54 protein-coding genes and 3 pseudogenes (1 of these 57 running past the window's edge) are annotated in these 55989 nt (G+C 59.6%); 25 read left to right on the top strand and 32 right to left on the bottom strand.

Annotated features, from left to right (window positions below; translation table 11 throughout):
- Positions 1–20: 20 nt before the first annotated feature.
- Positions 21–698, bottom strand: coding sequence for an SGNH/GDSL hydrolase family protein (locus WGT02_RS36310; protein WP_225040533.1), 678 nt, complete (start codon positions 696–698; stop codon positions 21–23).
- 90 nt (positions 699–788) lie between these two features.
- Between WGT02_RS36310 and WGT02_RS36315 the strand changes: the two genes are divergently transcribed.
- From WGT02_RS36315 to WGT02_RS36345, 7 genes are read left to right on the top strand one after another with little or no spacing between them, the layout of a single operon-like run.
- Entirely contained in the window at positions 789–1820 is a 1032-nt protein-coding gene (locus tag WGT02_RS36315) for a LacI family DNA-binding transcriptional regulator (RefSeq protein WP_024314982.1), read from the top strand.
- Positions 1821–1833: 13 nt separating this feature from the next.
- Entirely contained in the window at positions 1834–3435 is a 1602-nt protein-coding gene (locus tag WGT02_RS36320; protein WP_208245249.1) for an FAD-dependent oxidoreductase, read from the top strand.
- Between the two features lie 29 nt (positions 3436–3464).
- Complete coding sequence (locus WGT02_RS36325) at positions 3465–4736, top strand: sugar ABC transporter substrate-binding protein (protein WP_024314983.1); 1272 nt, start codon at positions 3465–3467, stop codon at positions 4734–4736.
- Between the two features lie 12 nt (positions 4737–4748).
- Entirely contained in the window at positions 4749–5681 is a 933-nt protein-coding gene (locus WGT02_RS36330; protein WP_024314984.1) for a carbohydrate ABC transporter permease, read from the top strand.
- Positions 5671–6513 (top strand): carbohydrate ABC transporter permease, encoded by an 843-nt coding sequence (locus WGT02_RS36335; protein WP_024314985.1) that lies wholly within the window; start codon positions 5671–5673, stop codon positions 6511–6513. Before WGT02_RS36330 ends, WGT02_RS36335 begins: the two co-directional genes overlap by 11 nt.
- Before the next feature lie 19 nt (positions 6514–6532).
- Positions 6533–7585 (top strand): ABC transporter ATP-binding protein, encoded by a 1053-nt coding sequence (locus tag WGT02_RS36340; protein ID WP_024314986.1) that lies wholly within the window; start codon positions 6533–6535, stop codon positions 7583–7585.
- A 9-nt stretch (positions 7586–7594) separates the two neighbouring features.
- Positions 7595–8296, top strand: a complete 702-nt coding sequence (locus tag WGT02_RS36345; protein ID WP_024314987.1) for a hypothetical protein — start codon at positions 7595–7597, stop codon at positions 8294–8296.
- A 396-nt stretch (positions 8297–8692) separates the two neighbouring features.
- On the opposite strand, the gene WGT02_RS36350 is transcribed toward WGT02_RS36345, so the two are convergent.
- Positions 8693–9337 (bottom strand): NrsF family protein, encoded by a 645-nt coding sequence (locus WGT02_RS36350; RefSeq protein WP_024314988.1) that lies wholly within the window; start codon positions 9335–9337, stop codon positions 8693–8695.
- Positions 9334–9882: a sigma-70 family RNA polymerase sigma factor gene (locus tag WGT02_RS36355; protein ID WP_024314989.1), complete on the bottom strand. Its 549-nt coding sequence runs from the start codon at positions 9880–9882 to the stop codon at positions 9334–9336. The genes WGT02_RS36350 and WGT02_RS36355 overlap by 4 nt, the downstream gene beginning before the upstream one ends.
- Positions 9883–10067: 185 nt before the next feature.
- On the opposite strand from WGT02_RS36355, the gene WGT02_RS36360 reads away from it, so the two are divergent.
- The 3 genes from WGT02_RS36360 to WGT02_RS36370 all read left to right on the top strand — a co-directional run bounded on the left by WGT02_RS36360 (position 10068) and on the right by WGT02_RS36370 (position 12015).
- Positions 10068–10313: a pentapeptide MXKDX repeat protein gene (locus tag WGT02_RS36360; RefSeq protein WP_024314990.1), complete on the top strand. Its 246-nt coding sequence runs from the start codon at positions 10068–10070 to the stop codon at positions 10311–10313.
- Between the two features lie 86 nt (positions 10314–10399).
- Positions 10400–11242 carry a cytochrome b/b6 domain-containing protein gene (locus WGT02_RS36365; protein ID WP_024314991.1) on the top strand — a complete coding sequence of 281 codons (843 nt, stop codon included), beginning with the start codon at positions 10400–10402 and terminating at the stop codon, positions 11240–11242.
- Entirely contained in the window at positions 11239–12015 is a 777-nt protein-coding gene (locus tag WGT02_RS36370) for a molybdopterin-dependent oxidoreductase (RefSeq protein WP_024314992.1), read from the top strand. Before WGT02_RS36365 ends, WGT02_RS36370 begins: the two co-directional genes overlap by 4 nt.
- 278 nt (positions 12016–12293) lie before the next feature.
- Here WGT02_RS36370 and WGT02_RS36375 read toward each other — a convergent pair whose 3' ends face one another.
- A complete protein-coding gene (locus WGT02_RS36375) occupies positions 12294–13415 on the bottom strand; it encodes an OpgC family protein (protein ID WP_029710024.1) in 1122 nt (373 codons plus the stop codon).
- A gap of 274 nt (positions 13416–13689) precedes the next feature.
- Between WGT02_RS36375 and WGT02_RS36380 the strand changes: the two genes are divergently transcribed.
- Together WGT02_RS36380 and WGT02_RS36385 are read left to right on the top strand one after the other, a co-directional pair.
- Positions 13690–13887 (top strand): hypothetical protein, encoded by a 198-nt coding sequence (locus WGT02_RS36380; protein WP_082321281.1) that lies wholly within the window; start codon positions 13690–13692, stop codon positions 13885–13887.
- Positions 13888–14007: 120 nt separating this feature from the next.
- Positions 14008–14475, top strand: a complete 468-nt coding sequence (locus tag WGT02_RS36385) for an MEKHLA domain-containing protein (RefSeq protein WP_024314993.1) — start codon at positions 14008–14010, stop codon at positions 14473–14475.
- A 46-nt stretch (positions 14476–14521) separates the two neighbouring features.
- Here the strand turns inward: WGT02_RS36385 and WGT02_RS36390 are convergent, their stop codons facing one another.
- The gene (locus WGT02_RS36390; RefSeq protein WP_029710025.1) at positions 14522–15037 is read right to left on the bottom strand and encodes a ribonuclease H; all 516 of its coding nucleotides are present in this window, start codon (positions 15035–15037) and stop codon (positions 14522–14524) included.
- 166 nt (positions 15038–15203) lie between these two features.
- Between WGT02_RS36390 and WGT02_RS36395 the strand changes: the two genes are divergently transcribed.
- Complete coding sequence (locus WGT02_RS36395) at positions 15204–15542, top strand: hypothetical protein (RefSeq protein ID WP_024314995.1); 339 nt, start codon at positions 15204–15206, stop codon at positions 15540–15542.
- A 169-nt stretch (positions 15543–15711) separates the two neighbouring features.
- Here WGT02_RS36395 and WGT02_RS36400 read toward each other — a convergent pair whose 3' ends face one another.
- Positions 15712–15915, bottom strand: coding sequence for a hypothetical protein (locus WGT02_RS36400; protein ID WP_024314996.1), 204 nt, complete (start codon positions 15913–15915; stop codon positions 15712–15714).
- 305 nt (positions 15916–16220) lie between these two features.
- Here WGT02_RS36400 and WGT02_RS36405 point away from each other — a divergent pair, with 305 nt between their 5' ends.
- A complete protein-coding gene (locus WGT02_RS36405; RefSeq protein ID WP_024314997.1) occupies positions 16221–18005 on the top strand; it encodes a gamma-glutamyltransferase family protein in 1785 nt (594 codons plus the stop codon).
- A gap of 427 nt (positions 18006–18432) precedes the next feature.
- On the opposite strand, the pseudogene WGT02_RS36410 reads toward WGT02_RS36405, so the two are convergent.
- The 9 genes and pseudogenes from WGT02_RS36410 to WGT02_RS36450 all read right to left on the bottom strand — a co-directional run.
- Positions 18433–18886: pseudogene (locus WGT02_RS36410) on the bottom strand (RES family NAD+ phosphorylase); the annotation flags it as partial.
- Positions 18877–19035 (bottom strand): annotated as a pseudogene (locus WGT02_RS36415) (antitoxin); the annotation flags it as partial. The pseudogenes WGT02_RS36410 and WGT02_RS36415, both read right to left, overlap by 10 nt.
- 275 nt (positions 19036–19310) lie before the next feature.
- Positions 19311–20702, bottom strand: coding sequence for an LLM class flavin-dependent oxidoreductase (locus WGT02_RS36420; protein WP_024314999.1), 1392 nt, complete (start codon positions 20700–20702; stop codon positions 19311–19313).
- A 35-nt stretch (positions 20703–20737) separates the two neighbouring features.
- A complete protein-coding gene (locus WGT02_RS36425) occupies positions 20738–21715 on the bottom strand; it encodes an ABC transporter permease (RefSeq protein ID WP_208245247.1) in 978 nt (325 codons plus the stop codon).
- A 2-nt stretch (positions 21716–21717) separates the two neighbouring features.
- The gene (locus WGT02_RS36430; RefSeq protein ID WP_024315001.1) at positions 21718–22746 is read right to left on the bottom strand and encodes an ABC transporter permease; all 1029 of its coding nucleotides are present in this window, start codon (positions 22744–22746) and stop codon (positions 21718–21720) included.
- Positions 22736–24286 carry a sugar ABC transporter ATP-binding protein gene (locus tag WGT02_RS36435; RefSeq protein ID WP_024315002.1) on the bottom strand — a complete coding sequence of 517 codons (1551 nt, stop codon included), beginning with the start codon at positions 24284–24286 and terminating at the stop codon, positions 22736–22738. The genes WGT02_RS36430 and WGT02_RS36435 overlap by 11 nt, the downstream gene beginning before the upstream one ends.
- 64 nt (positions 24287–24350) lie before the next feature.
- Positions 24351–25361 (bottom strand): sugar ABC transporter substrate-binding protein, encoded by a 1011-nt coding sequence (locus tag WGT02_RS36440; RefSeq protein WP_024315003.1) that lies wholly within the window; start codon positions 25359–25361, stop codon positions 24351–24353.
- 115 nt (positions 25362–25476) lie between these two features.
- Positions 25477–26535, bottom strand: coding sequence for an ABC transporter permease (locus WGT02_RS36445; protein ID WP_208245244.1), 1059 nt, complete (start codon positions 26533–26535; stop codon positions 25477–25479).
- The gene (locus WGT02_RS36450) at positions 26532–28013 is read right to left on the bottom strand and encodes a sugar ABC transporter ATP-binding protein (RefSeq protein ID WP_024315005.1); all 1482 of its coding nucleotides are present in this window, start codon (positions 28011–28013) and stop codon (positions 26532–26534) included. Before WGT02_RS36450 ends, WGT02_RS36445 begins: the two co-directional genes overlap by 4 nt.
- Positions 28014–28248: 235 nt before the next feature.
- Between WGT02_RS36450 and WGT02_RS36455 the strand changes: the two genes are divergently transcribed.
- Both WGT02_RS36455 and WGT02_RS36460 read left to right on the top strand, forming a co-directional pair.
- On the top strand, positions 28249–29292 hold the full coding sequence (locus WGT02_RS36455) for a substrate-binding domain-containing protein (protein ID WP_024315006.1): 1044 nt from the start codon (positions 28249–28251) through the stop codon (positions 29290–29292).
- 75 nt (positions 29293–29367) lie between these two features.
- Complete coding sequence (locus tag WGT02_RS36460) at positions 29368–30576, top strand: acyl-CoA dehydrogenase family protein (protein ID WP_024315007.1); 1209 nt, start codon at positions 29368–29370, stop codon at positions 30574–30576.
- A gap of 76 nt (positions 30577–30652) precedes the next feature.
- Here the strand turns inward: WGT02_RS36460 and WGT02_RS36465 are convergent, their stop codons facing one another.
- The 10 genes from WGT02_RS36465 to WGT02_RS36510 all read right to left on the bottom strand — a co-directional run bounded on the left by WGT02_RS36465 (position 30653) and on the right by WGT02_RS36510 (position 42712).
- Positions 30653–31870: an SfnB family sulfur acquisition oxidoreductase gene (locus WGT02_RS36465; protein WP_208245242.1), complete on the bottom strand. Its 1218-nt coding sequence runs from the start codon at positions 31868–31870 to the stop codon at positions 30653–30655.
- A gap of 294 nt (positions 31871–32164) precedes the next feature.
- Entirely contained in the window at positions 32165–32347 is a 183-nt protein-coding gene (locus WGT02_RS36470; protein ID WP_082321282.1) for a hypothetical protein, read from the bottom strand.
- 300 nt (positions 32348–32647) lie between these two features.
- Positions 32648–32887: a hypothetical protein gene (locus tag WGT02_RS36475; RefSeq protein ID WP_208245240.1), complete on the bottom strand. Its 240-nt coding sequence runs from the start codon at positions 32885–32887 to the stop codon at positions 32648–32650.
- 533 nt (positions 32888–33420) lie between these two features.
- Positions 33421–33717 (bottom strand): hypothetical protein, encoded by a 297-nt coding sequence (locus WGT02_RS36480; RefSeq protein ID WP_024315010.1) that lies wholly within the window; start codon positions 33715–33717, stop codon positions 33421–33423.
- A gap of 2890 nt (positions 33718–36607) precedes the next feature.
- Positions 36608–38041 (bottom strand): aldehyde dehydrogenase family protein, encoded by a 1434-nt coding sequence (locus WGT02_RS36485; RefSeq protein WP_024315013.1) that lies wholly within the window; start codon positions 38039–38041, stop codon positions 36608–36610.
- Positions 38042–38055: 14 nt separating this feature from the next.
- Complete coding sequence (locus WGT02_RS36490; RefSeq protein ID WP_024315014.1) at positions 38056–38790, bottom strand: MBL fold metallo-hydrolase; 735 nt, start codon at positions 38788–38790, stop codon at positions 38056–38058.
- 4 nt (positions 38791–38794) lie between these two features.
- The gene (locus WGT02_RS36495; protein ID WP_024315015.1) at positions 38795–39892 is read right to left on the bottom strand and encodes an ABC transporter ATP-binding protein; all 1098 of its coding nucleotides are present in this window, start codon (positions 39890–39892) and stop codon (positions 38795–38797) included.
- Positions 39889–40680 (bottom strand): ABC transporter permease, encoded by a 792-nt coding sequence (locus WGT02_RS36500; RefSeq protein ID WP_024315016.1) that lies wholly within the window; start codon positions 40678–40680, stop codon positions 39889–39891. Before WGT02_RS36500 ends, WGT02_RS36495 begins: the two co-directional genes overlap by 4 nt.
- Positions 40680–41543, bottom strand: a complete 864-nt coding sequence (locus WGT02_RS36505) for an ABC transporter permease (RefSeq protein WP_024315017.1) — start codon at positions 41541–41543, stop codon at positions 40680–40682. Before WGT02_RS36505 ends, WGT02_RS36500 begins: the two co-directional genes overlap by 1 nt.
- Positions 41544–41617: 74 nt before the next feature.
- Positions 41618–42712, bottom strand: coding sequence for a spermidine/putrescine ABC transporter substrate-binding protein (locus tag WGT02_RS36510; protein ID WP_208245238.1), 1095 nt, complete (start codon positions 42710–42712; stop codon positions 41618–41620).
- A 116-nt stretch (positions 42713–42828) separates the two neighbouring features.
- Between WGT02_RS36510 and WGT02_RS36515 the strand changes: the two genes are divergently transcribed.
- The 4 genes from WGT02_RS36515 (at position 42829) to WGT02_RS36530 (ending at position 46023) form a co-directional block, all read left to right on the top strand.
- Positions 42829–43452, top strand: coding sequence for a TetR/AcrR family transcriptional regulator (locus WGT02_RS36515; protein WP_024315019.1), 624 nt, complete (start codon positions 42829–42831; stop codon positions 43450–43452).
- A gap of 14 nt (positions 43453–43466) precedes the next feature.
- Positions 43467–43859 carry a nuclear transport factor 2 family protein gene (locus tag WGT02_RS36520; RefSeq protein WP_208245236.1) on the top strand — a complete coding sequence of 131 codons (393 nt, stop codon included), beginning with the start codon at positions 43467–43469 and terminating at the stop codon, positions 43857–43859.
- A 72-nt stretch (positions 43860–43931) separates the two neighbouring features.
- Positions 43932–44981, top strand: a complete 1050-nt coding sequence (gene speB / locus WGT02_RS36525; RefSeq protein WP_208245638.1) for an agmatinase — start codon at positions 43932–43934, stop codon at positions 44979–44981.
- Positions 44982–45216: 235 nt separating this feature from the next.
- Positions 45217–46023, top strand: a complete 807-nt coding sequence (locus WGT02_RS36530) for a phosphate/phosphite/phosphonate ABC transporter substrate-binding protein (RefSeq protein WP_024315022.1) — start codon at positions 45217–45219, stop codon at positions 46021–46023.
- A gap of 92 nt (positions 46024–46115) precedes the next feature.
- On the opposite strand, the pseudogene WGT02_RS36535 reads toward WGT02_RS36530, so the two are convergent.
- From WGT02_RS36535 to WGT02_RS36545, 3 genes and pseudogenes are all read right to left on the bottom strand, one after another.
- A pseudogene (locus WGT02_RS36535) lies at positions 46116–46382 on the bottom strand (AAA family ATPase); the annotation flags it as partial.
- Between the two features lie 59 nt (positions 46383–46441).
- A complete protein-coding gene (locus WGT02_RS36540) occupies positions 46442–46615 on the bottom strand; it encodes a hypothetical protein (RefSeq protein WP_375679885.1) in 174 nt (57 codons plus the stop codon).
- A 106-nt stretch (positions 46616–46721) separates the two neighbouring features.
- The gene (locus WGT02_RS36545) at positions 46722–46925 is read right to left on the bottom strand and encodes a cold-shock protein (protein ID WP_024315024.1); all 204 of its coding nucleotides are present in this window, start codon (positions 46923–46925) and stop codon (positions 46722–46724) included.
- A gap of 279 nt (positions 46926–47204) precedes the next feature.
- Here WGT02_RS36545 and WGT02_RS36550 point away from each other — a divergent pair, with 279 nt between their 5' ends.
- Positions 47205–47507, top strand: coding sequence for a YkgJ family cysteine cluster protein (locus WGT02_RS36550; RefSeq protein WP_374046190.1), 303 nt, complete (start codon positions 47205–47207; stop codon positions 47505–47507).
- 292 nt (positions 47508–47799) lie between these two features.
- On the opposite strand, the gene WGT02_RS36555 is transcribed toward WGT02_RS36550, so the two are convergent.
- Positions 47800–48819, bottom strand: coding sequence for a LacI family DNA-binding transcriptional regulator (locus WGT02_RS36555; protein ID WP_024315025.1), 1020 nt, complete (start codon positions 48817–48819; stop codon positions 47800–47802).
- A 209-nt stretch (positions 48820–49028) separates the two neighbouring features.
- Here WGT02_RS36555 and WGT02_RS36560 point away from each other — a divergent pair, with 209 nt between their 5' ends.
- The 4 genes from WGT02_RS36560 (at position 49029) to WGT02_RS36575 (ending at position 53759) form a co-directional block, all read left to right on the top strand.
- Positions 49029–50168 (top strand): sugar ABC transporter substrate-binding protein, encoded by a 1140-nt coding sequence (locus tag WGT02_RS36560; protein ID WP_024315026.1) that lies wholly within the window; start codon positions 49029–49031, stop codon positions 50166–50168.
- 80 nt (positions 50169–50248) lie between these two features.
- The gene (locus tag WGT02_RS36565; protein WP_208245235.1) at positions 50249–51787 is read left to right on the top strand and encodes a sugar ABC transporter ATP-binding protein; all 1539 of its coding nucleotides are present in this window, start codon (positions 50249–50251) and stop codon (positions 51785–51787) included.
- Positions 51784–52779: an ABC transporter permease gene (locus WGT02_RS36570; RefSeq protein ID WP_024315028.1), complete on the top strand. Its 996-nt coding sequence runs from the start codon at positions 51784–51786 to the stop codon at positions 52777–52779. The genes WGT02_RS36565 and WGT02_RS36570 overlap by 4 nt, the downstream gene beginning before the upstream one ends.
- Entirely contained in the window at positions 52776–53759 is a 984-nt protein-coding gene (locus WGT02_RS36575) for an ABC transporter permease (RefSeq protein WP_024315029.1), read from the top strand. The genes WGT02_RS36570 and WGT02_RS36575 overlap by 4 nt, the downstream gene beginning before the upstream one ends.
- A gap of 241 nt (positions 53760–54000) precedes the next feature.
- On the opposite strand, the gene WGT02_RS36580 is transcribed toward WGT02_RS36575, so the two are convergent.
- The 3 genes in view from WGT02_RS36580 to WGT02_RS36590 are tightly spaced (at most 57 nt apart) and all read right to left on the bottom strand, a layout consistent with a single transcriptional unit that may run on beyond the window.
- The gene (locus tag WGT02_RS36580) at positions 54001–54993 is read right to left on the bottom strand and encodes a dihydroxyacetone kinase subunit DhaK (RefSeq protein ID WP_208245233.1); all 993 of its coding nucleotides are present in this window, start codon (positions 54991–54993) and stop codon (positions 54001–54003) included.
- 57 nt (positions 54994–55050) lie between these two features.
- Positions 55051–55461 carry a hypothetical protein gene (locus WGT02_RS36585; protein ID WP_024315031.1) on the bottom strand — a complete coding sequence of 137 codons (411 nt, stop codon included), beginning with the start codon at positions 55459–55461 and terminating at the stop codon, positions 55051–55053.
- Between the two features lies 1 nt (position 55462).
- Positions 55463–55989, bottom strand: partial view of a putative PEP-binding protein gene (locus WGT02_RS36590; RefSeq protein ID WP_024315032.1) — the end only. 1051 nt of this gene lie beyond the right edge of the window; only the last 527 of its 1578 coding nucleotides appear in the window; its start codon lies off the right edge, out of view; its stop codon occupies positions 55463–55465.

Consider the following 55989-nt stretch of genomic DNA (forward strand, 5'->3'; position numbering starts at 1 on the left):
TTGAAAGACCGGAACACACGTTATGAACGAGCCGCATTTATGAAAGCATCAAGGATCGCGCGATGTCCGGCATCGCTCGGATGGACTAGATCGGCTGAGGCCAAGGCGCCGTCGCCGTGAGCTTTCATGCTTTCGTAAACAGGTGCATAGAAGAGTGAGAAGTGTCGTGCCAGCTTGCGCACGACCTCGACATAGCCTTCGAAACCCATCCGCGTCTGGCTTGTGAAGCCGGTGCTGCCGACGCAGAGCCCGGCTTCCGGGATGTAGGGTGGGCTGCCGATCGCCAGCCGTTCCGCGTGCCCCGCCTCGATCAGTTTTTTCAGCATCTTCGCGTAGTCGTGGGCGAAGCTTCGGACGTTCATCGTGTCCGGGGCGGCTGTATAGCGGGCGTCGTTATAGCCGTAGAGAATCAGGATCGCATCGCGGTGGGGCGCATCCAGAAGCGCATTTTCGAAACGGCCGATACCGTTGTCGGGCCGCGGTTTACCATCCGCAAGGCGTGATCCCTGCAATATCGTGCCGGGGATCGCGTGGTTACGGACTGGGAAGCCGTTGACCTCGGCTGCAAACAATGCCGGCCAGGTGAGATGCGGCTGGCTGGCATTGAAGCCCGCAGTAATGCTGTCTCCGAACACACGCACGCCAGAAATTCCGAGTGATTTCAAATGCACCCCGAACCGCATCAATTTTTCCTTCATTTCCCGCTTGACAGAAACCGGCTCAATCTTGTTTATACGTATTAACTGCTAATACGTATTAGCAGTCAAGGGGGGGTTGGAGGAGCTCGCGTGGCAGGCCCTAAGCGATTGACTCAGCACGATATTGCAAAGCTTGCCGGCGTTAGCCAGGCAACCGTATCACTTGTGTTGAACGGCACCCCGACAGCCCTGGCGCGCATTCCTCAAGAAACTCGCGAGCGCGTCCAGCACGTCATCCGCGCGACTGGTTACGTTGCGGATCCGATTGCCCGACGCATGGCCAAGGGCCTCAACCGTATCCTCGGCGTCTTCACCTATGAACCAGCTTTCCCGAGCGAGCAGGCGGACTTCTTCACACCTTTCCTGCTCGGCATCGAGGAGGAGGCGCAGGCCCAGAACTACGACCTGCTGCTTCTGACCGGCGCCGGCGTCGGCCGGGAGCGCAAGATTTTTGCCGACGGCAACCGGTTGAGGATCGCCGACGGCTGCCTCGTGCTCGGCCGCGAATTCGACCGCGCGGAACTCAAGCGGCTGGTTTCCGGCGATTATCCCTTCGTGGCGATCGGCCGACGTGAGGACGCTGGCGGACCCGTTCCCTACGTTGGCGGCGACTACACGACCGGCACCCGCGCGCTGGTCGAAAAGGCGAGGGCGCTTGGACACGAGAAGTTGGCTTATGTCGGCCCCAGCGGATCGGCCGAATCCGTCGTCGACCGCTGGCACGGCTTTGCCGAGGCGATCAGCGAGGGCGCCGAGCTGGTCTTGCATGTCGACGATGTCCGCAGGTCGGCCGGCGAAATTCTCGATGCCATTATTACGTGCGGTGCGACCGCCGTCTTCTTCGTGGAACTGGCGGACGCGGTGCGCGTCGAGGCGGTGGCTCGCGAGCGAGGCTTGTCCTTGCCGGGTGATTTTTCCGCTGTCGTGCTCGGCAGCCACGTGCGGGCCGAACGCAGCCATGTGCAGTTCACCTCCTTCAGTATTCCACGCGAGGAAATGGGCCGGAAGGCGACCACCATGCTGGTGCGTCGCATCGAGGGTGCGGTCCCGATCGAGCAAATTCTTCTGACCTGTGAACCGGTCGAGGGCGAAACCCTCGGGCCCGCAAAGAAACGGAATTGAGAACGTGAAAGAAATGCGAGCAGATATTCTGATAGTCGGCGGCGGTCTCGGTGGCGTGGCAGCCGCGCTTGGCGCCTGCCGGGCGGGACGCAGCGTCATCATGACCGAGGAATTCGACTGGATCGGTGGTCAATCGACCAGCCAGGCAGTGCCGTCCGACGAGCATACATGGGTCGAGCAGTTCGGGATTACCCGCTCCTATCGCAAGCTGCGCAACGGCATCCGCCAGTATTACCGTGACAACTATCCGTTGACCGAGGGTGCTCGTGCTTGGGGCGACCTCAATCCCGGCGCCGGCTGGGTGAGCCGGATCTGCGCCGAACCACGCGTCAGCCTCGCAGTCATGGAAGCCATGCTGATGTCCTATCGCGGTGCCGGTCGCCTCAAGGTGCTGCAGCCTTACCGGCCGGTCGCGGCGGATGTCGAGGGCGACACCGTCCGCTCCGTCACACTTCGCCATCGCGATACGGGCAACGAGATCGTCGTTTGCGCCGACTACGTTCTCGACGCGACCGAACTCGGCGACCTCCTGCCTATGACTGGTACGGAATATGTGAAAGGCTTCGAGGCACAGTCTGACACCGGCGAGCCGAGCGCGCCTTGCGAAGCGCAGCCGGACAATGTTCAGGCGGTGTCTGTATGCTTTGCCGTCGACCATGTGGACGGCGACTGGACAATCGACAAACCGGAAAACTACGACTACTGGCGCAAATACCAGCCGCATTTCTGGGGCGGGCCGCTGCTTGGCTTCACCGCGCCGCATCCGCGCACGCTGGAATTCACCACTCGCTCCTTCACCCCGAATGTCGATGACGATCCGCTAGCGGTCGACGCCGACCAGCGCAAGGGTGGGGGTGACGAGAATCTTTGGCTGTTCAGGCGCATTGCCGCACGCCGCAATTTTCGGCCTGGCTTCTATCAATCCGACATCTGCTTCGTGAACTGGCCGATGATCGACTACATGGACGGCACGATCATCGACGTGTCGGAGGAGGAAAAGGCCAAGCACCTGAAGTCCGCCGCCGATCTTTCCTACTCGGTCTTCTATTGGCTGCAGACGGAAGCGCCGCGCGTCGATGGCGGGCAGGGTTATCGCGGCCTTCGCCTGCGCGGCGATATCACCGGGACGGAACATGGGCTTGCCATGGCGCCCTATATCCGCGAGAGCCGTCGCATAAAGCCGGTCACCCGCGTCGTCGAGCAGGACATGTCCTATGCCGTGCGCGCCGAAAAGGGCGCGGTGAACTACCGTGACAGCATCGGCATCGGCATGTACCGCATCGACCTGCATCCCTCGACAGGGGGTGACAACTATATCGACGTGCGATCCTGCCCATTTGAGATTCCGCTTGGTGCATTGTTGCCCCAGCGGGTGAAGAACCTCATTCCAGCAGGCAAGAACATCGGCACCACCCACATCACCAATGGCTGCTACCGGCTGCATCCGGTCGAATGGAACGTCGGCGAAGTGGCAGGCATGCTCGCGGCCTATTGCTTGGAGAAACGGCTGAACCCTCATCAGGTCCAGGAAGACGATGGACATCTCCACGATTTCCAGCGCGAGCTCACCCGCGAAGGCATTGAAATCCGCTGGCCCGACATCGCGGCCTATTGAACAAACCCATCTTTGGAGGAGGAACGGGAATGGACTATTACAAGAGACTCAAATCGGCCGTGGCGGCGCTTGCCATCGCCGTGCCGCTTGCCGGGAGCGGCATCGCAAAGGCGCAGGAAGCGGTCAACCTGCGCATGACCATCTGGAGCGCCAACGAGGCGCATCTCAAACTCTTCAACGAAATCGCCGCGGGCTTCAAGAAAGACCATCCGAATGTCACGATGACCTACGAGTCGCTGCCGTTCGACACCTATACGACGGCGCTCACCACTCAGATTGCCGGCGGCAATGCGCCGGACATGGCCTGGATATTCGAAACCGCGGCCTATGACTTCGTCAATTCTGGCGCGCTTTATCCGCTGACCGACACGCTGAAGGCAGCCAAGGGTTATAACCTCGACGAACTAAGCGGCACGGCCGCCGAGCGGTGGTCGAAGGACGGCAAGCTTTATGCCTATCCTTTCTCGACCTCGCCATTCGCGATGTTCGTCAACAACGACGTCATTAAGGCGGCCGGCGCCAAGACGCCCGCCGAATTGATCGCCGCCGGGCAGTGGACCTGGGATAACGCGATCGCCACTGCCTCGGCCGTCGGCCAGACGGGCAAGGGCGGCCTGATCGTGCGCGACTTCAACTACCAGATCTGGCAGAATCTCGCCTCCGTCTGGAACGGATGGGGCGCCTCGCCCTGGAGCGCAGACGGCAAGACATGCACGATGACCGAAAAGCCGATGGTCGACGCGCTGACCACCATCCACGAGGCGATCTTCAAGAAGAAGGCGATGCCAGGGCCTGGTGAGAACGTCGATTTCTTTGCCGGCGATGCGGCCATGACCATCACCCAGATCAGCCGCGCCTCGCTGCTGCCGAAGGATAAGCCCTTCTCCTGGGATCTCGTGCCACTTCCGAAGGGACCGGCCGGTGATTACGCCCTGATCGGCCAGGCAGGTATCGGCGTGATGCAGGCCGGCAAGAACGCCAAGACGGCAGCCGAATACATCGCTTACATGACGAACCCGGAAAACTCGGCCAAGCTCAGCCAGTTCTTCCCGTCGGCCCGCAAGTCTCTGCTCAATGCCGAAGTGCTGAAGAAGAGCAATCCGTTGCTCAGCCAGGAACAGCTCGACAAGGTCGTCATCTCGGGCATCGCGACGGGCAAGGTCATCCCCGGCCATACAGGCTTCGCGCAGATCCAGCAGGCGGTTCGCGCCGGCCTCGATGCCGTCTGGCGTCCGGATGTGGATATTCCGGGCACGCTCCAGCAGATTTGCGGCCAGATCGGCCCGCTCTTGAAGCGCTGAGAGGATAAACTGATGGCTGTCGCGCAGGATAACGCAATTCCGGAGCGCCGCTCCTCGTCGCCGTTCTGGACGATCGCGCGGCGTGACAGCCTCGCCGGTTTCCTCTTCATCGCCCCGCAGCTGATCGGCGTCATCGTCTTCGTGCTGATCCCGCTGGGGCTTGTCTTCTGGTATTCGCTGCACGAGTGGAACGTGCTTGCCAATACCTTCACCTATACGGGTGCGCAGAACTACCAGATGCTGATCGAGGATACCAACCTCCTCGCAGTGCTGGGCGCGACCGGCATCTTTTCCGCCGGACTCGTCGTTTTCAACCTGTCGCTGGCGCTGCTGCTAGCGGTTCTTCTGAACCAGAAGCTCGCCGGCATTACCATCTTCCGCACTCTGTTCTTTTCGCCGGTCGTCGTGTCGCTGGTCGCCTGGACGATCGTATGGGGCTTCCTGCTGCAGAAGAATGGCGGCATCAACGGCATGTTGCAGGTCCTCGGCATCGAGGGACCGAACTGGCTGCGCGAGGAAACCACCGCAATGATCTCGGTCATCGTCGTACAAGTCTTCAAGAATGTCGGCCTCAACATGATCCTGTTCCTCGCGGCGCTGCAGGGCGTGCCGAACGAACTCTATGAGGCCGCCCGCATCGATGGTGCGCCGCGCTTCAAGCAGTTCCGTCGCATCACCCTACCGCTGATCAGCCCGACCATCCTGCTTACCTCGATCATCACCATCGTCGGGTCGCTGCAGGTCTTCGCGCAGATCGCGGTGCTGACCCAGGGTGGGCCGGGCATATCGACGACGGTGCTCGTCTACTACCTCTATCAACAGGCCTTCCAGTTCCATCTCTTCGGCTACGGCTCGACTCTGTCGATCGTGCTCTTCGTGATCGTCGCCGTCCTGACCTTCGCCCAATGGCAGATGCGCAAGAGGATTGTCTTCTATGAAAGCTGAACTCTCTCCGCGTCTGAAAACGCTTCTCTACGGGCTGATGTGCGTGCTGCTCATCCCCTTCGTCTTCCCGACCTGGTGGATGGTGACATCCTCCGTGAAGCCGATCAGCGACATCTTCGCCTTTCCGCCGCGGCTCATCCCGCAGAGTTACGACTGGACGACCTACAGCAAGGTGTTCGAACTGCAGCCCTTCGTGAAGCAATACTGGAATTCGGCCTATATCGCCGCGGTTGTGACGGTTGGTACCATGGTCGTCTCCTCGATGGCGGGCTACGCTTTTGCGCGGATCAAGTTTCCCTTCGCCAACGCGATTTTCATGATCGTGTTGCTCGGCCTTCTCATTCCGTCAGAAGTGACCATCGTGCCGCTCTTCCAGATGTTCCTGAAGGCGGGCATGGTGAACACCCACTGGCCGTTGATCCTTGTGCCGATCTTCGGAGCGCCGAGCGTTTTTGCCACCTTCGTGATGCGGCAGTTTTTCGTGACACTGCCGGCGGAGCTGGAGGAGGCGGCGCGCGTCGATGGCCTCGGCCGCTTCAAGATTTTTCAAAAGATCGCACTGCCGCTGGCCAGGCCAGCGCTTGCATCGGTCGCGATCTTCACCTTCCTGCATTCCTGGAACCTGTTCCTCGAACCGATCGTGTTTCTCTCAAGTGCCGACAAGTTCACCCTGCCGCAGGCTCTCACCCAATACACCGACGCCTATGGTGGTCCCATGTGGAACATCCAGCTCGCTGCCGCAACGCTGACGGCGCTCCCCGTTCTCATCGTCTTCATCATCGCGCAGAAGCAATTCGTCGAAGGGCTCGCGCATACCGGCCTCAAGGGCTGACGAACCGGAAACCTAATTGATGGCTGAAGTTACCCTTTCCCGCGTCCGCAAGAGCTACGGCGCCATCGACATCATCCACGGCGTCGACCTCGGAATCAACGACGGCGAGTTCGTCGTACTTGTCGGTCCGTCCGGCTGCGGCAAGTCCACGCTGCTCCGGATGATCGCCGGGCTTGAGACGATCACCGGCGGCGACATCCGAATTGGCGGACGCGTGGTCAACGACCTCGATCCCAAGGATCGCGATATCGCCATGGTTTTCCAGAATTATGCGCTCTACCCGCATATGACGGTCGCGACGAATATGGGGTTTTCGCTGGAGCATCGCGGCACCGGCAAGGTCGCGATCGCGGAGCGGGTGAAGTGGGCGGCGGATATCCTTGGACTGTCGCATCTGCTCGACCGTTATCCGCGCCAGCTTTCGGGCGGCCAACGGCAGCGCGTCGCCATGGGCCGGGCGATCGTCCGCGACCCGCAAGTGTTTCTGTTCGACGAGCCGCTCTCGAACCTCGATGCCAAGTTGCGCGTCGTGATGCGCGGTGAAATCAAGAGCCTGCACCAGAAGCTTAAGACCACGACCATCTACGTTACCCATGACCAGGTGGAGGCGATGACCATGGCCGACACGATCGTGGTGCTGAACGGCGGCTGCGTGGAGCAGATCGGAGCTCCGCTCGATCTCTACGACCGGCCCGCCAACCAGTTCGTGGCGGGTTTCATCGGGTCGCCGGCCATGAATTTTCTGACCGGTACGATCACCTCAAGCGGTTTTGCCGCACCAGGTATCCTGCTGCCACTGCCAGAGGCGGCGCATGAGTTCAGGGACCGCAAGGTGGTCTACGGCATTCGTCCCGAGCATTTCGCCCTCGACGACAACGGCGTGCCCGCGCAAGTCATCCTCGTCGAGCCAATGGGTTCGGAAACTCAGGTGACGATGAAGCTCGGCGATACGACGGTCAGCGGCGTTTTCCGCGAGCGCGTGTCGCTGTCGCCTGGCGCGACGATCCGCCTGCGACCGGAACTCGCCAACATCCATCTCTTCGCAGCCGATGGTGGCCAGCGGATGAATTGAGGCCCCGAAATGCCTGCGTATCCTGAAACGAAACTCACCAAAGCGCTGCGCGGTGGCGACTTTCCGGTCATCGTCTCGCTTGCGCGTCATGACCTCGATCTTGCCAGGGCCGCGTTGGGGGCAGGGGCCTTTGCGCTGAAAGTGCATCTCAACGCCTATCACCGCGCGACTGGCACCACCTTCGGCAGCTATGCGCAAGAGCGACCCTTTTTCGAGAAGCTCGCCACATTGGACGTGCCGCTACTTGTCATGGCCGGGCAGGAGAATGTGCCGAGCGCGCAAGAGATGGATGAACTCGCCGATCTAGGCTTCGAGGGCTTCAACGTCTATATCAGCGACATGCAGCCGCATCTCTTGCAATCGAAGCTCCGGCCCATGCCGGCGCTCGGCGAAAAGAACACCGACGAGGAACTTCGGAAGATCCGCGCGATTCCGGGCGCGATGATGGAAGCCTCCGTTGCCGCCTTCGCGGACTACGGCAAGCCGCTCAACGAGACCGATCTCGCCCGCTACAGCGAGATCACCACCAAGGCCGGCATTCCGGTCATTGCGCCGAGCCAGAAGAACTTCACGCCCGAGGACATGCCGAAGCTGAAGGCGGCAGGCATCGCCGCACCGCTGCTCGGCGTCATCGTCACCGGCACGACGCCGGAAAGCATGGAAGCCGCCGTTCGGCTGATCGTGGAGAGCGCAAGGCGTTCGGCCCGCTAACCCGGTCTTGCCGGCCAGCAGTGACTTGTGGCGCACCAGATTGACCTTAATGTCGATCAAGCTCGAGCGTGCTTACGATCGTCAGGCAGGAAAGCGAGGTCCGATGAACCTCGCCCCATGCCCGAGTCAGGGAAGGCGATTTCTTCCGAGGAGATGCCGTCGCAGAATGACGCTGTCCATCCAACCTTCGGGAGTAGCGGGCAAGGCATGGGTGCGGCTCGCTGGCGATCAAGGCTGATCCGCAGTTCATGTCCTCTCAAGAGCGGGGGGTTAACGTGACCTTGTGGCCAATTCGGCGGCTTCTACCGGTTCGGTCGATTGGAGGCGAGCCGTTTTGATCGGGAGCGTTCCACTCCCGGTGCTGATGAACAGTCGTCAGGCTTAGTCTAGAAGGGTCTACCAGCGGAGCAGCCGAGGACCGGTGAAGATGCCGAGCGCGCCGGTCAGCAGGATGCCAAGTGAGTACCAGATCAGCACGAAGGGCATGCCGTTCTCGGTGCAGAACCAGGAATAGACCCAGGCGCCGGCTGCCCCTGCGGCTATACCGGCAACGAGCCCGGTTAGCCGCAGATCGATGGGTGCGCCGCCGCGCAGTGCCCAGATCGTCCCTGCATAAACGGGCATCGCGAAGCCGAATATGAGAAGCGGGCAATGGAGTGCCGAAGAACCGAGGATCAGCGCGTGGTAAGTCTCGATGGGGGCCATCATGAGCTGGATGGCTGCGACCGCGGCCATGGCGGCGAAGATCGTGGTAAGCAAACCGAAAAAGCGACCTTCAGAACCGTCGGGGCGGTAAAGCTGATAGAGAGTGAGGAAGGACGCCACGGCAATCAATGCATTATAGATCGATTTGATCCAGAAGACTGGCAGCATCAGCACTTCGGGCATATCGACCCGCAGACCGAGGATGGTCAGCATCAGCAGCAGGGAGAGCCCGAGGGCCGGAGCTATGCCAACCGCGAAGCGGCGCCATGGCGCATTGCGCGGCACCGGCTTCAGGTCGCTGACCAGGCTTTCGATGATGTCGTCCATCTTTGTCACGATGCGCCTCGCAATCTCTCCCCGAGCGCCTTGAGTGCCCGATGGATGCTGACTTTTACCGCTGATTCAGACTGCCCGGTGCGGTTTGCCGTGTCGGCGACCGACTGGCCCTCCAGTTTCACCTGCCGGATCAGCTCCCGCTGTTTCGGTGACAACCCGTCGAGCAATCGCTCGACATCCATGCGGGCGGTCAGCGTATCCTCGCTGAAGTCACTTTCGATCTCCTCGCCAAGCTCGGTTTCGGTCAGCCGACGTCCACCGCGGCCGCGATGATGGTCTATCAGCTTGTAGCGGGCGATCGAGAAGAACCAGGCCGTGAAGGGTCTTTTTCGGTCGTAAGTGGACCGGCGAGAATGCAGTGCCAGCAATGTCTCCTGGACCAGGTCTTCCATATCCGCTTTCGTCGCCGCAGCCATCCTGCGGCTGTAGTAACCGACAAGCAGCACGCGCAAAGCGGTCAGCAAACGCCGATAGGCGGCCTCGTCCCCGTCAAGGGCCAGAAGCATCAATGCTTTCAGCGCTTCTTCCGAATAAGCAGTCGTCATGTTGTCAGCGTGTTCATTCGCAGAAGCAGCCAATCGGTTACAAGGCAGATCAAAAAATGTTTGGCATCACGGATCTATCACATGCGTGTGAGGCTGTAACGCATTTCGAGGATCTCTCGAATGGGTGGATGTGAGCCATTGGTACGCAGCCGGTGGACACGACAATCCCATTCTAGGAGAATTCCATGACCAAGCTTCTTTCCAGCCTTGCAGCCTACATGTTCGTCGTCGGGCTTTCGCTCGCCGGTGCCGCGTCGGCTGAGGACGCCATGAAGTCCGACGCGATGAAGACGGACAATATGCAGAGCAGTGCAATGTCGAAGGACGCCATGAAGTCGAGCACAAAGACGGACTGCATGCACAAGGCCGGTATGGAAAAGGACGCGATGAAAAAGGCCGACATGATGAAGGCCTGCGACGCGATGAAGTAAGCGTTTTCGTATCTCGCGGCCGCTGAAACTTTATCCGCGGCGGTCGCGTCTTCTGCTGCGAACTTTTATTCGTCCGGAGAAAAATCATGGCGACGATCGATTCCGGTAGGGAAGCTGGCCACACGCTCATCTACCGCCACAGCCTTGCTGTCCGCCTCTCGCATTGGGTAAACGTGCTTTGCCTGACCGTGCTGCTGTTCAGCGGTCTGCAGATATTCAATGCTCATCCGGCGCTCTATTGGGGCCAGTATGGAGCCGACAACGACCCTTCCTTCATTGCCATGGGGGCCGTCGAAGACGGCAACCAGGCCAAGGGGCTGACGCATGTCGGTTCTCTCACCTTCAACACGACCGGCTTCCTTGGTCTCTCGACTGTTGATGGCGAGGCGACAGCGAGGGGCTTTCCAAGCTGGCTCACCCTTCCAAGCTACCAAGACCTGTCGACCGGCCGGCGCTGGCATTTCTTTTTTGCCTGGCTGTTCGTCCTCAACGGCCTTGTCTATCTCGCCCATGGGCTGATCAGCCGGCATTTCCGCCGTGATCTCGTTCCAGCCGGCAATGAACTGACGCTCGCTCATTTGGGCGATGAGGTCGTCAACCATGCCCGGCTGCGCTTTCCGAAGGGAGCGCAGGCACGGCACTACAACACGCTGCAGAAGCTGACCTATCTCATAGTGATCTTCGTGTTGCTGCCGTTGATGATCGCCACGGGGCTCACTATGTCGCCGGGCTTCAATGCTGTGGCCCCTTGGCTGCTCGATGTCTTCGGCGGACGTCAATCGGCACGCACCATCCATTTCCTGACTGCCTTCTCGCTCGTCGCCTTCGTCGTCGTGCATGTCGCCATGGTGATCCTGTCGGGTGTCTTCAACAATCTCCGTTCGATGATCACTGGCTATTACGCCATTGAACGGGGAGGCAGACGATGAGCCGCCTTATTACCCGCCGCCGCTTCCTGATCGGTTCGACCCTGACCGCTTCTGCACTGGGCTTGAGCGGTTGCGACGCATTGGTTCAAAGCGACCGGACGAAGTCGGTCCTGAAGATCGCCGAGGGTCTCAGCATGAAGACACAGCGCTTCCTGCTCGGCGACAATGCGCTCGCCCGTGAATTCAGCGAGGCGGATCTCTCGCCTGTCTTTCGCTCGAACGGCACCAGCATGCCGGATAACCCGCGATATCTCGACTGGATGGGTCGCCAGTTCGTGAACTGGAGGCTGGAAGTCGGTGGACTGGTCGAAAAACCATCGCAGTTCTCGCTTGCGCAGCTGAAGGCGATGCCATCGCGCACACAGATCACCCGGCACGACTGCGTGGAAGGCTGGAGCGCGATCGGCAAATGGATGGGCCTCCCGCTTGGCGTCCTGCTGCAAACAGTCGGGCTGAAGCCTGAGGCGCGCTACATCGTATTCCACTGCGCGGATGAATACGAAAAGACGTTGGACGGCAACGGCTGGTACTATGAGAGTGTCGATCTGGTCGATGCCTTCCATCCGCAGACGATCCTCGCCTACTCGATGAACGGCCGCGATCTTGAAGTGGCGCATGGAGCCCCGTTGAGGCTAAGGGTCGAGCGGCAACTCGGTTACAAGCAGGCGAAATATCTGACCCGCATCGAGGCGGTCGCGGACCTCGGCCAACTTTACGGCGGCAATGGTGGTTTCTGGGAGGATCGCGGCTATGAATGGTATGCCGGGATATGAGTTCCGCGACGGGCTTTGAATCCGCATTTGCAAATGTGAGCGTAGGGAAAGCGCGTCCAGGATGATGCGGTTTCCTCACGCAGGCAAAGCAGGCGACGGCCCCACGAGCCGTCGCATTTTTATGTCGAAGGTCGCCCGCATTTATAAAAAGCGATCAAAGATCGCGCGATGTCCGGCATCGCTCGGATGGACTAACCTAGAACTCGTGGACGTCGATGAAATCACGAGCAGGTGATGAGGGCCGTGTCGTGTTGCGTTCTGAGCTTGTTGTCAAGTTTCTATGTCGCGTGCACCGGGCCGCCGCGGGAGGATATCTTGGCCTGCTGCAGGTGGTTGGCGACGCCATATTGAGCCGCCAGCCCAGCCGCGAGCGTCGCCGCGTCGAGTAGCAGCGGAACCGTATATGCCTCGCGAATGACCTGTAGAACTATGCAGATCAACGACCCCCATGCAAAGACTGCCAGTCCCTGCTTTCCAAGAAGCGTAACAGCGCCAAGGCGTGTGTCAGCGGCAATCCGCCAAAAGACCCCAAACTGTGAGATGACGTAGGTCAGGGCCAGCACGTGGAGAAGGCGGGGCAGAGGCAGGATACCCTTGTCAAAGCCAACGAGGATTGCAGGATGATCTCCCCAGTTCGTCAGATCGTAGCGTTGCCCCTGGATAACGAACAACGAGAAAGCAAGATAGGCCAGTGACGCGAACATGAGCGCCGAATTGTATCCGACGAACGTCTCTCGTCTCTTCGATGCCATACCGGCGCAAAGGCCGATGCAGAAGATCAACTGCCAGGAGAATGGATTGAGAAACCACATCCCTTCGGTCGGAAAGTTGGGAAGGTTGATGTTGTAGAGGCCCGCGACTACCCAGACGCCCACCGACACAGTCAATAGGGCGGATCGGCTGGACGAGGCGATTGCCAGAAAGACTGGTGTAGCGGCGAGCAGCAGAATGTATAGAGGCAGAATATTGAAGTAGCCGAGCTGGTGCGTCATCGCCACGACGCCAAGGGTCGTCATCCACGGAGCGCTCAGATAAGCTTCTAGGTTGACACGATCTGACAGCGCAGCGGTTCCCACGAAGTGGTGACCGCTCATGAGAATGATAACCGCCAAGCCCGTCGTCAGTAGGTGGACGCCATAGAGGTGCCGTGCGCGGCGAAGGACACGGGCAATTGCTTGCACGCGGTCCCGCGCGTAGGCACTCGAATAGGCCAGCCCGGCGGACATCCCTGACATTAACACGAAGGCTTCGGCTGCATCGGAAAAACCGAAATTCTTCGAGGTGATGCCTTCAAGGAAATTGCCCGGCACGTGATTGATGAAAATCATGACCAAGGCAACGCCACGAAAGAAATCAAGACGCGGATCACGGCCGGCCGATACAGTGGCAGGATAAGGCATTGCTAAATTGTCCCGAAGATTCATGGCGATTAGTGACGATGAACCAACGGTAGCTGCGGCTACCTGAAGGCCATATGAACGAGTGGTTCATAGTGGTTCGAGTACTGGGAGATGATCCGGGGCTCGCGCCTCACTCGTCGCGATTTGCTACACCGTGCGGCGAGCTGGTTCATTGGATATTCAGCATGCCTGCACGAGGGTTGGGCGCGGTCTTGTCGCTGGCTGTAAGCCGGTAGCCGAGTGAGTCTTCAAATCAACTATCGGTCGTGAACACATGAACGCACCTTTTGATGAAACCGCGTTGGGAAGGGAATTTGACCTTTTCGCTATTGAATTGAGCCGGTTGCCAAGATCGCCGGAGACCACGGCGTTGGAACTGCGCTTTGCTCTGTTGCGAGAAGCAGTTGCAATCCGTCTTGCCGGAGCGAGCCGATTCACTGTCGAGTTGCCGTCGTCGCTGTTTGACGCCTAGACCGTTATCGGGTTGCTTTGCTTGACGGTGTGGGACCTTGTTTCCAATCCGTCATAGCTGTCCCACTTTGTGGGCGGCAATGTCCGGCGCCTACCCATACCTCGCAGAGGGAACGAAACTATGGAAGATCTGCACCCCAAGTCGGCCGGTCTGGCCACTGACTTAGAATTCTTCAAACTGTTGACCGGTAGCTTTCAGCGGCTCGTCGGCAAGCCGCTTGTTCCGTCGGAGCAAGGCCCGGACTGGCTCTATCGTGCAGCGCCTTTTGTCGTTCTGGCCCACAATACTGATCCTGATCCGCTCTTCGTTTATGCCAACATCGCCGCCCAGACGCGCTTCGGATATACGTGGGACGAGTTCACGAAGCTGCCGTCGCGATTGTCCGCTGAGGCGCCTGACCGACAGGAGCGGCAGCGGCTCCTCGATGCGGTGGCACGGCAGGGCTACATTGCCGACTACCGAGGGCTGCGCGTCACCAAATCTGGAAAGCACTTCTGGGTGGAGAATGGAATTGTTTGGCAGCTTGTCGATGAGCACGGCAGGACAAGCGGCCAGGCCGCAACTTTTTCCAGCTGGACCGACGTCTAAGTGACAGTATGGAGTTGCCCGTCTCCATTCTGACGCATCGCATGACTTAGGTCTTAAGGAGTGATCGCCGGCCTTGATCTGCGAGTTCGTCCGCCCGTTCGTTGCCATCAATTCCCGAATGACCCTTGCACCAAGCTACGGTGATGAGCGGATTTCGTGAGAGCTCACGATCAACGTTCTGCCAAAGCTCTGCATCGGCTATTTTTCGGTTTCTCGCCTTGGCATTCGCACGCACCTTCCGCCAGCCGTTGTTCTTCCAGATCGGCCTCCAGATATTGCAGCCCTTCACTGCGTAAATGGAGTCCAACCACACGGTAACCCTTTCATTGGTCCTCTCGCGATTAATCCAGCCTGCGGCGTTGAACAGGCTCAGCAACTCCATTGTGTTATTTGTGCTGTTTAACGAGCCGCCGAAGCTGAACGCGAGTTCCACGCCATTGCGGTAGACCACAAAGGCCCATCCGCCCTGACTGGAGCGGGGTTCCCAGCAACCATCCGCAAAAACATGAAGGCCGTGGCGGGGTACCCCTATCCATGTTTCAGAACTCCTTGCCGCTTCCATGCAATTGCCCGTCGTCCCAGCAGAAATCATAGGTGGAGCATTCCCTTCCCAGCCAGTTCCGCATTTCGCCGCCATTGGTGGAATCGCGCAGTATCGTTCATGAGCCGTTAATCGTGAGCGTGCGATTCGTTCGCTCGGGGTTTGCCCTCAATTAGACGGAGCAATAATGAAGAAGCTAGTCTTGTTCGCGGTCATCGTAGCAATTGTCGCCACCAGTGGCTTTGCCGTCGTCGACACGGCGTCCGCCCAGGAATGGCGAAGACCCTACTACGATAATCCGCCACCACCGCGGCGCCATCATCATCACGACAACGGCGCAGCGATTGCGGGCGGTCTGGCCGCTGGAGTGATCGGCGGATTGATTGGTGGCGCAATCGTCAACAACAGCGGTCCGCGCTACATCGATCCACCACCGCCACCGCCACGTTGCTGGTTTGAAGATCGCCGCGTGCCGAATGCCTATGACGGTGGCTGGCATATGGAGAGCCTTCGGGTCTGCAGGTAGTCGCCAGCAGCGACGATGGGTTGCCATTCCTCTCGAAACCTATCGCGGGACACACTGCGTAGGCGATGATTTGGGGGGGAACGCGGTGGGCTTGTACCGGTGCATCCATAGGGTTGCTCGAATGTTTGGCGGATGCCTCCAGAACACCATTCCGATCAGCATCAACCCTTCAGGCGACGCTCCCGTCGCGCGGAGCCCGCCCGTTTGCAAGTTGCTGAAAGGCGCGCTCCTCCGCTTCGCTCTTCCATTTTCTTACAACTTCCGCCGTGAAATTCTTCAGGATGACGAGGCGTGCTCCGATGGCAGCGCTAGCAGCGCCCTCTATCCCATTGTTCCAGCGCCAACAGGCAAAGAAGCTGCAACCGACGTCCATGGCGGCTTCCCCGGACCCTTCAAAGATTCAAGTTGGTCATGCAATTTTCACTTGTAGTTTGACGACGGCACCGAGCGTATAAAATGTATGAATTCTTTGGAAGCGTAGTCAAATCTGATATGAGACGGACATGGCTATCACCCGATGCCCCTCACGTCTGCCCACTTTTGCTTGATCGATCAGCTTGCCGGCCCAGGTCTCATTTGTCTGTTCTGCCCGGTCATCCACGCCTTTGTTTGCACGACCCTGGGATCCTGAAGACATCATAAATCGCCGGCAAGCCATATTCCTGAGGACATAATACGATGACTAGCTTCACGACACGACCGGAAATCCTCGGCACCTTCGGCGTCGTCACGTCGACCCACTGGATCGCGTCTTCGGTTGGCATGGCGATCCTGGAAAAGGGGGGCAACGCCTTCGATGCGGCTGTCGCCACCGGCTTCGTGCTGCAGATCGTCGAGCCGCATCTATGCGGCCCAGGCGGCGACATGCCCGCCATTTTCTATTCGAAGAAAAAGGACAAGGTCGAGGTCATCTGCGCCCAGGGACCGGCACCGGCCGGCGCGACGATCGAGCACTACACCTCCGAAGGCCTGAACCTGATCCCCGGCGACGGCTTGCTGGCGACGGTTATCCCCGGCGCCTTCGACGGCTGGATGCTGATGTTGCGCGATTACGGAACGATGAGCATCCGGGATATTCTCGAGCCAGCGATCTACTACGCCGAAGAGGGCCATCCCGTGCTTGCCGCGGTTTCTGCGACAATCACGAGACTGGGCGGCTTCTTCGAAAAGGAATGGCCGACTTCCCACGCAACCTGGCTGCCGGGTGGTAGCGCGCCGGAGCCGAACCGCAACTTCAAGAACCCTGTTCTGGCGGAAACTTGGAAGCGGGTGATTGCCGTGGCCGAAGCGAAGAGCGGTCGGGAAAATCAGATCGAGGCCGCCCGCGACGCCTTCTACCGGGGCTTCGTGGCCGAGGCGATCGAAAGGTTCGTCAGCACCACCGCCGTCATGGATGCGAGCGGAGCCAGGCACAAGGGCGTGCTGAACGCTAATGACATGGCAAGCTGGCGCGCCACGGTCGAGGCGCCGCAGACCTATGACTACCACGACTGGACGATTGCTAAAACGCCGGCCTGGGGCCAAGGACCTGTATTGCTGCAATCCCTGGCGCTGTTGAGAAGCCTTGATCTCGCTGCGATGGACCCGTCAGGGCCGGACTTCGTACACACCGTCATTGAAGCCATGAAGCTCGCCTTCGCCGATCGCGAAGTCTATTACGGAGATCCGAGTTTCGCGCAGATCCCCATCGAGTATCTGCTGTCGGAAAGCTATAATAGCGAACGCCGGAAACTGATCGGCGAGGGAGCTTCGCTCGAGCTGCGCCCCGGCCGCGTGCCAGGCTACAACCGCCAATTCGACGTGACCATGGCCATGCTTGCCGAAATGAGCGGCAAGGGCACGGTCTACGAGCCAACCATGTCGCATCTTCGCGAAAGACGTGGCGACACGGTGCATATCGATGTGATCGACCGCTGGGGCAACATGGTTTCAACCACGCCTTCTGGAGGCTGGCTGCAGTCTTCGCCGATCATCCCGGGCCTCGGCTTCGCACTGAACTCTCGCGCCCAGATGTTCTGGCTGAAGCCCGGACTGCCGACTTCTCTTGAGCCGGGCAAGCGACCCCGGACGACGCTCACTCCCTCGCTGGCGCTGTATCAGGGCCGGCCGACGATGGTCTTCGGCACGCCTGGCGGCGATCAGCAGGATCAGTGGCAGCTGCCTTTCTTCCTGCGCTACGTCCATCACGGAAAAAACCTACAGGCATGTATCGACATGCCGCTCTTCCACACTTCGCATTTCCCGGGTTCCTTCTACCCGCGCACCAGTTCTCCCGGCGAGATCATGGTCGAAAGCAGCGTCGGCACTTCGACGCTCGACGAGCTGCGCCGGCGTGGCCACAAGGTACAGGTTGCCGATCCTTGGACCGTGGGCCGTCTGACCGCAGCGCGCCGGGACATGGACGGTCTTCTAAGGGCCGCCGCGACCCCCCGCCTTATGCAGGCCTACGCGGTTGGCAGATAAACAATGGCTAACTAATTGGTCGCGGACTTGAGTGTTCATCGGTGAGGCAAGCAAAATCTCAATGAAAAGCGGTATTTTGACGATAGATGGCGGCTACACTACTCTCTGGGATGGCATCCAGCTTTCGGGCGGCCAACGCGCGTCTCTATGGGCAGGGCGATCATCCGCGACCTGCCAGTGTTTCTGTTCGGCGAGCCGCTCTCGAACCTCGATGCCAAGTTGTTCGTGGACGGGTCGATCGACAGGCTGAATCAGGTGCGCTTCGTGCGCTCCCAAAGGGCTTCAGCTACAGGCCAATCGTCACCTTGATTTGTTGCATCATGTTGACCGTCGCGTCGTTTCAACGTTTGTTTGTCGGCAGCGCCAGACTGGCCACGAAGTTGCCGATCACACACAGGATACACCGGCTAACGACTTCATGCCGTTGAGGGGGGTGCAGCTTGGTGTCGAGAGCGAAGGGTTCCTGCAACTTCAGCAAGTAGGAGCCTGCCGCCGCGCTCGCGATGAAACACGAGGTTCCAGCTATGGCTGGACACTGCACTCGGGATACCCACGAAACGGTGCTTCTGAAGTAGCTCGTCACCAAACGCCTGCTGTCCGGCGCTCGGAATGCCGGGGTGCAGCCAGTTGGGATTGGGCACAGTCGTGGGATCAACGACATGCATCGACGACGTGTCGGTTATGTCCGCTGCCGTCAGTACATGCGCAACTGTGTCGAGCGTACGAAAGCTCTTGTAGACGGCGACCTCTAGGATTGCCGTCGAGGGATCAACGGAACAATAGACAGCGCGCACGCCTTTGCTGTTCCAGCGTCCCCCGACCCGGTATGCGCCTTCGCCGTTATCCCATGTCGCGGCGCAACCTGCCTGATCAAACCGCACGCGGGCAGTCCGCTAAGAAGCAGTTCGTGGGCGTTGAGAGCGTTCGTTAAGCGACGAGAAAGCGTGCGGGCTCCACCGAGCAGTTCCACGACTTTCTGCAGTTCCCCGCCTTGTTTTTCGGAAGAGACCTTTATCGTTGCGACCGCCATGATAAGCTCCTATGTCATCTGTCGTAATACACGTGACAGTTGTCATGGGTTTTTTCAAGGGACGCAGAGACGGCCCTTCGATTTCCCAGTCTTCCCCGCCGATCAGAGCGAAATCGCGCCCTGCTCGACCTGCCTTAGCGCTTCCTCAATTTTGATCGGCTTCCGGACCATATAATCGCAACCTGATCGCAGCGCAGGGGACGCGACCAAATGAACAGAGTGTGGGTTTGAGCGTGCCGAGATCTTGACCATCGAGGTGCGTGGGACTCAAACCTCTAAACCGCGAGGCGCGTCGGCTCAGATCCAAGATTGCGGTAGACCGCGCCGGGATGCGGGACCGCGAGGCGCGGGCCTTTTCCACCAAGCTTTTCGCGCAGGGTGCCCTGGCGATATTCGGTCTTGTAGACGCCGCGCCTCTGCAATTCCGGCACGAGAAGGTCGACCGCGTCCTCAAAGCTTTCCGGCGTTATCGCATAGGCGAGATTGAAGCCGTCGACATCGGTATCGTCGACCCATTCCTGCATCAGATCGGCGACCGTAGAGGGCGAGCCGACAAAGACAGGGCCGAAGCCGCCGACGCCCACCCAGTCCGCCATCTCCCGAACCGTCCATTCCCTGTCGGGATCGATGGTCGTGAAGGTTTCGACGGCCGATTGCACGGCATTTGTATAGCGGTGGCGCAGCACCTCATCGGGGCCAAACTGGCCGAAGTCGATGCCTGTCCAGCCGGAGATCAGCGTCAACGCCCCCTCGAATGAAGCGTATTTGCGGTATTCGTTGAACTTTCGCTGTGCCTCGGCATCCGTTTCGCCGACCACGACGGTCTGCAGATTGAAGGCAAGGATCTCCCGGGGATTGCGGCCGACACGTTCGGCCGCTTGCCGCACATTGGCGACATAGCGTTTGAGTACGGCCTTGGACGGGGCTGCGACGAAAATGCATTCGGCATGGGCGCCGGCGAAATCCTTGCCGCGGCTGGAGGCGCCGGCCTGGTAGAGCACGGGCGTGCGCTGCGGCGACGGCTCGCTGAGATGAATGCCAGGAACGGTGAAATGCTTCCCGGCGTGACGGATAGGGTGGACCTTCTGCGGATGGGTGAAGATGCCCTTTTCCCGATCACGCACCACGGCACCGTCTTCCCAGCTTCCCTCCCACAGCTTGTAGCAGACCTCAAGATACTCTTCGGCAAGCTCGTAGCGGTCGTCGTGGTTCGTCTGGGCGGGCTGGCCGACGTTGAGCGCACCGCTGTTGAGATAGGACGTGACGATGTTCCAGCCGACCCGGCCTTTGGTGAGATGGTCGAGCGTTGAGATGCGCCGGGCGAACGTATAGGGATGCTCGAAGGAGAGCGACGCCGTGAGGCCAAAGCCTAGATGTTCGGTCTCATAAGACATTGTCGGGATAAGCTGCAGCGGATCGTTGACCGGCACCTGGGCAGAATGGCGCAGTGCCGCATCGACATTGCCGTTCAGCACGTCGTAGACGCCGAGCACATCGGCTATGAAGAGCCCGTCGAACTTGCCGCGCTCCAGCGTCTTTGCCAGATGCACCCAATAATCGAGATCTTTGTAGGTCCATGACTTGTCGCGTGGATGGCGCCAGAGTCCTGGAGACTGGTGTCCGACGCAGTTCATGTCAAAGGCGTTCAGCCTGATTTCTCGGCTCATGTCATTGTTCCTGCATGTTTTCGATTGGACCTCGCTCAGGCGTCGGCCGCTTTCCTGTTGATGAAGCTGAAGGCCAGCACCGCGAATATGAGGGTGCCGGTGGCAACCTGCTGCCAGTAAAAATTGAGGCCTGTCAGAAGCAGTCCGTTGGCAACGATGCTGAGGAGCAGGACGCCGAGGACGGTGCCGGCGACATTCGGGCGCCCGAGCGGCGAGAATGTCGTGCCGATGGAGGTGGCGCCGATCGCATTCAGCAGAAAGGCATTGCCGGAAGAGGGGATATAGACCGTGACGGTTGCCGTCAGGATGATGCCCGCGACCGCCGCGATGATCCCGGCGAGGATGAAGGTCGCGGCAACATGAGGGCCACGGCCGACCCCTGAATAGCGTACGACGCTTGGCTGAATGCCGATCGAAAGCACGACACGGCCGAACCGCGTCCGGGAAAGGAGCACCGAGACGCCGGCAATGATGAGAGCGGCGATCAAGAGTGGCACCGGCACGCCCGCGATAACCCCGTGCCCCAGAAAACGGAAGGCCTCCGGCACGCCCGCGGGCGGCAGGTAGACCGGATTGCCGCCGTTCGTCAGAAGCTGCTGGATGCTGCGCCCGATGAACAAGGTGCCGAGCGTTGCCAGAAACGGCGACACGCCGATCGCCGAGATCAGGATGGCATTGAAGGCACCGACGACGGCACCTGCCGCGAGCCCGCCCAGAAGTGCAACGGCGATCGGCTCGCCGGTAAGTACGAGGGAAACGAAGGCGAAGCTTGCGAAGTCCACCGCGGTGCCGACCGAAAGATCGATGCCGCCGGCCGAAACCGTCAGGGTCATGGCGATCGAGACGATCGCGAGCAAGGTGAAATTGTTGACCAGAATGCCCTGCAGGTTGCCCAAAGTGGGGAAGGTCGGTGCGGCTGCTGAGAAGATCGAGAAGACGACGACGAGGGCCAGTATGAGGCCGTATCTAGCCAAGCCTGCGGCGTATCGCCCGGCAAATGTCGAGGCGGACATGGTCAGATCTCCCGTTTACGCAACAGCGTCGTGGCCGAGACGACGATCAGGATCAGGAGACCCTGGACGCCGCTGACGAGCGTGCTCGGCAGGTTCAGAAGCTGGAAGCCGTTGATGAGGAAGCCGACGAAGAGAGCGGAAACCAGTGTTCCGGTGATCGTCGGAACGAGGCGGCGCGAGAAGACCGAGCCAAGCAGCGCAATGACGACGACCGGCAGCAACATCTCGCCCGAACCGGTGGTGCTGCCACTGAGATAGGAGACGGAGAGAATGCCGGCGAAGCCGCCGCACAGACCGCTGACGACGAAGGCTCCCGCAAGCAACCGCTTGAGCGGCAGGCCTGCGGCACGGGCTGCATCCGGGAACTCGCCGGCGGCATAAAGTCTCAGTCCCAGCGGGGTGTATTGGACGATCGCCGCTGCAAGCGCGGTGAAGCCCATCAGGACATAGGCAAGGACTGGAATGCCGAAGCCGTCGGACGCCGACATCGCGGTCAGGAAATCCGTCGAGGCGGGGACGACGGTGTTCTGGGTCAGGACCAGCTCGAGGCCGGCGACAACGTTCATGACGGCAAGCGTTGCCAGGAGAGGCACGATGCCGGCAAAGACCACGGCTGCCGCATTGACCGCGCCGATTGCAAGTCCCGTGAAAAGCGCGCCGCCTGCTGCGGTGAGATCGCCGTATCCGAGCTGGATCAGCGTCGCATAGGTCGCAGCGCTGAGCCCCATATTGGCGGCAAGCGACAGATCGATGCCGCCGGTGACGACGTTCGATCCACCGGCGATGAGCACGATTGTGAGGCCGATCGCCAGGACGCCTGCGATGGCCGATTGGCCAAGGACATTGCCGATATTGCCAATCGTCAGGAAATAGGGGGCGGTAAGCGAGAACACGACGAGAATCGACGCAAAGGCGAGCAGCGAACCGACGCGGAGCGCCGAAGCTGCGACCCTGCCCTTACCAGCCCTTACCCGGGGCAAATGCCTGGTCGAAGCAGCGGGGAGGGAGGCAAACTGGACGTCAGCCGACATGGCGCAATCCTTCCGAAGCGCCGGTCGAGGCCGCCAGCACTTCATCCGTTGTGGTCTTCGAGGAGACGAGCTCGCGGATCACGTGGCCGCGGAAAAACACGAGAATGCGGTCGGTCATGCCTACAAGCTCGGGTAGATCCGACGAGAGCACGATGACGCCGGCACCACGAGCAGCTAGCTCGCCGATCAGCGAGTAGATCTCGACCTTGGAGCCGATGTCGACCCCAACGGTCGGTTCGTCGAGAAGGTAGATCTCCGATTGGCGGCTAAGCCACTTGGCTATCGCCACCTTCTGCTGATTGCCGCCGGACAGCGTGCGAACCAGCGTGTCGCGGCCCGCGGTCTTGATCTGCAGGCGCTTGATGAGGTCGTCGGTATCGGCGCGCTCACGTCTTCCCTCCAGGAATCCGAAGCGCGTATATCGGGCAAGGCTCGATAGGGTGATGTTTTCGCTTAGGCTGAGATCAAGGCCGACGCCATGGCCGCGCCGGTCCTCAGGCACCAGCCCAAGCTGCCGGTCGACCGCCTGCACGGGATTGCGCGGTTGCGCCGTCTTGCCCGCGATCTCGATCACACCGGATGCCGCCTGCTGAAGTCCGAAGAGCGTGCGCACAATGTCCTTGGCCCCCGAACCCAGCAGCCCGGTGATGCCGAGGACCTCTCCGCGGCGCAGCGAAAAGCTGATGTTGTTGAAGCGGTTCGGTGCCGAAAGGGCTTGGACTTTAAGAACTTCCTCGCCGAGCTCTACCTGGCGTTTCGGGAACATCTCGGTGATGTCGCGCTCGATCATCAGGCTGGCGATCGCCTTTGCAGACGTCTGGCTGATCTCCAGGCAGGCAACATCGACGCCGTTGCGCAACACCGTCACATGGTCGCACAGTTCCTCGATCTCGTTCAGATAATGGGAGATGTAGATGATGGTCACGCCCTCGCTGCAAAGGCGGCGGATCAGGCGGAAGAGAATTTCGGCCTCACGACGGACAAGTGCCGCAGTTGGCTCATCGAAGACCAGCACTTTGGGCTGATGAAGCAGTGCGCGGGTGATCTGGACGATCTGGCGCTCGGCGGTGGAAAGCTCGCCGATCAAGGCATCCTTGGGCAGCTCCACGCCAAAATAGTTGGCGAGAATTTCTTCCGCGCGCCGCTGCATGGCGCGGCGATTGAGAAACGGTGTACCGGCTACGCGGGCCTCCCGTCCGAGAAACAGGGCTTCTCCGATCGTGAAGGTGGGTACCAGCAGCCGATCCTGATGGATGAAATGAATGCCGAGTGCCTCGCACAGATGCGGCGTCAGCCGATCGTATGGCTTGCTTTCGATCTCGATCAGCCCCTCGTCCGGCGTGTGCAGGCCGGCAAGAATCTTGATGAGCGTCGACTTACCGGCTCCGTTCTGTCCGACAAGCCCGTGCACGGTGCCGCGGCGAACGGCAAGCGCGGCGCCGGCAAGCGCCTGCGCGCCTCCGAAGTGCTTCACGACATGGTCGAGGCGAATGATGTACTCGTCATTCTCGATTGTTTGCGCGATGGCGGATGCGGTCATGTTGCAGGCTGCTCACAAGAGAAATGGGAGCGATGCGGCGGGTGCCGCATCGCCAGGACCGGTGTCAGCCGATACCGAGCTTCTTGATGATCTCGCCAACATTGTCCTTGTTCGCGAGGAGTGCCGGTACATAGGTTTCGCGCGGCAGGCTCTGGCCGGCGAGAAGCCTGGCAACGTTGCGAACCGCGACCCGGCCGATCTCGGCCGGCTGCTGGGCTGCATCTGCGCCTGCAGGGGAGTTCGGATCGGCAACGAGCTGGAGAACTTCCGGGCTGCCATCGACGCCATAGGTGCGGATTTCGTTGCGGCCGGCTGCGGCGATCGCCTGGGTGGCGCCGAGCTGCGGGATATCCCAGGCCGACCAGACGGCCTTGATCGAGCCCTTGTCCGGATACTTGTTGAGGATCGCGGTGATCTGCGTGAACGCGTCCTGAACCGTATTGGGGATGACGTCGCGCAGCTCCGGCTGAAGGATTTTCGCCTTCGGGAAGTATTTGATGACGTTGACGAGCTGGTCATAGCGGATTGCGCAGGGTGTTACGCCATAAAAGCCGTTGAAGACGACGATGTTGCCTTCGCCTCCGATGTCGGAGACGAGCTGCAGGGCGAGGTCTTTGCCGATGTCCCAGTTGTCGGAGGTCGTATTGTTGATCGAGTTGGTCGAACCGACGTCGACGGTCAGGACGGGAATGCCTGCGTCGCGAGCTTTCTTAAGCCAGGGATCGATGACGCTGAGTGTGCCGAGGATCTGTACGAGGGCGTCCGGCTTCTGGGCGACGAGCGTCTGGAGCTGGGCGATCAGCTTGCCGTCATTGCGGCCGGCATCGACCGCAATCGGCTCGCCGCCCAGCCGCTTCACCTCTTCGATCTGGGCGTTATAAACCTGAAGGTCGAAATAGTGGTCGGTGCCCGTGGCGCTGATCGCGACGCGCTTGCCCTTCAGTGAAAGACCGTCGTCTGCGGCACTTGCCTGTCCGCCGGCGGAGACGCCTGTCCCTGCAAATGTCGCCCCGGCGACCGCCGCGAGCTTCAAGATCTCCCGGCGCCCGAAGCCCGGTCCACGTCCCTCATTCATGAATAACCCTCTCGTTTCGTGTAGTCCACAAATTATATAGATTTATGTTGCAAAGGAGGAACGTTATTCCAAAAGCGATGCCTGCCAGGAAAATTTCGCAAGCCCGGTGTCAAGTTCAGCGATCGACGTTGCGGCCGAGCCCGTAGGTGAGGGCAAGCGCTCCGACTAAAACGGCACCCTTGACGAAGTCCTGCGTGTAGTAGGGAGCATTCAGCATGGTGAGACCGTTGAGAAGGACGCCGATGAAGACGGCGCCGACGACGGTGCCGAGCACGTTCGGGCGGCGCAGATTGAGAACGGCAAAGCCGATCAGCGCGGCCGCAACCGAATCCATCAGCAAAGAGCCGCCCGACGAGACGTCGCCACGTCCAACCCGGGCTGCGATGACGATGCCACCGAGGGAGGCAAGCGCTCCGGATATGACGTAAGCAAGGGTCTTCAAGCGCGGCGTGGATGCTCCAGCAAGCCGCGTAGCGACCTCGTTACCACCCGTTGCAAACAGCAGCCGGCCGATACGCGTGCGCTCGGTCAGGACGAAAAGGACGATGGCAACGACGATCATCAGCATGACGGAAACCGGGAGCGTGCCGAAGAGGCTGTAGCGGCCGATGAGGAGGAAGGCCGCATCATAGGCGCCTGTCGCCTTGGAGCCATTCGGCAGGACGAAGCCCGCGGAAATCGAACGCCCTGCCGTTGGAATGAGCTGGAGTCCCGAAAGCAGGAACATAACGGCGAGTGTCGCCAGCAGATCAGGCACGCGCAGACGTACGATCAGGAAAGCATTGAGAAGCCCGATCGCGGCGCCGAAGGCCAGAACCAGCGGCACTGTCGCAAAGGAATCAAGATGCCAGACGATCATCGCATAGCTTGCGGCCATGACGCTGGAGGCGGCGACGGCGCCAATCGAGAGATCGAAACCGCCGACGGCGAGTGTCACCGTAACGCCCGCACCAAGAATGGCAACGACGGACACGGCCTGCAGGATGCTCATCAGATTGCCGAGAGTGATGAAGGCCGGCTCGGCAATGGCAAAGCCAACGAGCATCAGGCAGAGCAGGATGAAGACGGCCCCTGAACGAAGGATTGCGCTCGCGGTTCCTTTCTGGCGGTCAATGCTCGGGGTCTCCGGCGTTTCGGCCTGTTGCGCGAGAGCCCCATCCTCGATCGTGGTCATGCATATGTTCCCTGAATGGCGGAAGAGACCGCATCGGTCGCAACCGGTCGCAGCGTGTGGCGATCGATGGTGAGGATGCGGTCGGCGACCTCGTGGGCCTCCTCCGGATCGGACGTGGCGATCAATGTGGCGCGGTCGGTGCGGGCGCGGATCGCCTCGATGATGTCGCGGCGTGCACCGACATCGACGCCCTGGAACGGTTCGTCGAGGAGGAGCAGTCGGCTCGGTTCCGCTTCCCACCGCGCAATCACCGCCTTCTGCTGGTTGCCGCCCGAGAGCGTCCAGATGGAGGCAAGTGGCCCCGCGGTCTTGATCCCAAGGCGGGCGATCGCGTCGCTCGCCTCACGTCTTTCGCGGCCGCCGAAAAGGAAACCGTTGCGATACCATTTGGCAAGATGCGGCAGGCTTATGGTCGCAGCCAGCGAATTGCCCGGCCAGGCGGGCGGCATCAGTGAGGAGCGATGGCGATCCTCCGCTGCCATGGCGACGCCGGCGGCAATCGCGTCGGCAGGAGATTTCGGTCTGTGCGGTCGACCGCCGAGCAACATCTCGCCGCCGGCGAGGCGTGCGACGCCGAAGATCGCGGAAAGCAGCCTGCTCTTTCCGGCGCCGAGCACCCCGGTCACGGCGACGACTTCGCCTTCACGCAGTAGCAGATCGAAAGGGTCGCTCGCGGGCACCAGTTGTGCGTTTCGCATCTCGAAGACTGCTGGCCCCGTCGCCAGTCGTGCGTCCGGTCGTGCGGCATCCAGCCTGCGGCCGATCATCGTTTCGATCGCGCTCGGGAAATCGATTGGCCTTTTGAAGCTGCCGACGACGCGCCCGCCACGCATGACGACGGCGCGATCGGCGATGGCCTCGAGGTCCGCCGTCCGGTGCGATATGTAAAGGATAGCAAGCCCCTCGGCGCGCAGGCGCAGCAAAATATCGAAGAGCCGACGGGTTTCGTCGCCTGAAAGGCTCGCCGTCGGCTCGTCGAGGATTAAGAGATCGGCTCTGTTGGCCAGCGCGCGGGCGATCGCGACCAGTTGCCGGTCGGCGGCGGATAGATCGCCGAAATCTCGATCGAGCGCGAGCGAAAAACCAATGGCGTCGAGCATGGCCTTTGCCTCGCGGCGGATGCTCCTGCGCGAGACGAAGAAAGGCGTGCTGCGCTCGGCAAAGCGGTGGAGGAGCAGGGCGTCCGCCACCGTCAGACCGGCAGCACCGACGATATCGGTCGATTGATGCACTGTCGCGATGCCGGCCTTTGCCGCCTCGGAGGGTGTCCTTGGGGTGAAGGGGCGATCATCCAGCCTCATCGTGCCGCCATCGGCTTCCAGCACGCCCGAAAGGATCTTGACCAGCGTCGATTTGCCGGCGCCGTTTGCGCCCATGAGGGCAACGATTTCTCCGGGTTTAATCAACAGATGTGCGCCGGCAAGTGCGCGGGTCGAGCCGAAGCTGCGGGTGAGATTTTCAACATGAAGAAGCGGCATCTGGCGGCGTCCCGGGGTCTGCTTTCCGGGCGACATATTGGCTTGCATGGCTGCTCAACTTCCAGGCAAGCCATTGCCGCCGAGACGTTTCAAACAGAACAAAGAATCTCTCAAAGGCCGCAAAATCGGATCATTTAATCTACTAAAATTATAGAGTTTATATCTAATAATTTCATGTGTCGCGGGGATTTATCGTCCGTCAGACGACGCTTGCTATGACCAGAGGAACGCGACGATGAAATCTCTTGCACGGCTTGCTTTGAGCGCCGCCATCTCATTGATGTTTGCCCAGGCCTCCTTCGCCGACGGCCTTGCCGGTGCACCCGCTCCCTTCGACAAGGGGGGCGTCAAGATAGCGCTGATCAGCTATATTTCCGCCGGCGACTTCTTCCAGGCCTACCAGGCCGGCGCTGAAGCACAGGCCAAAGCGCTCGACATCGACCTGCGGGTCTTCCCCGGCCGTCAGGATGCGGCAGAGCAGCGCGAGCAGGTGCTGCAGGCGATCAATCTTGGCGTATCCGCTCTCGTGATCGACCACGGTCTGCCGGAATCGCTCGCCGATGTGGCGCAGCAGGCGCTGGACAAGGGCATCAAGGTTGTTGCGTTCGACGTGAACCTCAACAATCCGAGAATTCCCCAGGTGGAACAGAGCGACCACGAGCTCGCCCAGCTTGCGCTCGATCAAGCGGTGAAGGACAACGGTGCGAGCTTCAATGCCGCCTATGTCTATGTTGCAGGCTTTGCGCCTCTCGATCGGCGCAACGAGGTCTGGGACAAGTTCAAGTCACAGAATTCGGGCGTCGTGGAGAAGACGCGCTTCGGCGTCGTCAACGACACGACGGCAACCTCGACGGCCGATCAGGCGAAGGCGGCCCTGAGCGCCAATCCGGACGCCACCGTCGTCTTTGCGCCCTATGACGAGTTCGCCCGCGGCGTGAAGCTTGCCGCAAACGATCTCGGCATCGCCGGGAAGCTGAAGATCTATTCGGCCGACGTTTCGACAGCCGACATTCAGGAAATCACCGAGGAAGGAAGCCCGTGGGTGGCGACGGTTGCAACGAACCCGGCCGTTGTCGGCGCAGTGTCCGTGCGTGCGGCAGCGCTCCAGGTGGCTGGTGAGGAGGTGCCCCCACAGATCGTCGTCAAGCCGACGCTCCTGACCCAGGAAAGCCTGCGGGCGGCAGGCGTCAAGACGATCGAGGAATTGGCGCAGAAGATCCCGGCCTTCAGCACGAGCGACGCGGCGACCGCACACTGGATCCCGGACAAGCTTTTTTGATCCGCCTGCCTCGATCCCTCGCGGGGGCTTTGCGGCCTCCGCCGATCCCATTTCAATGAGTCGGAGTTCAGAACCATGAGCCAATCCAACGTCGTCTTCGCAACCAGCCGCAATATAACCCGAGAAGACCTCTTTGCCCGCGCCGTGGAAATCTCGGCGGCGATTTCCGGACGCGCCGCAGACCTTGACCGCGAAGGTCGTCCGCCGCTTGCCGAGATCATCAAGCTGAAAAATGCCGGTCTGTTGAATGCATTGCACCCGCCTGAGATCGGTGGCGGTGGTCTTGACTGGGTCGATGGCCTGAGGCTGGTGCGCATTCTCGCGCGGGGCGAGAGCTCCATAGGTCAGCTCCTCGGCTATCACTACGTCAACAGCCAGTATATCTACTGGGCGCTGGAGGAAGCGCGCGCCCGGGCTCTCGCGAACGAAACAGTTGCAAAAAATCTCTACTGGGGCGCTGCGGTCAATCCGCGTGATCCCGGCCTCGTGCTGACACGGCGAGGCAACGGCTATGTGCTCAACGGGCGCAAGTCCTTTTCCACCGCCGCGCATGTCTCCGATTACATCAATGCCAATGCGAGTCTCAACGACAAGGTCGTCGGCTTTGCCGTTCCGACAAGCCGTCCGGGCTATTTCGCCAATGACGACTGGGACAATTTCGGCCAGCGCCTGTCCGACAGCGGCAGCGTCGAGTTCCGCGACTTCGCAGTCTACGAAGAAGACTTTGTCGGTGCGCCTGCTGCGCCGGACGCCGCACCGGCGGTGCTTTCGACCTTTAACACGCCGCTTATCCAGCTGGTTTTCGTGAATTTCTACCTCGGCACGGCTGAGGGTGCGCTTGCGGCCGCGGTCGACTACGTCCGCACGACAACGCGGCCGTGGGTAACATCGGGCGTCCAGCGTGCAGCTGAGGATCCATATATCCTCCAGCGCGTCGGTGAGTTCACGGCCTCGTTGAAGGCATCCGCAGCCCTTGCCGACAGTGCGGCCGCAGTCGTTCAAGCTGGTCTCGCCAAGGGCCATCACGTGACGGCTCGCGAACGCGGCGAAGCGGCGGCGGAGGCCTATGCGGCCAAGATAAACGCCACGAATGTCTCGCTGGACATCACGTCGGGGATCTTCGAACTGACCGGTGCGCGCTCTACGGCCGAAAGATACCGCTTCGATCGGTTCTGGCGAAACGTTCGCACCCACACCCTCCATGATCCCGTCTTCTACAAGGCAAAGGAGGTCGGCGAATTCGTGCTGAACGACAAGATACCAGAGGTCAGCCTCTACAGCTGAAATCCTGTCGATCTGAATGAGCAAGAACCCCATTCCCGAAATCGGGAACGGGGTTCGTCATTTTGGGAGGATGTGATCACAGTGCGCCATTCTTCGGTGGAATGACGCCGTTTAGATGATAGTTGCCGACGACATGGTATTTCCAGCGCACTGGGTCGTGCAGCGTGTGTGTTCGGGCATTGCGCCAATGGCGATCGAGGTTCAGGCCGAGCTTTACCGAGGAGGTGCCGGCGAGCTCGAAGAGCGTATTGGTTGCCTCGATCGCAATCTCGGTCGTGAGCACTTTGGCGGCGGCAACGGCGAGCGTCGCCGCCACAACCTCCTCCTCGGTCGTTGCGATTTGCGCCCGATCAACCTTTCGGCCGGCATGTTTGACGGTTGCACTAGCTGCTTCCAGCCGGACGGCAATCTGGCCAATCCTCGCAATCGTTAGCGGATCGTCGCATGCGCGCTCGACGCCGCTGTCCATCCAGGGGCGCGACTTGGTGCGCACGAATTCCAGCATCTCGGCAAACGCTGCACGGGCAATGCCGAGATCGATCCCGGCGTGGATGATCTGGCCAACGGAGCCGATCGTCGAAGGGCGCTCAAAACCCTTATGATGGGATACAATAGAATTCGCACCGACGTAGACATTGTTTAAAATCGTTGTGCCGCTGCCGGTCGTGCGTTGACCGAAGCCATCCCAATCGTCGATGACCTCCACGCCGTCCGTTTCCTTTGGAACGATGGCCATGACCAGTCGGTCGGTTTCACTCAGCGCGAAGATCGCAATCCAATCGGCAAACAGCACCCCTGTCGAATAGTATTTTCTGCCATTGATGCGGTAGCCGAAGCCGTCGCGGGTGATACGGGTTTCATAGTGGCCGACGGTTTTCGTGCCTCGCTCGGAAAGTGCGTTGCCGAACCGGTCGCCTGCAAGCGCACGGGCAAAGAAATGGCGCTTCTGTTCCTCCGTCCCGTTGGTGCGAAGCGCTTCTAGAATATAGAAGTGGTTCTGCGGGATCTGGCCGATCGAGCCGTCGGCCTCGGAGAGAATGGCGGTGATCTCCGCGAGAACTGCGTTCGACACATCCAGGCCACCGTATTCTTCCGGCACCGTGATGGCCAGCAGCCCGGATTGCGACAGCGCGTTGAGCTCCGCGAAGGGCAGCAGCCTCTCGTGATCTCGCCTTGACGCTGTTGCACCAAATCGTTCGGCGAGCTCGCGCGCGACAACGATGGCTTGCTGCTCATTTTCGAGCCGCGTCGCAGCGGGACGATCCAAGGTGAGATGGTGCAATTGCGCGTTCATGGGCTGCCTCCGATTTATTCGGCGCCACGATGCAGCATTCGCTGGTGTGCTTCGAGGAAAGACTTTTCCTTTTTGGCAGACGCTTCAGGTCGGTGTTTCTTTGGCCATAGAATTGGTAGATAATTACTGCGATAGAATTGATCTTCTGCGTAAGTGCTGCGAGAAGGTCTTGAGTTGGTCTCCTGTACTTCCTCATCGAGCATCCATTGAAGCAACGAGGCGTTGCTTTCGCTTGCAGGGCGGTCAGCGACTGATCAACGAAAAAATCTCCGCTCGCGCCGCCTAACTGCCTAACTATCTAAATCTGGGCGGCTTCGGCGAAGCGTTGGCCTGTATCTCATGAAGCGGAGCGTGCTTGCCCAGCAGTCGCCGCAAGGTGCGCTCTTCCGCGGGTGATAAACCAAGTTTTTTACAGAGTTCCGCGACATCATGCTCATTCGGTCGAGGCATTCGAACCTTATTCATTGCGTGTGACATGACTGTTTTCCTCCTGCTGGGGAAACGCTAAACGCGCGCCGACGGTTTCATGGCGGCGCCTAGAATGTGCCACTGCAGCCGCAGACACGACCGCTTTTTTGAACGGCTATGGGGCGGACGCACGCGTCATCGACAAACGTTTCCCAGCACTATTCGTTGAGATTGATCAGCTTGCATAAAAGTGCCCGGCGCTGGGGGCAGCACCGGGCCTAAAAACACTGGCACTTTGGGCGATACCAGTCGGCAACGACTTTGGGCGTGCGTTGCTAAGAATAAAACGCTGCGCGGGATCGAAGGTTCCTAGTGCCAATAGCTGCGATTTTCGGCCGACGATCGTCCGAGGAGGTATCCGATCCCGAATGCCAGAGTTCCTATGGCGAGCACGAGTGTCGTCGCCGTATGCGGATGCCGTGCCGCGCCAACTGCAAGCGCGTTGGTTTCGCGTTTCACCGCGTCGGTCGCCGTCCTCGCGGCTCTACGTACGCCTTCTGGCTGGTCCGTAGGCGATCCGGTGAAGCCCGCGTTCAATTCCTCTGCCATTTTGTCTTCTCCTTCGTTGTGGGAGGAGAACGGACCGGAGAAGTAGGAGTTCCTCGAAAATCGGAAGGCCGAAGCGGTCTGCGCGAATGTCAGCGAATTTTCTATCCAATGCCAAAGTGCTTGAGAATCGGATGCACAGTGCACCAGATGGTGGAGAGTGAACTCGTTGCTTTCGCTGTGGTATCCCAAGGCGCCAAGTGCGGCCGCGATCATTCTTGGCCTTCTGGCGTCTGCGCCGTTCACGGCCTGCTCGCTCACAAACCGATCGCTTCGGTGAGTTGCGCGAGCGCCATGCTCACTTCATTTCCGCCTGCATGCTCCAGATGCGAAATGTTAACGTCGATCGATGCGACATTCCAGGATTAACGGAGCCAACCACGCTATCGTCGACTTGGTGTCATTCAAGATCGTGGGGGATGGTCCGCCGTACGGCGCAATATGCCTTGCGGGAAAACCAGCGGAAAACCCAATTCTGGGGTTTCCGCCGGCGACGCATGAAGCCGCTATTCAGCGCTCCCATATTATGCAACGGCTTAGTTATTGTTGTCAGCACAGGTGTCTTCTGTGTTCTCCGTGCCGCTGTTGCCGCCTTGGGTCTGCAGCGATCCCTTGCCGTTCACGCTCTTGCAGTTTTGCTTATTGAGCGTGCGCGCGGTGCTGTTGGTTACTGTTTTGTCGACCTTCTTCATTTTCATGGTGTCGCTTGCGGCGCCGTTAGTTGTATGATTCTTGTCCATCGTTGATCCGGCGGGAGCCGGGTTGGATTGAGCGAGGGCCGAGCCAGCTAGGGCGACGGAAAGCAGCGAAGCTGCCAGTAGCTTAAATCGCATGTTATCCTCCTTAGAGGTTGCATCATTGCAACGAGATGGAAACAGCGTCCGCGGGTCATTGTTCCGGATCAACGCTGAATGCAGCCCCATGGAGGTCTTCTAGGCCGCAGACACCCAAATGCATGCGCGGGGCTCCGCCTCGACGCGCGCTACTGCCACTCTTCGAAACCATTTTGTTCAACAGCCGCTCATAGTCTTCGCGATACGCAACTCTTCCCAACCTCTCGGTGTGACGGCAGCGGTCGATCTCTCACCTCCGACCATGGCCACTCCACTACCATTGCTTGCGCTTGGGCCGGAATCCTCCAGCAGTAGCCGACCGACCGACACGTTCGAGTTCATTTTCTTGTAAGATTTGCTTGATCGCGACCATGATCTCAGTCGTACTGTCGTCCTAGATTGGGAACCTGCTCAAGGTCGACCTGACGCTGGCCCCGACCGCTCAGGAGCAAATGCGCGCTCCACCGAACATCATCAATCACACGAGACGTTGATGTTTTAATGGGAGGATCGAGGCAGAGGTAGCGAGGCAGCAGCGACGGGTCCTTTGACGTCGAACGAAGAGATTAGCGGCAGCAATACTCGCTTCAAGATTAGTTCAACTCCTCTGACATTGCGCATTCATGGCCAAGCCTCCTCGTTCTCAGCCTCTTCAGGCCGACTCCCAGCCACGCCTTCCATTTGATCCAATGCCTGATCGCGGCGAGCGCGCCTGGCATGATCAAAGAATATTTCAAAGTTGAGCGCGCTTTTCCCCGCGCGCAACGAATCGGGTGACCAACGGCAAAGAAAAAAGGTCGGCACCTCCCTCCGCGCCGACCTTTCTCAATCTGCCTCAACAACAACTGCCAGTACATCCGTGGTCGGTCGCTGGAGACATGATGAGTTGAATTTAGCTCAAGTTGGCGTTGCGTCAAGTACGGCTTACGAAGCAAGTCGCCGCCACTGAACGATGCGCTCGGCCTTTGCCTAACTCCGCCGTGAGCGAGTATCCTGTCTCTCCGTCACTGTGCGGCCGCTTGCACGATCCGCGCCTCTATCAACCAACCGCTCGATCGATCTCGACCCAGCTTGCGCTCTCTCATCGATAGTCTCGCATTCCGGATCCTCGGAACATGGACAGGAGGATAGACTCGAGCTTTGCGTCGCGGCCGATATCGCTCTCGCTTGCTCTTCGCCCTTTAGATTTTCGCGTAGCTCCTCGAAACACGGAATGCCGAAGGCTGGGTTGTCCGGTGGCGACGGATCGCAGGCGGATTGGTGGCCGCGCTCGAAACTCAGGCGAGTCGAGTGACGGCGGTCAAGCTCTGGATCAACTGCGCCTCTTGTTCGACGGACGGACCGCCCCTCCTTCGTTCTCCCATGTGGCGAGAGCATTCGGATCGGCGTTCCGCCTACGTCGTTTCGACGCAGGGTAGTTCTTGGACGGAATAGTGCCGGCTTGAATCCTACGGATGACAATGGCCTCGTCATGAGACGCATCGCCTTCTGCGGTTTCCATATCGGCGGTTGCATAGTTTGCGCGCTTGAGAACGCGTTGCAACGTCGAGGGCTCATTGTCCCGGCGTTGATTGTACACGGAAGACATCACGCCGCCCTCCTTTGGTTGGGGCGAAGGTCTTGCCCTCTGGCGGCAGGGCCCGGTTCATATGCTGCTGGTAACAAACACTCTGCGCTCAGAATAAGTCACAGGAGAGGCGCAGCCGTTTTATTGCGTTGACTTTCACGCCGATAGGGAGCGCTGTGTGTGCAAGGTCTTGCGACCAAACGTCGAGCCTCGCCAAGCAAAGACATCACGGCCGACACGAAGGAGGCCAACATGCCGTCCACTTACACAGCCCGATATCAGTGGGAGAAAATCGTTCGCGCCGTCCGTACCTACGACTACCAAGATATAGCGACCAACTTGGCGGTCCTAATAGCCATGTTTATTTTAGTCGCGATAGCGTCGTATCTGTTCTTGCGCGCTTAAGGGCAGCAGACGCCGAAGTCACCTTCCAAAGCCCTAAGGCAGTAGTTCCTAAGCCCCTGGACGGCGCTGGAAAGTGGCTGTTGTCGACAATAAGTACGCCGCTGACTTCGCAGCGGAATGCTCCGTCCGCTTCGCTACAACTACGCCAGTTCCGGAGTCTGTTGCCGATTCCATGCCACAAATCTCCCCTGTTCTTAACATCCTTCTCGCGGTTGCGTTTTGGACGCGCTGCGGATTCAAAAAGCTGAAATTAAAGGGGGCCCGGGCCTTTAAGTTAGGATAGTCGTGACAAGCATGCCTGTCTGGCGCGCAGATGCTATTCAAGCCAGTATTGTCATTGGACCGGAACTTTGTTCCCAAAAAACAAGAGCCCGGCGCTAGCGGAGCACCGAGCCCCTTGACTGGCGTTTTAGGGCGATGCCAGTCACCGCGCAACGTTGAATTGGGCTGCGTTGCATAGGTAGAACCTTTGTGCGCGGGAATGGTTCCCTAACGCTCGTCGGATTCGCGACGAGCTAGTCAGCCCGATAGGTCGTCTTGTTTGGCGGCTCTTCCTCAAAAAGAGCATCATGCACTGGACAGTTACTCCTGGTCGATGACGCCGACAATTGCATGAATTCCACCTTGCGCTTCCAGATCCTTTTGCCCGCTCTCGAGGCCAATTGATCATTCTGTCATACGCACGAGAGTCACCCTTCTCGGAAAGTTGCTTTCCAAACCGCGAATCTTCGCTGCCCTAGCCTTTCGAGGTGAGCATCCGCTCGCACGCATAAACTGTCCGCTACGCGATTATCGAAAAGCTGTATCGGCAAACCTCCAGCCCATTCAGAACTTGAAGGATGCTATTACACCCGCCATTACACCCATGTCGGCTGATCCTGCTGCCTCCCGCAAACGCGGTCTTCTCGCGGTCCCTGCTCAGGCTGCATCGGGACGGTGGAGCGTCTTGACCTCTAAGAAATCCTCAAGTCCAAACATCCCGCCTTCGCGCCCATTGCCCGATTGTTTATAGCCGCCGAAGGGACTCCCGTAGCGATAGGGCGCGCCATTAATATGGACCATTCCTGCCCGCAGCTTTGCCGCCACGCGCTCGGCGCGCGCGAGATCGCTGGTCTGAACGTACGCCGCGAGGCCGTAGCTGGTATCATTGGCGATCGCGATCGCTTCGTCTTCCGTCTCAAACGGCATGATGGTCAGCACCGGCCCGAACACCTCCTCGCGGGCAATTCGCATCGAGTTGTCGACATCGACGAAGATCGTCGGCTTGACGAAATACCCCACCTCGTAACCGTCAGGCCTGCCGGCACCACCTGTCAGGAGTCGAGCTCCTTCGGCAATACCCGCTTCGATCAGCGCCTGCACCCGCGCGAACTGTATGTCGCTGACCAAGGGGCCGATATGGGTTCCTTCCTGCGCCGGCTGGCCGACGCTGACCTCACGACCGACGCGCTCAGCGATTTCGAGCGTCCTCGCATAGACCGGCTTCTGCACCAGCAGACGGGTCGGCGCATCGCAGGATTGCCCAGAATTGTTGAAGCATTCAAGGATGCTGCCGGTGACGCGATCTTCAAGGTCGGCATCGTCGAAGACGATGTTAGGAGACTTGCCCCCGAGCTCCAGCGTCACACGCTTGACTGTATCGGCCGCATCCTTGCTAACGGCGATACCAGCACGCGTCGAACCGGTAAACGATACCATGTCAACGTCGGCGTGTTTCGATAGCGCTGCACCCGCGTTGAGACCGTCACCATTGACGAGGTTGAACGCGCCGGCCGGAAAACCGGCCTCGTGGATCATCTCGGCATAGAGCATCGCGTTGAGTGGCGTGAACTCGCTCGGTTTCAGCACGCATGTCGAGCCGGTAGCAAGGGCAGGCACCACTTTCAGCGCAATCTGGTTGATCGGCCAGTTCCAGGGCGTAATAAGGCCGCAGACGCCAATTGGCTCGCGTAAAAGAATGTCGCCATTTTGCAATTCCTCGCGCATGGAAAGGCGCTTCAAGGCATCGATAAAGCCTTGAAGATGACCAACACCCACATCCGCCTGCTGTTCCCGGCTCATGGTGATCGGCGCCCCGAGCTCGAGCGTGATCGTCTGGGCCATCTCCTCGTAGCGACGCTTGTAGATGTCGAGAAGCTTTTCCAGAAGTGCGAGGCGCTCGTCGACGCTCGAGCGGCCGTAGGTTGCAAATGCGGTCTTGGCGGCGGCCACGGCGCGATCGATATCGACGGCAGTGCCCATCGAGATGACCGCAACGGGCTTTTCCGAGGCGGGATTGAGAACCTCGAGATCATTTGCCGCAAGGGGAACAACCCATTCGCCGTTGATATAGAATTTACGCTTGTCGAGCATGTCCTGTCCTCCCGTCACATCTTTTTCTGTTTGTTTTTCAGCCAATCGGTGATCAGCGCGCGGTATCGCTCACCGCTGAAGCTCGGAAAATGCCCGCCGTGCACGACGCGGGCCGGAATTGTCAAAAGTCGCTCCATCGAGGCGACATAATCCGTCGCGTCGGAATGATAGGTGTCCTCGATCAACGGCCCGTCATAGAGGAAATCGCCGGAAAAAAGCGTCTCGGTCTTTGCTTCCCACAGGGCGATTCCGCCGGGAGAGTGACCGGGAGTGTGGATAACGTCGAACGTTCGATCACCGAGATCAATCACGTCGCCATCCTCCAAAATGCGCGTCGCCGCGGCCTTCTTCACGCCGTAGCATTTCGAGCAATAGGGTTGCGGCGGCAGCGCATCGAAAATTCCGTCGGTGACGTAAGGGTCGGCAAGCGTATTTGCCCTGGTGGGGTTCGCAATCAGGTCGGCCTCCGCGCTATGCACCGCGCGGCACTCGAATTCGTGGTGGCAACCGATATGGTCGAAATGCGTGTGACTGGCGACGGCGATCACCTCGCGCTCCGTCACCAGCGGCACCCATTCGCGCAGCGAGACGACCCCCATGCCGCTATCGACGAGCAAGTCTCGGTCGCGGCCGCGCACGTGCCAGATATTGCAGCGATAGAACTCCTGAATAAACGGCTCCGAGATCGCCGTAACGCCGTCGTCCAGGCGCCGGGTCTGATACCACTTGTCCGGGCTGATGCGTTCCATTGGATCAATTCCTGGCGTGGTCTGGCAAAGCTACGATATCGGCCGGATTGACGGCAAGCGCAACGCGCGTGCCTTCCACAAGCTCCGCCGATTGCGGCATGTGTGCGACAATCGAGAGACCCGGCGCGTCTGTTGCTTTGAGATGGCAGCGGTAATGCGTTCCAAAAAATGCGATGCCTGTCACGACGGCTTCGCCAAGAGCCGTCCCCAGTTCAGCCGCTTCGGTTGCGCGCCGGAAGTGCTCCGGTCGTATGCACAACGTTACAGTCCGGCCTTCGACTGGTGCCCCGCCTGTGAAATTGCTTCGCGCGATGACTATGCTGCCGATTGGCGTCTCGAGTTTGGCGCCGCCAACGTCGACACTCTTGACCTTCGCTGGAACAAAGTTCGCCTCGCCCATGAAACCGGCCGAAAAGCGCGAGCGGGGCCGCATGTAGATGTCGGACGGCGGTCCACAATCCTCGATTTTGCCCTGGTTCATCACCACGATCCTGTCTGCGATCGCCATGGCCTCTTCCTGGTCATGGGTGACGTGGACGAAAGTCGTTCCGACGCGTTTCTGGATCGATTTCAACTCGTCCTGCATCTGCCTGCGAAGCTTGAGGTCGAGGGCGCCGAGCGGCTCATCGAGCAGCAACACGTCGGGGTCGACGGCCAGAGCCCGGGCCAGAGCGACACGCTGGCGCTGACCGCCCGAAAGCTCATGCGGCTTCTTGTCGGCAGAAGCCTTGAGGCCGACAAGGTCGAGGAAGCCCTTGGCGCGCTCCTCGCGCTCGGCCTTGCCGACGCCGCGCATTCTGAGGCCAAAGCCGACATTGTCCTTGAGCTTCATATGCGGGAACAGCGCGTAGTCCTGAAACATCGTTGTCGTCGGACGTCTCGCCGGCGGGACGTTGGTCATGTCCCTGCCGCCGATCGCGATCCGCCCCTTCGTCGGCGACAGGAAGCCTCCAAGGATGGACAGAAGTGTGGTCTTGCCGCAGCCGGACGGCCCGAGAAGGACGATGAATTCGCCCGCAGCGATGTCGAGGGAAACGTCATCGAGCGCCGTGAAGCTGCCGAAGGTTTTCGTCGCGTTCTCGATTGAAACCGGAGCGGTCATGATTTTTTTGTCCTTCCGAACAGGAACACTTCCAGCATGATCAGCACGGTGACGGAAACGAGGAACACCAGTGAGCCGATGGCATTGGTCTTGGGGTTGAGGCCCGAACGAAGCAGGCTCCAGATTTCGACGGGCAGCGTCACGTCGAAGCGCGACAGCAGGAAGGCGATGATGAACTCATCCCAGCTGAAGGTCATCGACAGGAAGAAGGAGGCAAGCAGCGACGGCAGTAGCATCGGTGCCGTCACCAAGGCCATGACCTTGACATCACTCGCGCCGAGATCGCGCGCCGCGCGCTCGATGTTGATGTGATGATCCCCCATCGACGAATAGATGATCGCAAAGCAAAGCGGCAGATTGATCACCACGTGACCGATGCCGACCGTCCAGAGCGAAAGGCTGATGCCCAACACGTTGAGGACGGTCAAAAGCCCAAGCGCAATGATGAGGTAGCTGACTGTCATCGGCGCGATGAGCAATCCGCGTTGCCAGGCAGAGCCCGGCAGCTTGAAGCGCGCGAGCGCATAGGCGGACAGAAATCCGAGAAGGCAAGCGACGAAAGACGATATCGTCGCCACCAGGAAGGAGTGCAGCAACGCAGACATCAGCTTGCGATCGGCAAAGACCGCTTCATACCACTGCAGGGAAAATCCGTTGAACGGCGGCACCGGCAGGCGTCCATCCTGGAAAGAAAACAGCACAAGCACGATCACCGGCAGGAAAATGAAGCCGAAGATCAGAGCTGCGTAGACGCTCGAGACGATGCCGGTGATCGTGTTGCGTGTCATTACGTCCTCTCGATCTTTAGCCACCGCGCACAGGCGACATATGCCGCGGTAACGGCGAGCATCAGAATGATCGAGAGTGCGGCGGCCATCGGGAAATCGGCACGACGACCGAGCTGCAGCATGATGATTTGCGGCAGCACAAGCTCATTGTTGCCGCCAAGAATCTGCGGCGTGACGTAATCGCCAATGCAGAGCACGAAGGTCAGGAAAGCCCCGGTCATGATACCCGGCATGGTCAGCGGCAAGATGACGTGCCGGAACGTCTGATATGCATTTGCCCCGAGATCGGCGGCCGCGCGGCGATAATTTGGCGAAAGCTGCACCAGATTGGCATAGATCGTCAGAGTGAGAAGCATCACGAAGAAATGGACAAAACCGATCACCGTCGCCGTGCGGTTGCTGGCAAGTTCCAGTGGTTCACTGATGACGCCCAAGTTCATCAGTGTCTGATTGATGACGCCGTTGCGCGACAGCACGAGCAGCCAGGAATAAGAGCGCACGACGTAGGATGTCCAGAACGGCAGGACCGCAAGGATCAGCGCCGTTCGCTGGAATTTCTGCGGCACCCGCTCGGCGATGATCCAGGCCAGAGGATAGGCAAGCAGGATCGAGAGAACCGTCACGATGGCGGTGATTTCCAGGGAATTCGTCAGTCCCCGGAAAAGCGCGCCCTTCTCGAAAAAGGCGATGTAATTGCCAAAGTTCCAGACGCGGACGATCGAGCCTCCCTGCTGCGCCCGGAGGCTCATGGCGGCCATGAACAGAAACGGTGCCACGAAGAAGACGACCGTCCAGGCAAGCGCCGGGGCAACGAAACCCCAGGCCTTGCGGCGCTCTGTATCCTCAAGCGAAATAACAGCCATGGGCAAGCCTCCGACTTCCTCTCCCGTTGGCGGGGAGAGGGCAAGGTGATCGCACTCGCGAAAGGACAAAGCCGTCAGTTCTGCAGCATCTCGGTCCAGACGTCCTGCATCTTTGCGTCCAGTTCCGCGCTTGGTATCGGATAAAGCTGCGTGCGCTTCAGATAGTCGGCCTGCTCGTTCCAGCGCAAAGCGGTCTTCTGTTCGGCACTCAGATGTTCGTCGGCCTTTGCGTTTGCCGGCATCGCCCAGTAGCAGGAAGAGGTCGCAAGCCGCGCCTGCCCTTCCGGGCTAACGATGTATTGCACGAACTTTAGGGCGAGATCCTTTTTCGTGGAGTCCTTCATGACGCCGATCGACTGCGCCCAGCGTACCGCGCCCTGCTCGGGAATGACCCAATCGAGATTGGGCTTGTCTTTCACCAGTCCCGCCGTCAGCCATTCGCCGCCACCAAAGACAATGTCGACCTCGCCTGTCGCAAGTGCCGTTTGCGACGAGACGACATCGCTGACCTGCTTGGCGTTCGCCTTGAGTGCAAACAGCTTGTCCTTGATTGCCGGCAGGTCGGCATCCGTCAGGCTTGCCGTCGTCTTGCCAAGATCGATGCCGGTCAGTCCGATCATCGGTAGATAATAGTCGTAGACGGCGATCCGGCCCTTGTATTTCTCCGACCAGAGCTTGGACATGTCCTTCAAGTCGGCCGGATCGACTTTCGTTTTGTCGTAGGAAACCGTGTTATAGCCGAATTTCTCGGTGACGGCGTAGGTCTTGCCGTCGCGGGTATTGTTGGCTTCCATCCGGACTTCGGAGAAGATATCCGCATTCGGAAGCGCATCGGCCGGGATCTCCGCAAGGATGTCCTTGTCGACGGCGCGTTGCACGTCGACCCCATCGATAACGAGCACATCCCAATCTCCTGGACGTGACTGGTCGATGATGGAAAGACCGGCACCGGTTCCTTCGTATTCCTTCAGATTGACCTTGACGTCGTTGGCCTTCTCGAAAGGCTCGATCAAGGCGGGATCCGTGTGGTCACACCAGACGAGCGCATTCAATTCCTCCTGCGCCAGGACTGGCGACGGGTTGATCGCAGTTGTTGATACGGCGAGCGCCAGGGTGGCGGCCGAGGCCAGAAATCGATGCGCAAAAGCGCTTTCAGTAATATCAAACATGACGTTGCCCTCTGTCGGTGACGCTCATTCCGGCGCCTTCACGAAAAAGATTGAATGAGTTCATTTTTTAAGTCAATATCATTTTTGAGGGGATTCATTATTTGAGAGAGTCGACCATGACGGGACTGCGCGCCAAGCAGAAAGCCGATCGCAATCGCCGCATACTGGAAGCGGCGACGAGCCTTTTTCGGGATGTCGGATATGACTGTGCCCGCATCGAAGACATAGCCGAGCGTGCAGAGGTATCGGTCGGCACCTTCTACAACTACTATGAAAACAAGGGAGACATCCTGGTCGCCACTGTTTCCATGGAAGTCGAGGAAGTGTTGGCGTCCGGCAAGGGCATCGTTGAAAATCCACCGGCCACGACGCTGGAAGCGCTTCAAGTCCTGATCGACCAATATTTCGATCATTCGCTCGTCTATCTCAGCAAGGAGATGTGGCGCACGGCCATGGCGATCTCCATCCAGCAGCCCGAGAGCCCGTTCAGCCGCCGATATACCGAACTCGATGGCCGCCTGTGCGAACAGGTTTCAATGCTGGTGCAGAAACTGCAGCTTCGCGGCGCTGTGATGCCGGGGATCGACGCGGTCGCGGTGGGTCAGATGGCCTTCAACAACCTCAACATGATGTTCCTTGAATTCGTCAAAGATGAAGCGATGACACTTGAGACACTCAAGGAACGCGTCGCACGGCAGAACAGGCCGCTTGCCGTTTTGATCAGCCCCAAAATTCAATAGCAGGAACGTCACAAATGGAACACCAGGAACACGCTGTGCTTGCGGCCGCAGATCGTCTCGTCGAGGCCTTCGGCAGACACGATCGTGACGGCTACTTCTCGGCCTTTGCGCCCCAGGCCACCTTCATATTTCATAATCTCGACCGTTGCCTTCGCACGCGCGCGGAGTATGAGTCCGAATGGACATTGTGGGAGACACGCGACGGATTTCGTGTCCGCGCCTGCCGTTCCAGCGACAGGGATGTTCAGATCGCCGGCTCCGTTGCCATATTCACCCACTCCGTCGAGACGGACCTTGCCTTCAACGGCGGGCCTTCGACGAGCACCGAGCGCGAAACGATCGTTTTCGAGAAGCAAGCAACGGGCGAGTGGCTGGCGATCCACGAGCATCTTTCGCCGCGGCCGTAAGGGCGGCAAATCGCCCGGGCTTGCGCGCTGGTCACTCATATTGCCGTGCAATGTTATAGGAAGGACAGGATGATGGTTGAATTGAAGAAGCACCTTGAGGATCTGCGCAAGAAATTTGCCGATAGCGCCGAATTTTTCGATCCCCGCTTCCGCCGCGTCGCAGAAAAGATTTTCAAGGGGGGCACACGCGCTGCTCCCTATTCCGGCATTTCGACCTTCGCAGGTCTGCCTTACAGGGAGGTCGATTTCGCCGCCCCCGATTTCGGCGACCTACAGGTCGCGGCTGTCGGCGTCCCCATGGATCTCGGCGTCAGCAATCGGCCGGGCTCGCGATTTGGACCAAGGGCCGTGCGCGGTATTGAACGCATTGGTCCATATAATCACGTGCTCGACTGCGCTCCTGCCTACGATCTGCGTGTAGCCGATATCGGTGACATCCCATTCGGGAGCCGCTACCGGCTGGAGCAATGCCATGAGAATATCGAGGCCGCGATCCGCAAGATCGTCGAAGCAGGCGTCATTCCGCTTTCCGTCGGGGGTGACCATTCCATAACCCATCCGATTCTCAAGGCAGTCGGCGCCAAGGAGCCCGTCGGCCTCATCCATATCGACGCCCATTGCGACACGGGTGGCCCGTTCGACCAGACGAAATTCCATCACGGTGGTCCCATGCGCAATGCCGTTCTGGATGGCGTTCTCGATCCGACCCGTACCATCCAGATCGGCATCAGGGGACCTGCTGAATATCTCTGGGAGTTCTCCTATGAATCCGGCATGACAGTGATCCATGCGGAGGACATCGACGGCATGGGCATCCCCGCGATTATTGAGAAAGCCCGGCAAATCGTCGGCGATGGTCCCACCTATCTGTCATTCGATGTCGACAGCCTCGACCCGGCCTTTGCGCCAGGTACTGGAACGCCTGAGATCGGCGGCCTGACCAGCCGTGAGGCGCTGGAACTGCTGCGGGGCCTGAAAGGTCTCAATTTCGTCGGTGGCGATGTCGTGGAGGTGGCCCCTCAGTATGACAGCACCACCAACACCGCACAGGCCGGTGCACAGGTGCTATTCGAGATCCTGAGCCTCTTGGTGTTCAGCCCGGCGGTGAGGGGTCTAAAATAGGTGCTATTGGATCATGGGTGGCGGCGAGGCGTCATTAGCGCCTGCGCCGTCTCGGGTCTGGATCCGTGGCCGCGCTGCAAACTCCCGCTTGTAAAGGCCGCTACCGCCATCGCGGTATGGCGCAGGCTACTTCCGAGGGCAGGTTCACGGAAGGCATCCTTTCAACAAAGAAATCTCATTGCGATTTAAATCTATGTATTGCAGACGTTTTTGAGTCACTTTCCGGAGTTGTCCGATGCCCCTTGCCAGCCTCGCCATGTACGTCAGCCCGCCACCGATCATGGAGGCGACGCGGCAGTTCTGGGTGGCGTTGGGCAAGCGCATTCGCGCCCATGGGCTCGACGCGCCGGAGGCGCTCGACGACGAAGTCCGCTACGACGAGGCGTGGCTTCGCCCTGACCTGCTGTTCGGCCAGGCATGCGGATACCCCTATGTCCAGCATCTTCGCGGCAAGGTTCAGTTGGTGGCGTCGCCCGTCTATGGACTGCCGGGCTGCGATGGACCGCTCAAATGCAGCTTCATTATCGTCAATGCGAAGTCGCCGGCACAGTCGATTGAGGACATGAGGGGCACGCGCGCTGCGATCAATGAGCCCCGCAGCAATTCGGGCTACAACCTCTTTCGCGCTTTCGTGGCGCCTCATGCCATCGATGGCCGGTTTTTCTCCTCGGTCTTGGAGACCGGCGGTCATCGGGCAAGCATCGATGCTGTCTTGAGCGGGGAGGCGGATGTCGCGGCGATCGACTGCGTGACCTTCGGCAACACCCTGCGCTTCGATCCCGACTGTGTCGCGGGCGTGCGCATCCTCGCGCAAACGGCGAAGGGGCCGGGCCTGCCCTTCATCACCGCCGCCGCGACGTCCGCAAACGACCTGGGGATCCTTCGCCGGGTGTTGGCGCAGACCATCGCCGATCCCGCGCTTGCCGAGATATGTGGCATACTTTCGCTGCGCGGCATCAGTCTGCTCGGCGATGCGGACTACGAAGTGCTGGCGCAGCTTGATCGGGGTGCTACGCGTTATGGCTATCCCGTTATCGCCTGAGGCGTGACAACCGGTTCGGCTGCGAGCGGGAAGTGGCATGCGACGCTGCGTCCATCCGCCCCGGCGAGGAAGCGACCGGGACGATAGTCTTAATCAACCGTCTTCTTGATAGCCAGTAACAGGTCTGGGGCACGCTGCACCTCATCGATGAGGGCCTTGTCCAAGCCACGGATGAACCCGGCGGGATCGGATTTGGCAGTCGCGAGCACTGTCTGATCATCGAGTGTGATGTAGGTGCGGTTGGAAGTCCCCATTTTTCGGACGAGCGTCGTCTTGCCAAGCCGGCGTGGTCCCACCATCAACACCACCGGCGTGTCCGCAAGGGCTTCTTCTGCCCGATGCTCAACAAACCACTCAATGGTGGAATTTCACCGCGCGCCATTCAGGCGTAGGCGTCTATACCAAATTTCCTCGGGAATCACAGCAGCACGTTGGCGCCGGGACCGCTGATCGCGCCCCAACTCAGGGTTTCGTCCTGGGCGCATTGCTCAGTTGTTTCGCTGTAGAAGCGTGGAAGGTCCTGATGGAAGACGTCGCCTTTCAGCGGCGTGTTTTTCAGGGAACGCCGGTCATTGGGGCTGTCGAGCGACACACCGCTGCGAGTTTGCGCATGGCTGGCCGGGCAGTTCTGGTTCCCTGACAAAGAGAGTTAGCCCGTCCGAATTCACAGACCGGGCTAAAACCATTCGGTCATTCGGTCAGATGACGGAGACGTTTTCGGCCTTCGACTTCCCGGTCTTGCGATCCTGGCCCACTTCATAGCTGACCTTGTCGCCTTCGCGGAGCGAGGCGCCACGCTGCAAAGCAGAGAGATGAACGAAGACATCCGGTCCGCCATTGTCTGGCGTAATGAACCCGAATCCCTTGTCATTGTTGAAGAATTTAACCGTACCTTCCGGCATGAAAGTTCCTTTTCATTGTCTTGGCCGTTTGAATTGCGAGGCGAACCTACAGCGCCAATGCATTTCGATCAACCGCAATGATTGCATGGGTGGAAGGTTGCATTTGGTAGCGGACCTGCGATCTCGGAGGACCTTGTTGATGCAGGAGGTTTTCTATGAGGTGGCGTAGATGCTCCAATGCTACATCACCACGCTTTTCCACCCTACCTCCAGCGATCACTGGCAAATTAGACACAGTTGTGTAGCAAGAGCCGCCGTTCATACTTTGGAAAGTGAGACATGCCATTGCCCACTCCGATCGACCTTGACTGCCAGGCCTGCGGCGCTTGCTGCTCGTTTTCGCCCACTTGGCCAAGATTTTCCACTGAGACAGAAGCTGATCTCGACTCCCTACCGCCGCGGTTCGTCTCGGAGGATCAGGGGGGAATGCGGTGTTACGGCGCGCGCTGCTCTGCCTTGGCCGGTTGCGTCGGTTCGAGCACATCATGCTTGGTTTACGAGCTTCGGCCTGATGTTTGTCGCGCCTGTGTCCCGGGAGACGGCGCCTGTCTGGAGGCCCGCTCATCTTTTGGGCTCGTCTAGCCGATGGCGCTTCTGTTTGATCAGGCTCGGGCGGGTGCCGATGATAGCGGGCGTTCAGCCGTTTACGCCTATCGCGGGTAAATGATTATCGGCGAGTCGATGCTGCGGTTATTATCCTTTCAAGGCGTTCGACCGGGCCATGCTTATTTAAGAGCAATTATCTTGGCTTAGCTCCTTCCCTATTTAAATGAAGGCCCGCTTGCTTAAATAGCGACTGAACGCCAGGTAGAATAGGCAGCCAAAATTCAATGATAGGTGCCGCATCGCTTCGAGACTTCGCGCGTTACTGCGGTTAGCGATGGCCTGCGTCGCCAGACGTGCTTTCGCGCGGGACAAGGGCAAATCCCATATTGATTTGCTCGTTGCTCTGCCTTGTAGATGCATCGAGCGCCAAGAGAACCTTTTCGGCCGCAAGCTTGCCGGTTTCATAGCGACGGGTGGCGATTGAGGAGAGGGAAGGAGCCGCACATGCCGAGAATTCGAGGTCGTGAAAGCCCATGATCGCGATGTCATCCGGCACGCGGATGCGACGTTTTCTGCACTCCTGCATAGCGCCGAGCGCCAAGTTGTCGTCAGTACAGAAGATCGCCTCGGGAAGATCGCCCCGGTCGTGCATCTCACCAAAGAGCTCGGATCCGAGCGCCACCGAACTGTGGCGAGGTCTATGGGCAATCATTCCCATGCTTCTCAATCCCACCTCCTGCATCGCCGTATGATAGCCGTCGAACCGCGACTGGGCACGGTGGTCGAGATTGCCGGTCAGGAAGGTAATCCGCTGAAACCCGCGGTCAATGAGATGGCGGGTTGCAGCATGGCCGGCGCGCTCCTGTGACATGCCAATGTTGAGGTTGATGGGATCGTCGGACAACTCGAACGTCTGGACAACCGGAAGGTTCGCCTTCATCAGAAGCTGACGCGACAGAGGGGTGTGGTGAATACCGGCAATGATGATGGCTTCCACCCGCTGGCCGAGCAATGCCTTGATCGCATTCTCCTCCTCGACTTCCGAATATCGGCTGTTCACGACTATGACCTGGAAGCCTGCGGCAATCAGAACGTCATGCAGGGCAAACAGATATTCGGCAAAGATGACGTTATAAAGCGTCGGCACAATCACGCCAATTGTATGGGTGCGGGAGGACGCCAACCTGCTTGCCGCAACATTCGGCACATAGCCCAGGTTTTCAATGGCGCTGTTGACGCGCAGCCGCAATGCTTCCGAGACAGATCCCGGCTTGCGCAATACCCGCGAAACTGTAATCGGGCTGACGCCAGCAAGGCTGGCAACGTCGTCGAGAGTTATTCGGCGCATCGAAGATTATCCAAACACGAGATCAAGCAAAACAGATAATCAATAGATATTCCACAATTGACAGCGCTATTAAATAAAATTGACAGCGCTATCATCTGTGTTAATTTTTTGTCCTGTTCCGCAAAGGATGGGATGGAGCCCTTTCGGACCAAGCATACCAATTAGAAAATTGGAGGGGCGGCTTGGTCTGCCCGAGGAGGAGAACATCCATGCTTAGAGACGTGACATCGAAATCTGCGCGCATTGCGGCAGTTTCCGCATCCGTGCTTGCGCTGCTTTGCAGTGCCGCATATGCCGAACCGAAAGTCGTATCCGGGCCAGCAGCAGATCCAGGCTGCATGACGCCGTGGGCTTCCGATACGCAGTTTCTACAATATCCGAAGAAGGAAGGCCCGTATCGCATCGCGCTGGCCAATGGCTATATCGCCAATACCTGGCGCATCCAGATGGTAAAGACCGCAAAGGCCTATGCGGCACAACCGGAAGTGAAGGCGAAGCTGAAGGAATTTAAGGTCGTCTCCACGGGCGAGGACGTGCCAGCGCAGATTTCGGCGATCAACAACTTCATCGATGCCGGCTATGATGCGATCGTCGTCAATGCCCAGAACCCCACGGCCTTCGGTCCTGTGATCAAACGCGCCAAGGAAGCCGGCGTCGTGCTCGTCGCGTTCGATAACACGCTGGACACGAAGGATGCGATCAACGTCAACGTCGACCAGAAGGGCCTCGGCGTCACCTGGGCCGAGTGGCTTGTCAAGCATCTGCCGAATGGTGGCAAAATTCTCGAAGTGAGAGGCGTTGCCGGCACATCTGTCGATACCGACCGTCACAATGGAATCACTGAAACGTTGGCTGCCTCGGGCAAGAAGTTCGACGTGACGGAAGTCGTCGGCAAATGGGACGATAGCGTTGCCCAGAAGGCGACGGCAGATGCCATCGCGACAAACGGCCCGTTTGACGGCATCACCGCACAAGGCGGCGACACGGGCGTCGTCCAGGCGATGATGGACGCAAAGCATCCCTTCGTGCCTTTCGGCGGCGAGACGGAAAATGGCTTCCGCAAGCTCTGCGCCGCTCACGCTGGAGACGGTCTGATGTGCTCGTCCGCAGGAACCGGTCCAGCACAGGTCGCGGTCGCCATCAAGACGGCGATCGCCGCGCTCGAGGGGCAGGTAATTCCGCAGGCCGTCAAGCTACCGACGGCATTGGTGTCGCACCCCGACTTCAAGAAAGACCAGGACTACTACCCTGATCAGTCCGACAATTTCTTCGTCGGCAACTCCTTCCCCACCTGCGGCATCAATTTCACGGCCCAGGAAATCATGGGGCAAACCAAGGAAAACCAATAGTAGCCAAGGCTGGTAGGATTGACTGCGGACGTGGGCGCCCGCAGTCAGAGGCTTAATGCACCCGATGGGAGGTTGGGCGCGTGCTTTTGTCAGAACCGCTGTTGCGGATGGAAGGTATATCGAAGCGCTATGGCGGCGTCATCGCACTCAAGGAAGCCGATATTGCCATTCGATCCGGCGCAATTCATGCCGTACTCGGCGAAAACGGCGCCGGCAAATCGACCCTGATCAAAATCATGGCCGGGGTCACCGCACCCGATGAAGGTCGAATGCTCCTCGGCGGCAAGGACGTGGCCTTCTCATCGCCAGCGGCGGCAAATGCAGCGGGGATAGTATCGGTCTTCCAGGAACTGTCGCTGATTCCCGACCTCTCCGTTGCCGACAATATCGTCATCAGCAATCCACCGCGCCGCTTCGGCATGATCGACAGGCGCGCCCAGAGGCAAATCGCCGAAGAAGCGCTCAATCGCGCGGGAGCCTCCGACATTCATCCATCATCGCTGGTCAAGGACCTCCCGCTCTCGCGTCGACAGATGGTCGAGATTGCAAAGGCGCTCGCCCGCAAGCCCCGGCTGATGATCCTGGACGAGGCGACATCTGCCCTGACAAGGTCTGATGTCGAGAAGGTCTTCAGTGTCCTGAAGAGGCTGCGCTCGGAGGGATTGGCGCTGGTCTACATCTCGCATCGCATGCATGAGATCGCCGAACTTGCCGACGATTGCACGGTATTCCGCAACGGCCGCAGCATAGAATCCTACCCAGCCGGTACAAAGACTGACCACCAGGTCGTTGAATTGATGATCGGGCGGGAATACAAAAGCGTGTTTCCTGCCAAGCCGGGCGTTGAAGCCAATAAAGCCCCGGTGCTGTCCTGCCATGACCTTTCCTGGGGCGGCCGTCTGGCTGACATCACCTTCGATGCCCGTCCCGGCGAAATCGTCGGCGTCGGCGGCTTGGACGGCCAGGGTCAGCGGGAACTCTTGCTTGCCCTCTTTGGCGTGCTTCGCGACATCAAGGGCGATGTGCAGATCAACGGCCGCGGCGTGCGTTTGAGCAGTCCCAAAGAGGCGAAATCCACCGCGAACTCCATTGCGCTTATTCCGGAGGATCGAAAGACAGAAGGGTTGATGCTGCCGATGACGGTTCGTGAGAACCTGTCGATCGCCGCACTCGGCAGCGTTTCGCGCAACGGCATCATCGATCGAGGGGCAGAGGCGGCCCGCATCGACGAACTCCTGAAGCTCCTCGCCATCAAGGCGGCAACCATCGACATGCCGGTCAGCAGCCTGTCGGGCGGAAACCAGCAGAAGGTGGTGATTGCAAAATGGCTGATGAACCGACCGAGGATCGTCCTGCTGAACGACCCGACACGCGGCATCGATGTCGGCACCAAGCAGGAAATCTATCAACTGCTGAGAAAGCTCGCCGACGGCGGCGCCGCGATCATCTTCTATTCGACGGACTACGACGAGCTGATCGGCTGCTGCGATCGCGTCCTTGTCATGTACGACGGTACCGTTGTTCGCACGCTTGAAGGTGACGACATTAACGAACGCGAGCTGATCGGGAGTGCATTGAACATCGCCGCCCGTCCTGCGGAACGGAGGGCAACACCGTGACAATAGGCACGTCCGGCAAATGGCGCTTCTGGTACGAACTCAACAAGGGAACGCTGCTTGCCGCCGCCCTCTTTGTCGTGATGTTCGTGATCTATGTCTCCAACCATCCGGCGGGCTTCACGCCGAATGTCGTGCAGACTGCGTCCAACAAGGCGATTTTGCTCGCCTTTGTCGCGATGGCGCAATGTCTTGTCGTCATCACCGCCGGCATCGACCTTTCGGCAGGCATGGTTCTGGTACTATGCAATTGCCTTGCATCGTGGGTGGTGGTCGGCACACCGCTGCAGACCGGCTTTGGGATCGTGGCCGTACTTGTCGCAGGGCTTGCATGCGGCACATTGAACGGCCTCATCATCATCTTCGGCAGGCTGCAGCCGATCGTGACGACTATCGCCACAAGTGCAATTTTCTTCGGGCTGGCGTTGCTCCTGCGGCCAACGCCGGGGGGCTCTGTCAACGAAGCCCTTGCAGACGTGTTTACCTCGAAGCTCTTCGGGATATTCCCCACCAGCCTGGTGGTGCTTGTAGCCACGATCCTCCTGGTCTGGGTCCCCTTCAGCAGATCGGTCTACGGCCGCGCGGCCTATGCGGCTGGTTCCGCGGAGAATGCGGCCTATATGTCCGGCATGCCGCTGAAGCGGGCGAAACTGGCCGCCTATGCACTTGCCGGGCTCTTGTCGGCCATGGGCGGGCTCTACCTGACGTTCTATTCCTATACTGGCGAAGCGGCCTTCGCTAGCGGCAACGCCTACACCCTTTACTCGATTGCTGCGGTCGTTCTCGGGGGCGTCTCGCTGGCGGGCGGGAAGGGTAGCGCTGTCGGAGCCGTGTTCGGAGCACTTGCCTTCCGCACCATCGGCGATCTCCTTTTCGTCTTCGATCTCGATCCTCTCTGGCAGCCGCTGTTCCAGGGCATCGTGCTAATGTTGGCGATCGGTGTCGGCTCGATCGGGCTGGCGCGGGTACGCAACCGACTGGAATGGTTCCAATGAGCGAGGATGCGTCCGGCATGCGGCAATCAATCGTTCCCCTCCGGCTGCGCGGGCGAGATCCCGCCGTGGCGATCGCCTTCGCCTGCATCCTCCTTCTGCTGCTTGGTGGATCGATCTATTCCTCCAACTTCCTGTCGCCCGATTACCTGTTGCAACAGTTGAAGGTCGCCTCGTTCCTCGGCGTCATTGCGACGGGCATGATGATGGTCATCTTGCTTGGACAGATCGATCTTTCGGTTCCATGGACAGTGACCGCCGGCGCGATGATGGCATGCGCCGCGACAGCCTATGGAACCAGCGGCTCGTTCCTTGCCATTCCCTTCGGAATTGCTTGCGGCGCAGCGATCGGTTTCGTCAACGGGCTTGCCGTGGCGTACCTGCGCATTCCCTCGATGATCATCACGCTTGCGACGAATGCCGTCGTGCAAGGGTTGATGGTCGTCTACACCGGCGGCTTCTCACCGCAGGATTCGGCTACCCCGGCGATGCGCTTCCTTGCGACCGGCCATACGATCCCGTCCGTCCCGAACGGCGTCCTTGTCTGGCTTGCCGTCGGCATCCTCGCCGTCTTCCTGCTGACCAGAACCACGTTCGGCCGCTCGCTTTACGCGATCGGAAACCGGGAACGGGCCGCCTATATGTCGGGCATCGACACCCGGCGCATTGCCTTGCTCGCCTTCGTGATTTCGGGGTCGCTCAGCGCGCTTGGCGGCGTGTTGCTTGCCGGTTACGCGTCCAAGGCATCGCAGTCGATGGGGGACGCCTATCTGCTGCCGTCGATCGCAGCCGTGGTCCTCGGCGGAACCCATGTTCTCGGCGGCAAGGGGTCCTACCTTGGAACGGTCGCGGGCGTCATCCTGATCACGCTGCTGCAGTCAATCCTCTCAGTAATGCAGATTGAAGAGGCCGGCCGACAGCTGATCTACGGAGTGGTCATCATCGGCATGCTACTGCTCTACGGCCGGCAGAAGCCGAACTGAAGGCTGCTCGTTCGGCTTTGTCTTCCAGCAGCGCGTGGACGATTTGGCTGGCGGGAAGCTGCCCTTCAATCGTCAATGGCACCGCCCAATCAAACCCATGACGTCCCAGGGAGTGGTGGAAGAAACGGTGAGGCCGTGCTCCCCGGCAAGAGCCGGAGGAAGGATCTCGGCGTGCGACTGCAGGCAAGCTGATTTGCGGCCTCGGATTGCGCGCAGGCCGCTTCGGCGGTGGTGCCGGAACCTAACACCCCCAGCGCAACGCGGCGGTTGCAACCGGCGAATCCCATAGGGCAAACTCCTCGTCGCTGAGGAAGGCGAGCGTGACGGAAAGGCCCTGCATGTCGAGCGACGTGGCGTAAGTGCCGACAAGCGAGCGCTCGATCCGCAGGCCGTGGTCGACCATGAAGCGGTGAGCAGCGTTGTAGGCGAGATAGAGTTCGGCCGGTGGCGTGCCGCCAAGCCCGTTGACGAAAAGCAATGCTTTATCGGCGGTTCGGGCGATATCGTTGAGGATCGTGTTGCTCAGATGCCTGACGATGGTGTCGGCGTTGGAGAAGGGCGCTCTCGAATGGCCCGGCTCCCCATGAATGCCGACGCCCACTTCCATTTCGCTCGGTCCGAGCGCGAAAGTTGTGCGCTGCGTGTGCGGGACCGTCACGCCGGTCAGGGCGACGCCCATCGATCGGATGCGTGGAGCGAGGCCGTCGCCGAGGCCTTTCAGTTCGGAGAGGGTCATGCCTCGTTCGGCCGCTGCGCCTAGAAGCCTCTCTATGATCAGTGTACCGGCGACGCCACGGCGGCCGCGCCCGTCGCCTGTCCTTGCCGTTTCGATGTCGTCGCTGATGATCACCGTTTCAATTTTGTGGCGGCTGGATGACATCTCTACCGCCATTTCGAAATTCATGACGTCGCCGTCATAGTTCTTCACTACCAGCAGGCATCCGGCCCCGGTGTCCGCTTCCTCGATGGCGCTCACGATCTGGCTCGGCGTGGGAGACGTGAAAATGTGCCCGACGCAAGCCGCATCGAGCATGCCGCGGCCGACGAAGCCGATGTGCATTGGCTCATGACCCGCGCCGCCGCCGGATATGATCGCCACCTTGCCCGGAACCATGTGGCGACGGCGGATAAACTTGCGGTCGACGCCGAACACAACGAACTCCTCATGGGCACGCACAAAGCCTTCGAGGCTTTCGGCGACCATGGTTTCTGCTGTGTTGATGAACTTCTTCATCAAGCCCCTCCCAAGGCGATAATCGTCTCAGTCTTGTCGCACCAAGCGCAACGCCATTCACTCCGGCGGTCCGGAAATTGCGGCAATCTTCTGCACCAGATCGGCGATTGCTTCCTCCAGCAGTCGGTTGCGTCGCTCGTCGCCGAAATCAGGGACCATGAGTGAAAGATGCCGCAGTTTTTCCGAGGCGCCAAGCTCCGGCAGTTTGCCGGGATGCGCATTCTGGTAGGCCTCCAGAAAACGCTCCTGTTCGGCGGTGCTGACATGACAGACCCGGAAGATCGTCGCGAGATGCCGCGCAGGAAGAGGCGTCGCGTAGGTCGGGCTTGTTATCTGCGTAACGAAGCTGCGGTGCTTACCCAATTCCGTGGCCAGTCGCTGACGGGTTCCAGAAGGTCGGTTGTCGATGATCTGCGCCAGAATTGACTTATAGGTGATAATGGCGTCTTCGGTGTCTTCGCGCGCCATCTTATTCTCCGGCTGCCTTTGTCCCACCGGCATTCAAACCGACGATTGCCGATCTTATCGCGGGAAGTTGAGCGGGCGCCATGGAAAAATGCCGGATGCCGGCGGCCAGCAGTTCGGCTGTCCAGCGCGGATCGCCGGCCATGTCGCCGCAGATGCTGAGCGGTTTGCTACCGGCAAGTTTTACGGCATAAGCGAGCAGGCGCAGTACAGCCGGAGCGGTCTTCTCTCGGTGTGCGGCGAAATCGGCATCTTCGCGGGTCGAGGCGGCGAGATACTGCGCGAGGTCGTTGGTGCCGAATGAAAAGAAGTCCGCGCCTTCGAACTGCTCGAGCATGAACGCGGCGGCCGGCACTTCCACCATCATGCCAATCGAAGGCAGGCGGTGCGGCACGCCCCGGCGCGCAAGCTCGGCGGCCTCTTCTCGAAAGATCTGCCGCATATCATCGACTTCCGACGGAAAGGTCACCATCGGCAGCATGACGCGCAGATGACCGAAGATGGCGGCCCGCAACAACGCACGCACTTGAA

It is taken from the genome of Rhizobium sp. T1470 (assembly GCF_042140505.1).
Classification (GTDB): Bacteria; Pseudomonadota; Alphaproteobacteria; order Rhizobiales; family Rhizobiaceae; genus Rhizobium; species Rhizobium favelukesii.

What these genes read in the sequence shown, in the direction of transcription:
- speB (WP_208245638.1), top strand. Translation starts at nt 43,932, where the DNA reads ATGGTTGAATTGAAGAAGCACCTTGAGGATCTGCGCAAGAAATTTGCC.
- WGT02_RS36485 (WP_024315013.1), bottom strand. Translation starts at nt 38,041, where the DNA reads ATGCTCGACAAGCGTAAATTCTATATCAACGGCGAATGGGTTGTTCCC.
- WGT02_RS36490 (WP_024315014.1), bottom strand. Translation starts at nt 38,790, where the DNA reads ATGGAACGCATCAGCCCGGACAAGTGGTATCAGACCCGGCGCCTGGAC.
- WGT02_RS36585 (WP_024315031.1), bottom strand. Translation starts at nt 55,461, where the DNA reads ATGGCGCGCGAAGACACCGAAGACGCCATTATCACCTATAAGTCAATT.
- WGT02_RS36355 (WP_024314989.1), bottom strand. Translation starts at nt 9,882, where the DNA reads ATGACGACTGCTTATTCGGAAGAAGCGCTGAAAGCATTGATGCTTCTG.
- WGT02_RS36345 (WP_024314987.1), top strand. Translation starts at nt 7,595, where the DNA reads ATGCCTGCGTATCCTGAAACGAAACTCACCAAAGCGCTGCGCGGTGGC.
- WGT02_RS36335 (WP_024314985.1), top strand. Translation starts at nt 5,671, where the DNA reads ATGAAAGCTGAACTCTCTCCGCGTCTGAAAACGCTTCTCTACGGGCTG.
- WGT02_RS36390 (WP_029710025.1), bottom strand. Translation starts at nt 15,037, where the DNA reads ATGGAAGCGGCAAGGAGTTCTGAAACATGGATAGGGGTACCCCGCCAC.
- WGT02_RS36375 (WP_029710024.1), bottom strand. Translation starts at nt 13,415, where the DNA reads ATGCCTTATCCTGCCACTGTATCGGCCGGCCGTGATCCGCGTCTTGAT.
- WGT02_RS36460 (WP_024315007.1), top strand. Translation starts at nt 29,368, where the DNA reads ATGAGCCAATCCAACGTCGTCTTCGCAACCAGCCGCAATATAACCCGA.
- WGT02_RS36330 (WP_024314984.1), top strand. Translation starts at nt 4,749, where the DNA reads ATGGCTGTCGCGCAGGATAACGCAATTCCGGAGCGCCGCTCCTCGTCG.
- WGT02_RS36580 (WP_208245233.1), bottom strand. Translation starts at nt 54,993, where the DNA reads ATGAAGAAGTTCATCAACACAGCAGAAACCATGGTCGCCGAAAGCCTC.
- WGT02_RS36395 (WP_024314995.1), top strand. Translation starts at nt 15,204, where the DNA reads ATGAAGAAGCTAGTCTTGTTCGCGGTCATCGTAGCAATTGTCGCCACC.
- WGT02_RS36455 (WP_024315006.1), top strand. Translation starts at nt 28,249, where the DNA reads ATGAAATCTCTTGCACGGCTTGCTTTGAGCGCCGCCATCTCATTGATG.
- WGT02_RS36515 (WP_024315019.1), top strand. Translation starts at nt 42,829, where the DNA reads ATGACGGGACTGCGCGCCAAGCAGAAAGCCGATCGCAATCGCCGCATA.
- WGT02_RS36470 (WP_082321282.1), bottom strand. Translation starts at nt 32,347, where the DNA reads ATGTCACACGCAATGAATAAGGTTCGAATGCCTCGACCGAATGAGCAT.
- WGT02_RS36510 (WP_208245238.1), bottom strand. Translation starts at nt 42,712, where the DNA reads ATGTTTGATATTACTGAAAGCGCTTTTGCGCATCGATTTCTGGCCTCG.
- WGT02_RS36385 (WP_024314993.1), top strand. Translation starts at nt 14,008, where the DNA reads ATGGAAGATCTGCACCCCAAGTCGGCCGGTCTGGCCACTGACTTAGAA.
- WGT02_RS36575 (WP_024315029.1), top strand. Translation starts at nt 52,776, where the DNA reads ATGAGCGAGGATGCGTCCGGCATGCGGCAATCAATCGTTCCCCTCCGG.
- WGT02_RS36520 (WP_208245236.1), top strand. Translation starts at nt 43,467, where the DNA reads ATGGAACACCAGGAACACGCTGTGCTTGCGGCCGCAGATCGTCTCGTC.
- WGT02_RS36440 (WP_024315003.1), bottom strand. Translation starts at nt 25,361, where the DNA reads ATGAATGAGGGACGTGGACCGGGCTTCGGGCGCCGGGAGATCTTGAAG.
- WGT02_RS36550 (WP_374046190.1), top strand. Translation starts at nt 47,205, where the DNA reads ATGCCATTGCCCACTCCGATCGACCTTGACTGCCAGGCCTGCGGCGCT.
- WGT02_RS36380 (WP_082321281.1), top strand. Translation starts at nt 13,690, where the DNA reads ATGAACGCACCTTTTGATGAAACCGCGTTGGGAAGGGAATTTGACCTT.
- WGT02_RS36430 (WP_024315001.1), bottom strand. Translation starts at nt 22,746, where the DNA reads ATGTCGGCTGACGTCCAGTTTGCCTCCCTCCCCGCTGCTTCGACCAGG.
- WGT02_RS36445 (WP_208245244.1), bottom strand. Translation starts at nt 26,535, where the DNA reads ATGACCACGATCGAGGATGGGGCTCTCGCGCAACAGGCCGAAACGCCG.
- WGT02_RS36500 (WP_024315016.1), bottom strand. Translation starts at nt 40,680, where the DNA reads ATGACACGCAACACGATCACCGGCATCGTCTCGAGCGTCTACGCAGCT.
- WGT02_RS36505 (WP_024315017.1), bottom strand. Translation starts at nt 41,543, where the DNA reads ATGGCTGTTATTTCGCTTGAGGATACAGAGCGCCGCAAGGCCTGGGGT.
- WGT02_RS36310 (WP_225040533.1), bottom strand. Translation starts at nt 698, where the DNA reads ATGAAGGAAAAATTGATGCGGTTCGGGGTGCATTTGAAATCACTCGGA.
- WGT02_RS36495 (WP_024315015.1), bottom strand. Translation starts at nt 39,892, where the DNA reads ATGACCGCTCCGGTTTCAATCGAGAACGCGACGAAAACCTTCGGCAGC.
- WGT02_RS36425 (WP_208245247.1), bottom strand. Translation starts at nt 21,715, where the DNA reads ATGTCCGCCTCGACATTTGCCGGGCGATACGCCGCAGGCTTGGCTAGA.
- WGT02_RS36560 (WP_024315026.1), top strand. Translation starts at nt 49,029, where the DNA reads ATGCTTAGAGACGTGACATCGAAATCTGCGCGCATTGCGGCAGTTTCC.
- WGT02_RS36465 (WP_208245242.1), bottom strand. Translation starts at nt 31,870, where the DNA reads ATGAACGCGCAATTGCACCATCTCACCTTGGATCGTCCCGCTGCGACG.
- WGT02_RS36555 (WP_024315025.1), bottom strand. Translation starts at nt 48,819, where the DNA reads ATGCGCCGAATAACTCTCGACGACGTTGCCAGCCTTGCTGGCGTCAGC.
- WGT02_RS36360 (WP_024314990.1), top strand. Translation starts at nt 10,068, where the DNA reads ATGACCAAGCTTCTTTCCAGCCTTGCAGCCTACATGTTCGTCGTCGGG.
- WGT02_RS36405 (WP_024314997.1), top strand. Translation starts at nt 16,221, where the DNA reads ATGACTAGCTTCACGACACGACCGGAAATCCTCGGCACCTTCGGCGTC.
- WGT02_RS36320 (WP_208245249.1), top strand. Translation starts at nt 1,834, where the DNA reads ATGCGAGCAGATATTCTGATAGTCGGCGGCGGTCTCGGTGGCGTGGCA.
- WGT02_RS36365 (WP_024314991.1), top strand. Translation starts at nt 10,400, where the DNA reads ATGGCGACGATCGATTCCGGTAGGGAAGCTGGCCACACGCTCATCTAC.
- WGT02_RS36480 (WP_024315010.1), bottom strand. Translation starts at nt 33,717, where the DNA reads ATGCGATTTAAGCTACTGGCAGCTTCGCTGCTTTCCGTCGCCCTAGCT.
- WGT02_RS36530 (WP_024315022.1), top strand. Translation starts at nt 45,217, where the DNA reads ATGCCCCTTGCCAGCCTCGCCATGTACGTCAGCCCGCCACCGATCATG.
- WGT02_RS36340 (WP_024314986.1), top strand. Translation starts at nt 6,533, where the DNA reads ATGGCTGAAGTTACCCTTTCCCGCGTCCGCAAGAGCTACGGCGCCATC.
- WGT02_RS36450 (WP_024315005.1), bottom strand. Translation starts at nt 28,013, where the DNA reads ATGCCGCTTCTTCATGTTGAAAATCTCACCCGCAGCTTCGGCTCGACC.
- WGT02_RS36435 (WP_024315002.1), bottom strand. Translation starts at nt 24,286, where the DNA reads ATGACCGCATCCGCCATCGCGCAAACAATCGAGAATGACGAGTACATC.
- WGT02_RS36545 (WP_024315024.1), bottom strand. Translation starts at nt 46,925, where the DNA reads ATGCCGGAAGGTACGGTTAAATTCTTCAACAATGACAAGGGATTCGGG.
- WGT02_RS36420 (WP_024314999.1), bottom strand. Translation starts at nt 20,702, where the DNA reads ATGAGCCGAGAAATCAGGCTGAACGCCTTTGACATGAACTGCGTCGGA.
- WGT02_RS36370 (WP_024314992.1), top strand. Translation starts at nt 11,239, where the DNA reads ATGAGCCGCCTTATTACCCGCCGCCGCTTCCTGATCGGTTCGACCCTG.
- WGT02_RS36325 (WP_024314983.1), top strand. Translation starts at nt 3,465, where the DNA reads ATGGACTATTACAAGAGACTCAAATCGGCCGTGGCGGCGCTTGCCATC.
- WGT02_RS36475 (WP_208245240.1), bottom strand. Translation starts at nt 32,887, where the DNA reads ATGGCAGAGGAATTGAACGCGGGCTTCACCGGATCGCCTACGGACCAG.
- WGT02_RS36400 (WP_024314996.1), bottom strand. Translation starts at nt 15,915, where the DNA reads ATGGACGTCGGTTGCAGCTTCTTTGCCTGTTGGCGCTGGAACAATGGG.